51 protein-coding genes (1 of these 51 running past the window's edge) are annotated in these 57,671 nt (G+C 60.5%); 25 read left to right on the top strand and 26 right to left on the bottom strand.

Going from position 1 to position 57,671, the window contains the following annotated elements:
• The 3 genes from GIV26_RS23315 to GIV26_RS23305 form a co-directional block, all read right to left on the bottom strand.
• Positions 1-480, bottom strand: partial view of an REP-associated tyrosine transposase gene (locus tag GIV26_RS23315; RefSeq protein WP_003194866.1) — the 5' portion only. The gene continues 54 nt to the left of window position 1, outside the view; only the first 480 of its 534 coding nucleotides appear in the window; its start codon is at positions 478-480; the stop codon falls past the left edge of the window.
• A 131-nt stretch (positions 481-611) separates the two neighbouring features.
• Entirely contained in the window at positions 612-812 is a 201-nt protein-coding gene (locus GIV26_RS23310; protein WP_034129068.1) for a hypothetical protein, read from the bottom strand.
• 193 nt (positions 813-1,005) lie between these two features.
• Positions 1,006-2,046, bottom strand: a complete 1,041-nt coding sequence (locus GIV26_RS23305; protein ID WP_003194862.1) for a threonine aldolase family protein — start codon at positions 2,044-2,046, stop codon at positions 1,006-1,008.
• Between the two features lie 90 nt (positions 2,047-2,136).
• Here GIV26_RS23305 and GIV26_RS23300 point away from each other — a divergent pair, with 90 nt between their 5' ends.
• The 8 genes from GIV26_RS23300 (at position 2,137) to fdhA (ending at position 12,117) form a co-directional block, all read left to right on the top strand.
• Positions 2,137-2,865 (top strand): TraX family protein, encoded by a 729-nt coding sequence (locus GIV26_RS23300; protein ID WP_057976537.1) that lies wholly within the window; start codon positions 2,137-2,139, stop codon positions 2,863-2,865.
• A 258-nt stretch (positions 2,866-3,123) separates the two neighbouring features.
• Positions 3,124-4,377 (top strand): serine hydroxymethyltransferase, encoded by a 1,254-nt coding sequence (gene glyA / locus GIV26_RS23290; protein WP_236282385.1) that lies wholly within the window; start codon positions 3,124-3,126, stop codon positions 4,375-4,377.
• Between the two features lie 22 nt (positions 4,378-4,399).
• Entirely contained in the window at positions 4,400-5,650 is a 1,251-nt protein-coding gene (locus GIV26_RS23285) for a sarcosine oxidase subunit beta (RefSeq protein ID WP_003176546.1), read from the top strand.
• A 15-nt stretch (positions 5,651-5,665) separates the two neighbouring features.
• Positions 5,666-5,968, top strand: a complete 303-nt coding sequence (locus GIV26_RS23280; RefSeq protein ID WP_003194855.1) for a sarcosine oxidase subunit delta — start codon at positions 5,666-5,668, stop codon at positions 5,966-5,968.
• A complete protein-coding gene (locus tag GIV26_RS23275; RefSeq protein WP_236282383.1) occupies positions 5,965-8,982 on the top strand; it encodes a sarcosine oxidase subunit alpha in 3,018 nt (1,005 codons plus the stop codon). Before GIV26_RS23280 ends, GIV26_RS23275 begins: the two co-directional genes overlap by 4 nt.
• A gap of 136 nt (positions 8,983-9,118) precedes the next feature.
• Positions 9,119-9,751: a sarcosine oxidase subunit gamma gene (locus GIV26_RS23270; RefSeq protein WP_236282381.1), complete on the top strand. Its 633-nt coding sequence runs from the start codon at positions 9,119-9,121 to the stop codon at positions 9,749-9,751.
• A 125-nt stretch (positions 9,752-9,876) separates the two neighbouring features.
• Positions 9,877-10,734 carry a formyltetrahydrofolate deformylase gene (gene purU / locus GIV26_RS23265; protein ID WP_005792124.1) on the top strand — a complete coding sequence of 286 codons (858 nt, stop codon included), beginning with the start codon at positions 9,877-9,879 and terminating at the stop codon, positions 10,732-10,734.
• Positions 10,735-10,917: 183 nt separating this feature from the next.
• The gene (gene fdhA, locus GIV26_RS23260; RefSeq protein WP_014720230.1) at positions 10,918-12,117 is read left to right on the top strand and encodes a formaldehyde dehydrogenase, glutathione-independent; all 1,200 of its coding nucleotides are present in this window, start codon (positions 10,918-10,920) and stop codon (positions 12,115-12,117) included.
• 57 nt (positions 12,118-12,174) lie between these two features.
• Here fdhA and GIV26_RS23255 read toward each other — a convergent pair whose 3' ends face one another.
• The 7 genes from GIV26_RS23255 to GIV26_RS23225 form a co-directional block, all read right to left on the bottom strand.
• Positions 12,175-13,449, bottom strand: a complete 1,275-nt coding sequence (locus GIV26_RS23255) for an efflux RND transporter periplasmic adaptor subunit (protein ID WP_442962919.1) — start codon at positions 13,447-13,449, stop codon at positions 12,175-12,177.
• On the bottom strand, positions 13,433-14,842 hold the full coding sequence (locus GIV26_RS23250) for a TolC family protein (protein ID WP_232458739.1): 1,410 nt from the start codon (positions 14,840-14,842) through the stop codon (positions 13,433-13,435). Before GIV26_RS23250 ends, GIV26_RS23255 begins: the two co-directional genes overlap by 17 nt.
• A gap of 4 nt (positions 14,843-14,846) precedes the next feature.
• Entirely contained in the window at positions 14,847-16,046 is a 1,200-nt protein-coding gene (locus tag GIV26_RS23245; protein WP_236282386.1) for an ABC transporter permease, read from the bottom strand.
• Entirely contained in the window at positions 16,046-16,756 is a 711-nt protein-coding gene (locus GIV26_RS23240; protein ID WP_034128873.1) for an ABC transporter ATP-binding protein, read from the bottom strand. Before GIV26_RS23240 ends, GIV26_RS23245 begins: the two co-directional genes overlap by 1 nt.
• A 163-nt stretch (positions 16,757-16,919) precedes the next feature.
• Positions 16,920-17,399, bottom strand: coding sequence for a hypothetical protein (locus GIV26_RS23235; protein WP_034128872.1), 480 nt, complete (start codon positions 17,397-17,399; stop codon positions 16,920-16,922).
• A 229-nt stretch (positions 17,400-17,628) separates the two neighbouring features.
• Positions 17,629-17,991, bottom strand: coding sequence for a hypothetical protein (locus tag GIV26_RS23230; protein WP_034128871.1), 363 nt, complete (start codon positions 17,989-17,991; stop codon positions 17,629-17,631).
• Between the two features lie 325 nt (positions 17,992-18,316).
• Entirely contained in the window at positions 18,317-18,775 is a 459-nt protein-coding gene (locus tag GIV26_RS23225; RefSeq protein WP_034128870.1) for an anti-sigma factor domain-containing protein, read from the bottom strand.
• 136 nt (positions 18,776-18,911) lie between these two features.
• Here GIV26_RS23225 and GIV26_RS23220 point away from each other — a divergent pair, with 136 nt between their 5' ends.
• The gene (locus GIV26_RS23220; protein WP_034128869.1) at positions 18,912-19,484 is read left to right on the top strand and encodes a DUF2780 domain-containing protein; all 573 of its coding nucleotides are present in this window, start codon (positions 18,912-18,914) and stop codon (positions 19,482-19,484) included.
• Here GIV26_RS23220 and GIV26_RS23215 read toward each other — a convergent pair.
• The gene (locus GIV26_RS23215; RefSeq protein ID WP_105228780.1) at positions 19,481-20,365 is read right to left on the bottom strand and encodes an acyltransferase; all 885 of its coding nucleotides are present in this window, start codon (positions 20,363-20,365) and stop codon (positions 19,481-19,483) included. The genes GIV26_RS23220 and GIV26_RS23215 overlap by 4 nt on opposite strands.
• 171 nt (positions 20,366-20,536) lie before the next feature.
• Between GIV26_RS23215 and rloA2 the strand changes: the two genes are divergently transcribed.
• The 4 genes from rloA2 to creD are packed head-to-tail and all read left to right on the top strand — an operon-like array spanning position 20,537 to position 24,554.
• Entirely contained in the window at positions 20,537-21,037 is a 501-nt protein-coding gene (rloA2, locus tag GIV26_RS23210) for a retropepsin-like aspartic peptidase RloA2 (protein ID WP_014720226.1), read from the top strand.
• 8 nt (positions 21,038-21,045) lie between these two features.
• Positions 21,046-21,714, top strand: a complete 669-nt coding sequence (gene creB / locus GIV26_RS23205; protein WP_060763981.1) for a two-component system response regulator CreB — start codon at positions 21,046-21,048, stop codon at positions 21,712-21,714.
• Positions 21,714-23,153, top strand: coding sequence for a two-component system sensor histidine kinase CreC (creC, locus tag GIV26_RS23200; protein WP_236282377.1), 1,440 nt, complete (start codon positions 21,714-21,716; stop codon positions 23,151-23,153). The genes creB and creC overlap by 1 nt, the downstream gene beginning before the upstream one ends.
• Positions 23,154-23,204: 51 nt before the next feature.
• Entirely contained in the window at positions 23,205-24,554 is a 1,350-nt protein-coding gene (creD, locus tag GIV26_RS23195) for a cell envelope integrity protein CreD (protein WP_236282374.1), read from the top strand.
• A gap of 207 nt (positions 24,555-24,761) precedes the next feature.
• Here the strand turns inward: creD and GIV26_RS23190 are convergent, their stop codons facing one another.
• From GIV26_RS23190 to GIV26_RS23155, 8 genes are all read right to left on the bottom strand, one after another.
• The gene (locus tag GIV26_RS23190; protein WP_236282373.1) at positions 24,762-25,391 is read right to left on the bottom strand and encodes a glutathione S-transferase; all 630 of its coding nucleotides are present in this window, start codon (positions 25,389-25,391) and stop codon (positions 24,762-24,764) included.
• 106 nt (positions 25,392-25,497) lie between these two features.
• Positions 25,498-25,668, bottom strand: coding sequence for a hypothetical protein (locus GIV26_RS23185; RefSeq protein WP_236282371.1), 171 nt, complete (start codon positions 25,666-25,668; stop codon positions 25,498-25,500).
• The gene (locus GIV26_RS23180) at positions 25,665-26,768 is read right to left on the bottom strand and encodes a PepSY-associated TM helix domain-containing protein (protein ID WP_236282369.1); all 1,104 of its coding nucleotides are present in this window, start codon (positions 26,766-26,768) and stop codon (positions 25,665-25,667) included. Before GIV26_RS23180 ends, GIV26_RS23185 begins: the two co-directional genes overlap by 4 nt.
• 63 nt (positions 26,769-26,831) lie before the next feature.
• Positions 26,832-29,270, bottom strand: coding sequence for a TonB-dependent siderophore receptor (locus tag GIV26_RS23175; protein WP_236282367.1), 2,439 nt, complete (start codon positions 29,268-29,270; stop codon positions 26,832-26,834).
• A gap of 211 nt (positions 29,271-29,481) precedes the next feature.
• Positions 29,482-30,450, bottom strand: coding sequence for a FecR domain-containing protein (locus tag GIV26_RS23170; RefSeq protein WP_236282365.1), 969 nt, complete (start codon positions 30,448-30,450; stop codon positions 29,482-29,484).
• Positions 30,447-30,965: an RNA polymerase sigma factor gene (locus tag GIV26_RS23165; protein ID WP_236282363.1), complete on the bottom strand. Its 519-nt coding sequence runs from the start codon at positions 30,963-30,965 to the stop codon at positions 30,447-30,449. Before GIV26_RS23165 ends, GIV26_RS23170 begins: the two co-directional genes overlap by 4 nt.
• A 148-nt stretch (positions 30,966-31,113) precedes the next feature.
• A complete protein-coding gene (locus GIV26_RS23160) occupies positions 31,114-31,821 on the bottom strand; it encodes a 3'-5' exonuclease (RefSeq protein ID WP_034128859.1) in 708 nt (235 codons plus the stop codon).
• On the bottom strand, positions 31,818-33,740 hold the full coding sequence (locus tag GIV26_RS23155; protein ID WP_236264089.1) for a putative nucleotidyltransferase substrate binding domain-containing protein: 1,923 nt from the start codon (positions 33,738-33,740) through the stop codon (positions 31,818-31,820). The genes GIV26_RS23160 and GIV26_RS23155 overlap by 4 nt, the downstream gene beginning before the upstream one ends.
• A 246-nt stretch (positions 33,741-33,986) precedes the next feature.
• Here GIV26_RS23155 and GIV26_RS23150 point away from each other — a divergent pair, with 246 nt between their 5' ends.
• A complete protein-coding gene (locus GIV26_RS23150; RefSeq protein ID WP_019817416.1) occupies positions 33,987-34,433 on the top strand; it encodes a response regulator in 447 nt (148 codons plus the stop codon).
• 154 nt (positions 34,434-34,587) lie between these two features.
• On the opposite strand, the gene GIV26_RS23145 is transcribed toward GIV26_RS23150, so the two are convergent.
• Complete coding sequence (locus tag GIV26_RS23145; RefSeq protein ID WP_236282361.1) at positions 34,588-36,765, bottom strand: malate synthase G; 2,178 nt, start codon at positions 36,763-36,765, stop codon at positions 34,588-34,590.
• 320 nt (positions 36,766-37,085) lie between these two features.
• Between GIV26_RS23145 and GIV26_RS23140 the strand changes: the two genes are divergently transcribed.
• On the top strand, positions 37,086-37,598 hold the full coding sequence (locus GIV26_RS23140; protein WP_003194815.1) for a glycine cleavage system protein R: 513 nt from the start codon (positions 37,086-37,088) through the stop codon (positions 37,596-37,598).
• A gap of 222 nt (positions 37,599-37,820) precedes the next feature.
• Here GIV26_RS23140 and rarD read toward each other — a convergent pair whose 3' ends face one another.
• The 5 genes from rarD to GIV26_RS23115 all read right to left on the bottom strand — a co-directional run bounded on the left by rarD (position 37,821) and on the right by GIV26_RS23115 (position 43,563).
• Positions 37,821-38,705 (bottom strand): EamA family transporter RarD, encoded by an 885-nt coding sequence (gene rarD / locus GIV26_RS23135; RefSeq protein WP_057976553.1) that lies wholly within the window; start codon positions 38,703-38,705, stop codon positions 37,821-37,823.
• Between the two features lie 183 nt (positions 38,706-38,888).
• Positions 38,889-39,863, bottom strand: a complete 975-nt coding sequence (locus GIV26_RS23130) for a serine/threonine protein kinase (RefSeq protein WP_034128855.1) — start codon at positions 39,861-39,863, stop codon at positions 38,889-38,891.
• A 161-nt stretch (positions 39,864-40,024) separates the two neighbouring features.
• Positions 40,025-41,923, bottom strand: a complete 1,899-nt coding sequence (locus tag GIV26_RS23125) for a PhoX family protein (RefSeq protein ID WP_236282359.1) — start codon at positions 41,921-41,923, stop codon at positions 40,025-40,027.
• Between the two features lie 79 nt (positions 41,924-42,002).
• A complete protein-coding gene (locus GIV26_RS23120) occupies positions 42,003-42,767 on the bottom strand; it encodes a TOBE domain-containing protein (RefSeq protein ID WP_236282358.1) in 765 nt (254 codons plus the stop codon).
• 58 nt (positions 42,768-42,825) lie between these two features.
• Entirely contained in the window at positions 42,826-43,563 is a 738-nt protein-coding gene (locus GIV26_RS23115) for a ComF family protein (RefSeq protein ID WP_054920722.1), read from the bottom strand.
• A 92-nt stretch (positions 43,564-43,655) separates the two neighbouring features.
• Between GIV26_RS23115 and bioB the strand changes: the two genes are divergently transcribed.
• The 10 genes from bioB (at position 43,656) to GIV26_RS23065 (ending at position 56,242) form a co-directional block, all read left to right on the top strand.
• The gene (bioB, locus tag GIV26_RS23110; protein WP_014720209.1) at positions 43,656-44,711 is read left to right on the top strand and encodes a biotin synthase BioB; all 1,056 of its coding nucleotides are present in this window, start codon (positions 43,656-43,658) and stop codon (positions 44,709-44,711) included.
• A 146-nt stretch (positions 44,712-44,857) separates the two neighbouring features.
• Positions 44,858-46,039 carry an 8-amino-7-oxononanoate synthase gene (bioF, locus tag GIV26_RS23105; protein ID WP_236282356.1) on the top strand — a complete coding sequence of 394 codons (1,182 nt, stop codon included), beginning with the start codon at positions 44,858-44,860 and terminating at the stop codon, positions 46,037-46,039.
• The gene (locus GIV26_RS23100) at positions 46,032-46,763 is read left to right on the top strand and encodes an alpha/beta fold hydrolase (protein WP_054896778.1); all 732 of its coding nucleotides are present in this window, start codon (positions 46,032-46,034) and stop codon (positions 46,761-46,763) included. Before bioF ends, GIV26_RS23100 begins: the two co-directional genes overlap by 8 nt.
• Positions 46,756-47,568: a malonyl-ACP O-methyltransferase BioC gene (bioC, locus tag GIV26_RS23095; RefSeq protein ID WP_181124752.1), complete on the top strand. Its 813-nt coding sequence runs from the start codon at positions 46,756-46,758 to the stop codon at positions 47,566-47,568. The genes GIV26_RS23100 and bioC overlap by 8 nt, the downstream gene beginning before the upstream one ends.
• Positions 47,565-48,245, top strand: coding sequence for a dethiobiotin synthase (bioD, locus tag GIV26_RS23090; protein ID WP_034128848.1), 681 nt, complete (start codon positions 47,565-47,567; stop codon positions 48,243-48,245). Before bioC ends, bioD begins: the two co-directional genes overlap by 4 nt.
• Before the next feature lie 106 nt (positions 48,246-48,351).
• Entirely contained in the window at positions 48,352-48,633 is a 282-nt protein-coding gene (locus GIV26_RS23085) for a hypothetical protein (protein ID WP_034128847.1), read from the top strand.
• Positions 48,634-48,957: 324 nt separating this feature from the next.
• Positions 48,958-50,763, top strand: coding sequence for a phenylacyl-CoA dehydrogenase (locus GIV26_RS23080; protein WP_236282355.1), 1,806 nt, complete (start codon positions 48,958-48,960; stop codon positions 50,761-50,763).
• A gap of 317 nt (positions 50,764-51,080) precedes the next feature.
• On the top strand, positions 51,081-52,370 hold the full coding sequence (locus tag GIV26_RS23075) for a GGDEF domain-containing protein (protein ID WP_236282354.1): 1,290 nt from the start codon (positions 51,081-51,083) through the stop codon (positions 52,368-52,370).
• Positions 52,371-52,460: 90 nt separating this feature from the next.
• The gene (locus GIV26_RS23070) at positions 52,461-54,230 is read left to right on the top strand and encodes an acyl-CoA dehydrogenase C-terminal domain-containing protein (RefSeq protein WP_057976568.1); all 1,770 of its coding nucleotides are present in this window, start codon (positions 52,461-52,463) and stop codon (positions 54,228-54,230) included.
• A 233-nt stretch (positions 54,231-54,463) separates the two neighbouring features.
• Positions 54,464-56,242, top strand: a complete 1,779-nt coding sequence (locus tag GIV26_RS23065) for an acyl-CoA dehydrogenase C-terminal domain-containing protein (protein ID WP_034128842.1) — start codon at positions 54,464-54,466, stop codon at positions 56,240-56,242.
• Between the two features lie 226 nt (positions 56,243-56,468).
• On the opposite strand, the gene GIV26_RS23060 is transcribed toward GIV26_RS23065, so the two are convergent.
• Entirely contained in the window at positions 56,469-57,368 is a 900-nt protein-coding gene (locus tag GIV26_RS23060) for a LysR family transcriptional regulator (RefSeq protein ID WP_034128841.1), read from the bottom strand.
• Positions 57,369-57,671 lie beyond the last annotated feature (303 nt).

Here is a 57,671-nt window from a genome sequence, read left to right as displayed (position 1 = left end):
GCTGGAGTAACGCCAGTGTTCAGCCAGGTCCACATAGCCCCGCTTTATGGGGTTGTGATGGATGTAATCAAGCTTCTGGCGCATGACAGCCTCGCTGTAAACCAACTCCGCATGTGAACCTTCCTGCCACAGTTGATAAACACGATCTGTCTTGTGTGCACGCTTGCAGAAACGCAGGCGCTGCAATACCCGCTCCGCGCCTTTGCTTTGCAGGTCGTCAATGATGGTGCGGGCGGTGAAGGATTTGAATTGGCTGACGCACTTTCCCAGATCGGGCGCTTGAGCAATAAAGTGCAGGTGATTTTCCAGGATGACGTAACCAAACAAGTTTAAAGCGTGGTTGCTTTGTTGATATCGCCAGCAATCCAGAAGATGGTCCACCAGGTAGTTGCGGGTGAAGAGAGGGAGCCATTCCATGACAGTGCAGGTGAGGAAGTGGGGTTTTTCGGGTTCGGTGATGACATAGCGGCTTCTGCCCACGTGTTCATCCTTGATTTCGGGTGGGCGCGGAGCGTCCGAGGAGGCATTCCCACGCGGAGCGTGGGAACGATCATGATTCAGCGTCGCGTCGCAGGTCGGGAATCTGCGACGCGAGCCTTAGGTGTTAACAGTTATTGGGCATAGATATGGACAACGAAGTGCTGGCCTGAGTTTGTCAATTCGTAGGCTTTGTCGTAGATGGTCAGCGTCCTTGATGACTCCTGAATGGTGTCCCCGACCTTGGCGTGTTTCCTGAACTCATCCCAGTCAATGACCGTGGTGCTAGTGCTGCCGCCGCTTTGCAGTGTGTTGCCATTGCTTTGATATTCCATGATAAAGCTCTCCATTGATGTGCCTTTGCCGCCGATTATTCGGCTGGCGGTGAAACCCGCAAGGTGGCAGTTACCGCTGCGTTTTCCTTGCGGGTAACGAGAGGCTAGACAATGAAAACGAGCTGCGTGGCTCTCAGAAATATCAAAAAACAGTCTCAGCAATCGGCCAGTACCAACTGGCCGAATTCGTACGTTAAGCGTTCATCACTTCCCGAATATCGGCAGCCAATTCCCTTACACGCTCTTCCTCCGTATCCCACGCACACATGAAGCGCGCACCGCCTTTGCCGATGAAGGTGTAGAAACGCCAGCCCTTGGCGGTCAGCGCTGCAATTGCGGGTTCGGAGAGTTGCAGGAACACGCCGTTGGCCTGTACCGGGAACATCAATTCCACGCCGGGAATATCCGCTACCAGGCTGCTCAGCAATTGCGCGCAATGGTTGGCGTGGCGTGCATGCTTGAGCCAGGCGTCATTTTCCAGCAGGCCCACCCATGGCGCAGAAAGAAAGCGCATTTTCGACGCCAACTGACCGGCCTGTTTGCAGCGGTAGTCGAAGTCTTCAGCCAGTTTGTGATTGAAGAACAGGATGGCTTCACCCACCGCCATGCCGTTTTTGGTACCACCAAAGCACAGCACGTCGACGCCGGCTTTCCAGGTCAGGTCGGCCGGTGAGCAACCCAGGAATGCACAGGCATTGGCGAAGCGGGCACCGTCCATGTGCAGGTTCAGGCCCAGCTCCTTGCAGGTGGCGCTGATGGCACGGATTTCTTCCGGGGTGTACACGCTGCCGACTTCGGTGGCCTGGGTCAGGGTCACGACGCGGGGTTTGGGGTAGTGGATGTCCTGGCGCTTGAGGGCGATCTCACGGATCGACTCCGGGGTCAGCTTGCCGTTTTCGGTGCGGGCAACCAACAATTTGGAGCCGTTGGAGAAAAACTCCGGCGCGCCGCATTCGTCGGTCTCGACGTGGGCAGTTTCCGAGCAAATCACGCTATGGTAGCTCTGGCACAACGAGGACAGCGCCAGGGAGTTGGCAGCCGTACCGTTGAAGGCGAAGAACACCTCGCAGTCGGTCTCGAACAGATTGCGGAAACCGTCGGCGGCGCGGTGGGTCCATTCATCATCGCCGTAGGCACGCTGATGGCCCTGGTTGGCTTGTTCCATGGCGGCCCAGGCTTCCGGGCAGATGCCGGAATAGTTGTCGCTGGCAAATTGTTGGCTCTTGTCGGTCATGGCCCGTTCCTGTGGTCGATGTTGGTGCGCACTTTACCCAAGATTGCCGGGGGCACGCACGCACTGTAAATGCAAAGTCGTTGGGGAATTATGCACGGTACTGAAACCTTGCCTGTCGGACCTGTCCGAGATGGCGCTTTGGATCTGCTCAAGTGGCTGGCGCTGTTGAGTATGGTGCTCGATCATTTGCGCTATGTGGGGCTGAGCCTGGATGGGCTATACGTGCCGGGGCGCCTGGCGTTTCCATGGTTTTGCCTGGCGATTGCGGCCAATTTGCACCGTGTCCGTTACGCCCCAGTGACGGGCCATTGGCGCTACCTGGGTTGGTTGCTGCTGTTCAGCGTGATCAGCGAAGTGCCTTATCGGATGTTCATCGAAGATGCCGATACCTTGAACGTGTTGCCGACCCTGGCGCTGGGCATGCTGGTTGCCCGAGGTTGGCAGCAAAAGGCGTTGGTTGATCGAGGATTGGCGCTGATCGCCGTCACAATGGCGGCCGTGTTTTCACACCAGTTGATGTTCGGTTTCTTTGGTGTATTGCTGCCACTGGCGTTATTGCTGGTGTTTCGCCGGCCCTGGTATTTCAGCGTGCTGCCGGGTTTAGTCTGCGTCGCCGCCAATCAGTGGCAGATTCTGCTCAATAGCGGCACGCTTGTGGCGCTGTCGGGGTTGGCTGCATGTCTGATTGCGCCGCTGGCAGGATTGGTCTTATTGCGACATGGCAAAAACGCCGACCCCCCCGCCATGCGACGCTGGGCCTATGCCCTGTATCCCATGCATTTTCTTCTGTTGCTACTCGTTCGCAAGCTCATTGCCTAGCCCTTGTAGGAGCGAGCTTGCTCGCGAAAAACGTCAACAATAACGCGGGCTGCCTGATTGAACGCGGCGCCCTCAGGTTTTTCGCGAGCAAGCTCGCTCCTACAGTTTGTAGGCACCCAGTTAGCATTTGCTCAGGCCATGTCGTAAACGCACCTTTGCGTGGCGTGCGCAGGCATTTGGCCCGCACGCGCCAGCCCTACCATCGCATCAAAGGGCCCTGCGAGGGCCTCAACAATACGAAAGGCTGGGAGAGACGCGATGTTCAGCAAACAAGACCAGATCCAGGGATATGACGACGCACTGCTGGCGGCGATGAATGCCGAGGAACAGCGCCAGGAAGATCATATCGAGCTGATCGCGTCGGAGAACTACACCAGCAAGCGCGTGATGGAAGCTCAAGGCAGTGGCCTTACCAACAAATACGCCGAAGGCTACCCGGGCAAGCGCTACTACGGTGGCTGCGAGCACGTGGACAAGGTCGAGGCCCTGGCCATCGAGCGCGCCAAGCAACTGTTCGGCGCCGATTACGCCAACGTACAGCCACACTCCGGTTCGTCCGCCAACAGCGCCGTGTACCTGGCGCTGATCAATGCGGGCGACACCATCCTGGGCATGAGCCTGGCCCACGGCGGTCACTTGACCCACGGTGCCAAGGTGTCGTCCTCGGGCAAGCTGTACAACGCGGTGCAGTACGGCATCAACACCGACACCGGCCTGATCGACTACGACGAAGTCGAGCGTCTGGCCGTCGAGTGCCAGCCGAAAATGATCGTGGCCGGTTTCTCCGCCTACTCCAAGACCCTGGATTTCCCACGCTTCCGCGCTATCGCTGACAAAGTAGGCGCGCTGCTGTTCGTCGACATGGCCCACGTCGCCGGCCTGGTCGCCGCCGGCCTGTACCCGAACCCGCTGCCGTACGCCGATGTGGTCACCACCACCACCCACAAGACCCTGCGCGGTCCCCGTGGCGGTCTGATCCTGGCCAAGGCCAACGAAGAGATTGAAAAGAAACTCAACGCCGCCGTCTTCCCTGGCGCCCAGGGCGGCCCGCTGATGCACGTCATCGCCGGCAAAGCGGTGTGCTTCAAGGAAGCGCTGGAGCCCGGTTTCAAGGCCTACCAGCAGCAAGTGATCGATAACGCCCAGGCCATGGCCAGCGTGTTTATCAAACGCGGCTACGATGTAGTGTCCGGCGGCACCGATAACCACCTGTTCCTGGTCAGCCTGATCCGTCAGGGCCTCACCGGCAAAGAGGCGGATGCCGCCCTCGGTCGCGCCCACATCACCGTCAACAAGAACGCCGTGCCGAATGACCCGCAGTCGCCGTTCGTGACCTCGGGCCTGCGCATCGGCACCCCGGCGGTGACCACGCGCGGTTTCAAGGTGCCGCAGTGCATCGAGCTGGCTGGCTGGATCTGCGACATCCTCGACAACCTCGGCGACGCCGACGTCGAGGCCAACGTGGCCAAGCACGTGTCTGCCCTGTGCGCTGATTTCCCGGTTTATCGCTGAGCGCGGTTTTGGAGTAATGACTATGCAACGCTACTCGGGCTTCGGCCTCTTCAAGCACTCCCTCAGCCACCACGAAAACTGGCAGAAGATGTGGCGCACGCCGACCCCGAAAAAGGTCTACGACGTGGTCATCGTCGGCGGCGGCGGGCATGGTCTGGCGACCGCCTACTACCTGGCCAAGGAACACGGCATCACCAACGTGGCGGTGGTCGAGAAAGGCTGGCTGGGCGGCGGTAACACCGCGCGCAACACCACCATCGTGCGTTCCAACTACCTGTGGGACGAGTCGGCGCACCTGTACGAACACGCTATGAAACTCTGGGAAGGTTTGTCCCAGGACCTGAACTACAACGTGATGTTCTCCCAGCGTGGCGTGTACAACCTGTGCCACACCCTGCAGGACATCCGTGACTCCGAACGCCGCGTGAGCGCCAACCGCCTCAACGGTGTGGACGGCGAGCTGCTGAATGCCCAGCAAGTGGCCGACGAAATCCCGTATCTGGATTGCTCCAAGAACACCCGTTACCCCGTGCTCGGCGCCACCGTGCAACGTCGCGGCGGCGTGGCCCGTCACGATGCCGTGGCCTGGGGCTTTGCTCGCGCTGCCGACGCCTTGGGCGTGGACCTGATCCAGCAGACCGAAGTGATCGGGTTCCGCAAGGAAAACGGCGTGTGCATCGGTGTGGAAACCAACAAGGGCTTTATCGGCGCCAAGCGCGTGGGTGTGGTCACTGCCGGTAACTCCGGGCACATGGCCTCGCTGGCGGGCTTTCGCCTGCCGATCGAATCCCACCCGCTGCAAGCGTTGGTGTCGGAGCCGATCAAGCCGATTATCGACAGCGTGATCATGTCCAACGCGGTGCACGGTTACATCAGCCAATCCGACAAGGGCGACCTGGTGATCGGCGCCGGTATCGACGGCTACAACGGTTACGGCCAGCGCGGTTCGTACCCAGTGATCGAGCACACCATCCAGGCCATCGTCGAGATGTTCCCGGTGCTGTCGCGGGTGCGCATGAACCGCCAGTGGGGCGGCATCGTCGACACCACGCCGGACGCCTGCCCGATCATCTCCAAGACGCCGGTACCGAACATGTTCTTCAACTGCGGTTGGGGCACCGGTGGCTTCAAGGCCACCCCAGGCTCAGGCAACGTGTTTGCCGCCAGCCTGGCCAAGGGTGAAATGCACCCGCTGGCCGCACCTTTTTCCATCGACCGTTTCCACAACGGTGCGCTGATCGACGAACACGGCGCTGCGGCCGTCGCCCACTAACAGGAGAAATCCCCTATGTTGCATATCTTCTGTCCTCACTGTGGCGAACTGCGCTCCGAAGAGGAATTCCACGCGTCCGGCCAAGCGCACATCCCGCGCCCGCTAGACCCGAATGCCTGCACCGACGAGCAGTGGGGCGACTACATGTTCTTTCGCGATAACCCGCGCGGCCTGCACCACGAACTGTGGATCCATGCCGCCGGTTGCCGCCAGTATTTCAACGCCACCCGCGACACTGTGACCTACGAAATTCTTGAAACCTACAAGATCGGTGAGAAGCCTCAGTTCACCGCCAAGGCCTCTGGAGAGAAGGTATGAGCCAGATCAATCGCCTGTCCAACGGTGGCCGCATCGACCGTAATAAAGTCCTGACGTTTACGTTCAACGGTCAGAGCTACAAGGGTTTTGAAGGCGACACCCTGGCCGCAGCCCTGCTGGCCAACGGTGTCGACATCATTGGCCGCAGCTTCAAATATTCGCGCCCACGGGGCATCTTTGCCGCGGGCGCCGAAGAGCCGAACGCGGTGCTGCAGATCGGCGCCACCGAAGCCACGCAGATCCCCAACGTGCGCGCCACCCAACAGGCGCTGTACCAAGGCTTGGTTGCTACCAGCACCAACGGCTGGCCGAGCGTGAACAACGACATGATGGGGATTCTCGGCAAGGTCGGCGGCAAGCTGATGCCGCCGGGTTTCTACTACAAAACCTTCATGTACCCGCAATCGTTCTGGATGACCTACGAGAAGTACATCCGCAAGGCGGCAGGCCTTGGCCGTTCGCCCACCGAGAACGACCCGGACACCTACGACAACTTCAACCGTCATTGCGACGTGCTGGTCGTGGGCGCAGGCCCTGCGGGCCTTGCGGCTGCGCTGGCCGCTGCGCGCAGCGGGGCTCGGGTGATCATTGCCGACGAGCAGGAAGAGTTCGGTGGTTCGCTGCTCGATTCCCGCGAAAGCCTCGACGGCAAGCCCGCCACTGAATGGGTTGCCGGCGTCATTGCCGAATTGAAAGCCCTGCCGGACGTGGTGCTGCTGCCCCGCGCCACCGTCAACGGTTACCACGACCATAACTTCCTGACCATTCACGAGCGTCTCACCGACCATCTCGGTGACCGTGCGCCGATTGGCGTGGTGCGTCAGCGTATCCACCGTGTGCGTGCCAAGCGTGTGGTGCTGGCCACCGGTGCGTGCGAGCGTCCGCTGGTGTATGGCAACAACGATGTGCCGGGCAATATGCTCGCGGGTGCGGTGTCTACCTACGTGCGTCGCTACGGCGTGGCACCGGGTAAAAAGCTGCTGCTGTCGACCAACAACGATCATGCCTATCGCGTTGCGCTGGATTGGTTCGATGCGGGCCTCACCGTTGTTGCGGTGGCCGATGCGCGCCACAACCCACGCGGGGCTCTGGTTGAAGAAGCTCGCGCCAAAGGCATTCGCATCCTCACCGGCAGCGCCGTGATCGAGGCCCGTGGCAGTAAGCACGTGACCGGTGCCCGCGTGGCAGCCATCGACGTCAAGGCGCACAAAGTCACCAGCCCCGGCGAGTGGCTGGACTGCGACCTGGTCGCCAGCTCCGGCGGTTACAGCCCGGTGGTGCACCTGGCCTCTCACCTGGGCGGCAAGCCGACCTGGCGTGAAGATATCCTCGGGTTTGTACCGGGCGAAGCACCGCAAAAGCGCGTGTGCGTGGGTGGCATCAACGGTGTCTACGGCCTTGGCGATTCCCTCGCCGATGGCTTTGAAGGCGGCGTGCGTGCGGCCAGCGAAGCCGGTTTTGCCCCGGTTGAAGGCACGCTGCCAAAAGCCTTGAGCCGTCTTGAAGAACCCACCCTGGCGCTGTTCCAGGTGCCCCACGAAAAAGCTACCGCACGGGCGCCAAAGCAATTTGTCGACCTGCAAAACGACGTGACCGCCGCCGCCATCGAACTGGCCACCCGCGAAGGTTTCGAGTCGGTGGAGCACGTCAAACGCTACACCGCGCTGGGCTTCGGCACTGACCAGGGCAAGCTGGGTAACGTCAACGGCCTGGCCATCGCCGCCCGTTCGTTGAACGTGACCATCCCGCAGATGGGCACCACCATGTTCCGTCCCAACTACACGCCGGTGACGTTCGGCGCCGTAGCGGGCCGTCACTGTGGGCATATCTTCGAGCCGGTACGCTACACCGCGCTGCAGGCCTGGCACGTGAAGAACGGCGCCGAGTTTGAAGACGTCGGCCAGTGGAAACGCCCGTGGTATTTCCCGCGTAACGGTGAAGACCTGCACGCCGCAGTGAAGCGCGAATGCCTGGCCGTGCGTGACAGTGTCGGCCTGCTGGACGCGTCCACCCTCGGCAAGATCGACATTCAGGGCCCGGATGCCCGCGAGTTCCTCAACCGCATCTACACCAACGCCTGGACCAAGCTCGACGTGGGCAAGGCGCGCTACGGCCTGATGTGCAAGGAAGACGGCATGGTCTTCGACGACGGCGTGACGGCCTGTCTGGCCGATAACCACTTCCTGATGACCACCACCACCGGCGGCGCCGCCCGCGTGCTGCAGTGGCTGGAAATCTACCAGCAGACCGAATGGCCGGACCTCAAGGTGTACTTCACCTCGGTCACCGACCATTGGGCAACCATGACCCTGTCGGGCCCCAACAGCCGCAAGCTGCTCAGTGAAGTCACCGACATCGACCTGGACAAGGACGGCTTCCCGTTCATGACCTGGAAGGAAGGCCTGGTGGGCGGCGTGCCGGCGCGGGTGTTCCGTATCTCGTTTACCGGTGAGCTGTCGTACGAAGTCAACGTGCAGGCCGACTACGCCATGGGTGTGCTGGAAAAGATCGTCGAGGCCGGCAAAAAGTACAACCTGACCCCATACGGCACCGAGACCATGCACGTACTGCGCGCTGAGAAGGGCTTCATCATCGTCGGGCAAGACACCGACGGCTCGATGACCCCGGACGACCTGAACATGGGCTGGTGCGTTGGCCGTACCAAGCCGTTCTCGTGGATCGGCTGGCGCGGGATGAACCGTGAAGACTGCGTGCGTGAAGAGCGTAAGCAGTTGGTGGGGCTCAAGCCGATCGACCCGAACGTGTGGCTGCCGGAAGGCGCGCAGTTGGTGTTCGATCCGAAGCAGACGATTCCGATGAAGATGGTGGGTCACGTTACCTCAAGTTATGCGCATAACTCCCTGGGCTATTCGTTTGCCATGGGTGTGGTGAAGGGCGGCTTGAAGCGCATCGGTGAGCGGGTGTTCTCGCCGCAAGCGGATGGCAGCGTGATCGAAGCCGAGATTGTGTCTTCGGTGTTCTTTGACCCCAAAGGTGATCGGCAGAACGTCTGACACCTGATCGTTCCCACGCTCTGCGTGGGAATGCATTCCGGGGCGCTCTGCGCCCCAAGGGCGGACGCAGAGCGTCCATGGCGGCATTCCCACGCAGAGCGTGGGAACGATCAACAGAATTCAGAACAGGTGCTTTATGACAGCAGCCAATGTTTACCAACAACGCCCCACCACCGGCGCCAAGGCCGAGTCGTCGCTGCACCATGCCGACCTTGCCAGCCTGGTCGGCAAGGGCCGCAAGAATGCCGGCGTGACCGTGCGTGAAAAGAAACTCCTCGGCCACCTGACTATCCGTGGCGATGGCCACGACGCCGCCTTCGCCGCCGGCGTACACAAGTCCGTCGGTATCGAACTGCCCGGCCCGCTGAGCGTGGTCTTCAAAGGTGAAACCAGCCTTCAGTGGCTCGGCCCGGATGAGTGGCTGTTGATTGTGCCGAGCGGTGAAGAGTTTGCCGCCGAGCAAAACCTGCGCGCCGCCCTGGGCGACCTGCATATCCAGATCGTCAACGTCAGCGGCGGCCAGCAGATTCTTGAACTGAGCGGCCCGAATGTGCGCGATGTGCTGATGAAGTCCACCAGCTACGACGTACACCCCAACAACTTCCCGGTCGGCAAAGCCGTGGGTACGGTGTTCGCCAAGTCGCAACTGGTGATCCGTCATACGGCTGAAGACACCTGGGAACTGCTGATCCGTCGCAGCTTCTCGGATTACTGGTGGTTGTGGCTGCAGGATGCCTCGGCTGAGTTCGGCCTGAGCGTTGTCGCATGATGATCATTCCCACGCTCCGCGTGAGAATGCATACCGGGACGCTCTGCGTCCCAAAAGCGGACGCAGAGCGTCCATGGCGGCATTCCCACGCAAAGCGTGGGAACGATCAGCCTGAGGAGTGACCCATGAGCCGCGCACCCGATACATGGATTTTGACCGCCGACTGCCCCAGCGTGCTCGGCACGGTGGACGCGGTCACCCGCTACCTGTTTGAGCAAGGCTGCTACGTCACCGAGCACCACTCGTTTGATGACCGCCTCTCGGGTCGGTTTTTCATTCGTGTTGAGTTCCGTCAGCCTGACGGCTTTGACGAACAGGCGTTCCGCGATGGCTTGGCCACCCGTGGTGAAGCCTTTGGCATGATCTTCGAACTGACGGCGCCGAACTACCGGCCCAAAGTGGTGATCATGGTCTCCAAGGCCGATCACTGCCTCAACGACCTGCTGTATCGCCAGCGCATCGGCCAGTTGTCGATGGACGTAGTCGCGGTGGTGTCCAACCATCCCGATCTGAAGCCCTTGGCTGATTGGCACCAGATTCCCTACTACCATTTCCCCCTCGACCCCAACGACAAACCGTCCCAGGAGCGCCAGGTGTGGCAAGTGGTGGAAGACACCGGCGCCGAACTGGTGATCCTTGCGCGCTACATGCAAGTGCTGTCACCAGAGCTGTGTCGCAAGCTGGACGGCAAGGCCATCAACATTCACCACTCGTTGCTGCCGGGCTTCAAGGGCGCCAAGCCTTATCACCAGGCGTACAACAAGGGTGTGAAACTGGTGGGCGCCACGGCGCATTACATCAACAACGATCTGGATGAAGGGCCGATCATCGCCCAAGGCGTGGAAGTGGTGGATCACAGCCACTATCCCGAAGACTTGATTGCCAAGGGGCGCGATATCGAAGGGCTCACATTGGCGCGGGCGGTGGGGTATCACATCGAGCGGCGGGTGTTCTTGAACGCCAATCGCACCGTCGTTCTTTAGATCACTATCGCAGGCAAGCCAGCTCCCACATTCCTGGAGGTGTGAACCCGATCCACTGTGGGAGCTGGCTTGCCTGCGATGAGGCCCTTACAAGCAACACAAGAAACAGCATCTGTACCCGAGCACTTAACGCGCTGCCCCAAGGGCAACGCAGTTCCATAAAAACAACAGCGAGGTGAAAGCATGTCTGGTAATCGTGGTGTCGTGTATCTCGGCAACGGCAAGGTCGAAGTACAGAAAATCGACTATCCCAAAATGCAGGACCCCCGTGGCAGGAAGATTGAACACGGCGTCATCCTGCGCGTGGTCTCCACCAACATCTGCGGCTCCGACCAACACATGGTGCGCGGCCGTACCACCGCCCAGACCGGCCTGGTGCTCGGTCATGAAATCACCGGTGAAGTCATCGAGAAGGGCAGCGACGTCGAGAACCTGAAAATCGGCGACCTGGTTTCCGTGCCGTTCAACGTCGCGTGCGGCCGCTGCCGCTCGTGCAAAGAGCAACACACCGGCGTATGCCTGACCGTCAACCCGGCCCGTGCCGGTGGCGCCTACGGCTACGTGGACATGGGCGACTGGACCGGCGGCCAGGCCGAGTACGTGCTGGTGCCGTATGCCGACTTCAACCTGCTGAAACTGCCGGACCGTGACAAGGCCATGGAGAAAATCCGTGACCTGACCTGCCTCTCCGACATCCTGCCCACTGGCTACCACGGCGCTGTTACTGCCGGCGTCGGCCCAGGCAGCACTGTCTACATCGCGGGTGCCGGCCCGGTGGGTCTGGCGGCTGCCGCCTCCGCTCGCTTGCTGGGTGCAGCGGTGGTGATCATCGGCGACGTCAACTCGATCCGCCTGGCCCACGCCAAGGCCCAGGGTTTTGAAGTGGTCGACCTGTCCACCGACACCCCGCTGCACGAACAAATCGCCGCGTTATTGGGCGAGCCCGAAGTGGACTGCGCCGTTGACTGCGTGGGCTTCGAAGCACGCGGCCACGGCCACGACGGCGTCAAGGCCGAAGCCCCGGCCACCGTGCTCAACTCGCTGATGGGCGTGGTACGTGTGGCAGGCAAGATCGGTATCCCAGGCCTGTATGTGACCGAAGATCCAGGTGCTGTCGATGCCGCCGCAAAAATGGGCAGCCTGAGCATTCGCTTTGGTCTGGGCTGGGCCAAATCCCACAGCTTCCACACCGGGCAGACGCCAGTGATGAAGTACAACCGCCAACTGATGCAAGCGATCATGTGGGACCGTATCAACATCGCTGAGATCGTCGGCGTGCAGGTGATCAGCCTTGATGATGCGCCACGTGGCTATGGCGAGTTCGATGCGGGTGTACCGAAGAAGTTTGTGATTGATCCGCACAAGCTGTTCAGTGCGGCGTAAAGGCAAAGCAAACAAAGGGCGACCCGCGGGTCGCCCTTTGTTTAACAAAGACGCGCATCATTCTCGCGATGAGCTGCCAAGGCTCACCTGCCCGGGTGCAAGACCAAAAACTTCTACGCCCTCGGCGTTGGCATGGCCCACCTCTACGATCCGGCGTTCAATCGGCTGGCCCTCGCCTTTACGGTAAATCACGACCATTTCACTGCCTTCCTGGCTTATCGCTTCGGGCGCCACGATGATGGCCTGTTCATTGTGGTAGGCCGTGATGTTCAGGCGTGCGCTCATACCGGGACGGATACGCTTGGCCTGTCCTGGCGTCAATGCCGCCACGCTCAGTGTGACGGGAAACAGTGCACTGTCACCGGGGTCATCGCTGGGCAAGGCCAGGTTGCCGACCGCTTGCACATGGCCAAGCAGCGGCTCGCCGAGAAATCCATCACCCAGGATTTCAACGCGCTGTCCCGGTTGCAGCTGGTTGATATCCAGCTCGGATGCCGTAGTGACGATCTTCAGTGTTTCGGTATTGGCCAAACCCAGCAGAGCCTGATTCTGACTGACCCTTGAGCCGGTCTGTACGAGAGGCGTTACTCCGGCCCCTTGTGCGGCATTTACAGGAACAATAACGCCGGTGAACGGTGCTACCACGACTTGTTTGGCAATCAACCGTTGCAGCTGTTCGTACCTCACCGTGGCATTGGTCAGCTCCATTTCGGCAATCTGCCGAGCCTGCCCTTTCCCTTCGTCTAATAACGCGTTCAGCTCGTTTTGAGCGCTGCTGCGTTCAAGTCGTTGCAACTTCGTTTGCTGCTCCAGTTCGTCAAGTTCGTTGCGCGCAATAATGCCGCGTTCGAACAGATGGCGGTTTTCTCGTAGCCTGCCTTCCAGGTTGCTCAGTGAGATGTCGGCGGTGCGTAACGCACGACGCGCTCGTGTGACTTGAGTGCCGTTTTCCCAATTGTTCAACTCGTGCACGGTTCGTTGGGCTTTGAGTTGCCCGGACAGGGCTTCGCGTAACTGCAGCTCGATCAGCGTAGGGTCCATGCTCAGAAGCGCTTGGCCTTTCTGTACCCACTGGCCCTGTTCGGCTTCGAGGGACTGGATAACGCCTTCGAATGGAGCGTTGAGCACGATGGTTTGGATAGGCTCGAATTTTCCGACCAGGCCGATATGTAGCGTCATTGGCTTGGTGTGCACGCTCACCCATTGCGGTGCGGGGGGCGGCGCAATCGCAACTTTTTTCACGATCAATGCAGCGCCAATCAACGCTATCAGCATCATCGAACCTATGCGCCAATAGTGCGAGTGACAGGCCTTTTCAGTGTGGGCCTTCAAGTGCAATCTCCCATTTTTCCAAGGTCATGCCGAGGGTTTCGTCCAATTGCGTCTGGGCGTTCAGATAAGCGATGAGTGCGTTGATACGTGCATTTTCCGCATCGCGCAGATCGTTTTCGAAACTGATGATTTGAAAATTGCTGGAGCGCCCGACGCTGAGTTTTTCGCGCTCGATGTCCAGCTTGCGCGTGGACAGTTCGTTGGCACGCAGGGCGATTTCATATTGACGCCAGCGGGTGCCAAGTTCGCGCACTACGTTGCTGACGTTGCGTTCCAATTCTTGACGGGCGTCGGCGATTAGCAACTGCTGTTGTTCTACATTGATACGCGCACGTGTCTGCGCTTGGCGGGTGCTGATGTCGCCAATGGGGATTTCCAACTGAAGGCCGGTATAGCTTTCCCAGCGCCGAGCAGAGCCGGTGCCTGGGTGCTCACGCACCTGACTGGCACCCGCCACCAGAGAGAGGTCCCAGCGAGCGGCATCCTTGGCGAGGATCATGTCCAACGCGGCCTGCTGGCCATTGAGCAATGTGGAGAGGTACTGAGGTTGCTGAGCTTGCGCCAGGTGTATGGCTTGTGGCAGATCGACCTCCAGTGGAGTTGCCTGTACGGCCTCGGTGGCCTGAATGTTCGTGGACAAATCCAGTGCCAGCAGGCGCAGCAGGGCGAGGCGTTGAATATCCAGCTGGTTTTGCGCTTCTTCGACACTCAGTTCCTGGACGGCGATATCAGCTTCGGTCTGCACGATTTCAAATTGAGCCATGCGCCCGGCGTTGATCAGTGCTTTGTTCACCGTCAACAAGGCCCGCGCCCTTTGAAGCGACGCCTGGACGATGCCCAGTTGCTCCTGAGCCCTGATCAGCTCCCGATAGGTTGTGATGATGGTGGAGACTGTTTGAGAAATATTCGCCTTGAGGTTCAGGCGGTTGGCTTGCTCTGACAATCTTGCGAGCCGCAGGGGGGCGGTGGTGACATCCGGGCCGGATCCGCGCAATAACGGTTGGATTATTTCCAGGTTTATCCCGTCGCTGCGCAGGTGGCCCACCTGCTCGGAATGGTTGAGCTGCTGGGTCCATCCCACGTTCAAGCGCGTGCCGTACTGTCCGAGCAACGTAGCCGTGGGGGTAAGTGCGAGTTGACGAGCTTGGTCTTCGCTGCTTCTGATGTTTGTGTATTCACTCTTGAGCAAGAGTTTTGGCTTGAACGCGTCCTCAGCCACGCGCAGGTCGAATTTTTGGCCCTCCCTTTGCAAGTAAGCGCTGCGTATTTCACGGTTGTTGCGCAGGCCAAGGTAAAGGGCATCCGCCAGACTCATGCCGATAGTCTGCTCGCTTAACAGCGAGGAGGCTTTGGCATTCTGGACACACAAGAAAAACGCTGCGGTCAGCACCAGGTATCTACTCGTCTTCACGCAGCGCTTCCACAGGTTGTAGCCGCGAGGCGGAAAGGGCGGGGTAAAGCCCAAAAAACATACCGACTACTATCGCGCTGCCAATGCCCAACGGCACCGACATTGGCGACAGCGCGAAGCTCCATCCCGATACACGGGCATAAATGAGGGCCAAGCCGACGCCCAGGATGGCTCCGGTAAGTGCTCCCAAGGTGGTCAAGGTCAGTGCTTCGATCATGAACAGGTTGCGGATATCGCGGGGACGAGCGCCCATGGCCATGCGCAAACCGATTTCTCGGCGCCGTTGCGCGATGCTCATCAGCATGACGTTCATCACCCCGACACCACTGGTGATAAGCGAAATGCCAGCGAGGGCGGCTAGCAGATAGGTGAAGGTTCGATTCTGTTGGGACAGGCCGTCGATGATCTGCTGGGGGACCAGAACGTCGATGTCCTGGCCGTGAAATAGCTGTCTTAATCCGTGTTTGAAGTCGGACGCCACGCTACCAATAGGACGCGCGCCCGGAGCACGTGCGAAAACGTGGGTGACTGGCGCCCAAGCTTGTAGTCGGCTGACACCTTGCAGTGGAATAAACATGGAGGTGTTGGGGTCGAACGGAGCAATCGCCGACGCAAACCGTGGATGCAGAACGCCTATGACTTGGAACAGTGCATGTTGCACTCGTAGTGTGTCGCCTATGCGCACCGGCGTGCCAGCGCTGGAGAGTTCATCGGCGAGCTGGCGGCCTATCACTGCATGAGTGGCTTGGTCATCGAATTCGCTCAGAAAACGCCCTTCATGCACTTCCAAGCCCAACGCCTGTTTCAGTGGGGGCGTTGAGCCGATCAGTTGGATAGAAATGTCGCGCCCCTTGAACGTCACTGAGTTGCCCATCAGGGCAACGGGTGCAATGTTCACTAAATCAGGGACTTTATTGCGCAGTTGAGTAATGCCTGCGGGCAGCGGCGAGGTTTGCCTCGTATCTGCGGCATTTGAAACCTGTGCAACTAGTGTATCGACACCCATTCCCTGGAAGATTGCAGCGGCTTCTTCGGCGGCGTTGTGACCGATATTGATGAGGGCGACCACCGAGCAGCTCCCCATGACGACGCCGAGAAGGGTGAGCACTGCGCGTTTGCCCAAGGTCCGCAGGTTTGTTCTGACGTCATGTATCAGGTCGCGAAAAGTTTGGCTCCCGCCGCTCATCAGTTCTGACACGGTTCGTGCTCACGCAGGGTTCGGTCCTGAACGAAGATTTGTCTGTCCAGGCGCGCGGCGATGTCTAAATCATGGGTGACGACAATCAGCGTGACGCGGTGCTCACGATTGATTGCCAGCAACAATTCCAGAATGTCGTTTGCCGTGCGGCTGTCCAGATTGCCAGTGGGCTCGTCCGCGAGAATCAGGGAAGGCTCCCCCACGAGAGCTCGCGCAATTGCGACTCGCTGTCGTTGGCCGCCAGACAGATCGGCGGGGAGGTGATGTGCCCGGTGGCTGAGGCCGACCTGGTCGAGTCTGTGCATGGCACGCTGCAGGGCTACTCGCCGGCCAAGGCCACGGTAGGAGAGAGGCAAGGCGACGTTGTCCAGTGCGCTGAGGCGTGGCATCAGGTTGAAGTTCTGGTAGATGAAACCTAGGTGTCGGTTGCGTAACACGGCCAGTTGATCCGGTGTCGCCTTGGATGTGTCGTGTCCGTAAAACTCATACCGCCCTTCATCAGCCCGGTCCAAGAGGCCGAGTATGTTAAGTAATGTGCTCTTACCTGAGCCCGAAGTGCCAAGTACGGCACAGTGGTCACCTGCGTTTATCTGCAAGTTTATGTTCTCAAGAATTGAGATGGGCTGTTTGGCAAGTTGATAATGCTTGCATACGCCCTGCAGCGAGAGGGCGAGCGGGGGGGCAGGGATCACGAGCATTTGAAGTTCAGGATGTTCGATAAAGGAGGCGGGATGGCGACAATGTATTTGACTGTTCGCATGCAAACAAAAAACCGTGTGCGAGTTGTCTTTTCATTGGGCTAGGTGCCTGACGCCGGTGCTTTTGTAAATGCAAGAGCACCAGCGGCGAACAATCAGCGGCTTAGATCGAGATAAAGCATCTAGGGTCGGACCCGGACTTATCAAATATCATCTCAATTTCTGCACTTCGCAAACCGGGGTTATAGTTGGCCATTTTCAAATCATGCCATTGCCTGTCCTGCTTCATGGCATCTGCTGACTTTGTCACGCGGGTTTCATTTCGGCTGACGGTCTTGATATTGACATTGGCTTTGCTTCTGTCGGTGTGCCCGTCGGTTTTCACAATTCGGTACTTGTCTACGCGCACGTAATGTATGGTACTTCCGCTACCGGCAATAACGCCTTGAACGTAGCCGACAAAATTCCCGGTGCTGCATGAACGAGAAAATGCTGATTCAGTGACAGCTTGATTTGAGAAAGAATTTCCAATCGGAACAGTGATGGTGCCGATAGCGCTCGCTAACCCGCTCGCACTTGCAACGGCCGGAAGGCCGAACAGCGCAATTGCAAGTAGTCCGGGTTTTAAGAAGGATTTAAACATGTCGTTCTCCGAAAAATTCATTGCTGTTTTCGGCACTTCGTGAGGGGCCTGGCCCGTGGCTTGGTTGTTATTAGAACGGGTTGGCTGCAGTCTGATAGTTTTCTATTGTTAGTTAAGTAGGACTTGTCTGAGGTTTGCTATTTCCAGCAAACCCGCTTCTACAGGTTCTTTGGAAACTGCCAGTTGATGCGCAAGCAAACAAAGGGCGACCTTCGAGTCGCCCTTTGCATCACTTAAGCGCCGTCAACCGCAAATAGGGATCGGCCACCTCACCGTTTTTTATCAAACGTTTTCCACCGTAATCACAGTGCACCTTACCGTCGCGCACGTTGATGGCTTCTGCCTGCAGTGCGTATTCCGGGTCCAGAAAATCATCGTTGGTCCCGGCGGTTTGCCCCGTCCATGTTTTGCCTTGGGTTTGGGCTGAATACTGATAGCCCTCGCCATAGGGCGGCGGCAGGTCGGGGTCTGTGTAGGGTTTTGAATGGATGTCGCTGACGGCAGGGCATTGGCCCGTGTCGACGGCCGCGTTGCGGGCTGGCAGGTTGTAGGCGGTGACTAGAGAAAAGAGATTAGGTACCCATCCGATCATCGTTATAACTCCTTGTCCACGAGGTAGTCCTCCCTGCTCTGCGTTGGGAGGCCGATCTGGGTGGGGCGTTACACGGGTTAGGTTCCTTGGAAGCTGCTACAGCAGGTTACGGGACATGCAACGGGTCGGCCGGTGAGTCTGCAAATGAGACCATCTCTGGGAGCAGGCTCGCCCGCGAAGGCGATGTGTCAGTCACTGCATTATCGCTTTCGCAGGCAAGCCAGTTCCCACATTTGATCTTTGTTGCTTTGAACATTGCGTTCGCTTAACGGATCGGCATCAGGGCAAGCCCACTCCTACATTTAAACCGAGTGTCAGCCGGTGATTAGCGCGTGGCCAGGGCGCCTTGGTAGACCGTCGGCCCTGTCGGTTGCTTGCTCACCGAGCCACCCTTGGTTTCCGAACTCACCATCAGCTCCACCGGCTTGCTGATGCTTTCTTGCTGGCGCGGATTCAGGCCGATGATGCCTTTGCCATCCTCCGGCAGCAGGCCAAGGGATACCGGTGTGCCGTCTTTGGGAATCGCCCAGAGTTCAAGGCTTTGGTCCGGTGCTGGCGCCGTGGAGGCAATCGGCTGCACTTCCAGGTAATCCTTGTGGGCCATGATTTGTGCGGCTGGCTGCTGGGTCGTGGTCACCAATGTCGCCGCGGATTTGACGCTGTCCTGGGTGTAGAGCGCGCCGCCGATACCGGCAACCACCACCACGCAGGCGCCGATGAACAGGCGAGGGCGGCTCCAGAACGCAGGCTTGTGCTCAATCACTGGGGGTTGGATCGCAGTCATAAGTCTCTTCTCGACAAATTTTGTAGTCAGTTCATGGACCCGCTTATCCCCGATGGGTTCCTCAGGGGCTCCGGAACAACCGACGGGATACCCAGTCCAACGCCTGCGTTTACCCCTATACCCAGAGGTTGTGTCGATGAAGATTTCACGCGGTTTTGCCCTGTCCTGCCTGTTGACCGTGGCCGCCGGCCCGGTGTTCGCCGCAGGTTTCAGCCTTGGCGATGCAGCCAATGCCATTTCCGGCATGCAGGGTGGCAACAACAAGGCTGCCGCCGCCGCGCCCACCTCGGAGACGGCCGACCTGCTGACGGCCTTGACCTCGCAACTGAACATCACCCCCGAGCAAGCAGTGGGCGGCACGGGCGCCATGCTGGGTCTGGCCAAGAACAAACTCAGCGGCAACGACTTCTCGCAGTTGAGCAGCACTGTACCGGGCCTCGACAAGTTGTCAGGTAATAACGCATTGGGCAGCCTCGGAGCCCTGAGCGGGATGCTCGGCCAAACCGGTGGCAGCAAGACCAGCGGCCTGGACGGCCTGTTGGGCAACGTGAAAAGCACCAATGACTTGAACACCGCCTTCAGCGCATTGGGCATGGACAGCGGCATGGTCGGCCAGTTTGCCCCGGTGATCCTGAAATACCTGGGCGGCGAGGGGGCCAGCAGTTCCGTGCTGGGCAAATTGGCTCAGGCCTGGGGCACCGGCAGCTAAGGTTCTTGGCGCAGTTGTTCGATGCGCGCATCCTTTTCCATCCAGAGCTGGTTGACCCAGTTCTGGACGGTCTGGCGAAACGCCGGATCGTTCTCGTAATCCCCTTGCCACAACGCCGGGTCCAGTTCGCGGGTACGGATATCCACGATCACCTTCGGCACTGCGCCGCTGATCAAGTCCCAGAACCCCGGAATCTTTTGCTGCGGATACACCACGGTCACGTCGAGGATCGCGTCCAGTTGTTCGCCCATCGCCGCCAGCACAAATGCCACGCCGCCCGCCTTGGGCTTGAGCAATCGGGTAAACGGTGACGCCTGCTGCTTGCGCTTGGCCTCGTTGAACCGCGTGCCCTCCAGGTAATTGACCACCGTGACCGGCTGGCGCTTGAACAGCTCGCAGGCCTCTTTGGTGATCTTCAAATCCTGCCCCGCCAGCTCCGGGTGCTTGGCCAGGAACGCCTTGGTGTAGCGTTTCATGAAGGGGTAATCCAGCGCCCACCAGGCCAGGCCGAGGAAGGGCACCCAGATCAGTTCTTTTTTCAGGAAGAACTTGAAGAACGGCGTGCGCCGGTTCAATGCCTGGATCAGCGCGGGAATATCGACCCAGGATTGGTGGTTGCTGATCACCAGGTAAGAGGTATCGCCGCGCAGGTCTTCGCCACCGCGAATATCCCATTGGGTGGGGATGCACGCGGCGAAGATCAGCTTGTCGATCTCGGCCCAGGTTTCGGCGATCCACATCACCGCCCATGAGGCATAGTCACGCGAGCGCCCTGGCGCCACCAGCTTGAGCAGGGCGAAGACCATCAAGGGGCCGATCAGGATCAGCGTGTTGACTAACAGCAGCAGTGTAACCAGACAGCCGGTGAGCAGGCGGCGCATAAGCAACTCTTGGAATTCTGTGGGCGGGCCATGATAAGCAAGGTGAGTCTAGAGGCCAAATCGCAAATTGCCCGACGAATGTTTCACACTGTGCGCGATATGCTCGGTCATCCAACTAAGTGCTGTGTTTGCGGTCTAGACTCCGCCCACTTCTTTCGAGGAAATCCTGCCGTGAAATTGCTCCTTGCCGCGTTCGCCCTGGTTGCTGTGCCTGTCATGGCCGCCGAACCCACCCTTTACGGTCGCTACGAATACATCCAGTTGCCGGAGATCGGCCAGACGTTCAAGGCCAAGATGGACACCGGCGCGCTGACCGCCTCGCTGTCGGCGCGCGACATCGAAACCTTTCAGCGCGACGGCGATGACTGGGTGCGCTTCCGCCTCGGCGGTGAAGACGCGGGTAACAAGGTCTATGAGCACAAGGTGTCGCGCATCAGCAAGATCAAGAGCCGCGCCGACGAAGATGATGACAAGGACGAAGCCAGTGTGGCCAAGCGCCCGGTGATCGATCTGGAGATGTGCCTGGGCGACGTCAAGCGCACCGTCGAGGTCAACCTCACCGACCGCAGCAGCTTCAACTACCCGCTGCTGATCGGCGCCAAGGCCCTGCGTGAATTTGGCGCTGCGGTAAACCCGGCACGTCGCTACACTGCCGACAAACCGGACTGCTGATTGAACCCATGCCGCACATCCTGATTGTCGAAGACGAAGCGGCGATAGCCGACACGCTGATCTTTGCCCTGCAAGGCGAAGGCTTCACCACCACCTGGCTGACGCTCGGCCAGGCGGCGCTGGAGCATCAGCGCCAGACCCCGGCCGACCTGGTCATCCTCGACATCGGCCTGCCGGACATCACCGGCTTTGAAACCTGCAAGCAATTGCGCCGCTTCAGCGAAGTGCCGGTGATGTTCCTCAGTGCCCGGGATGCGGAGATCGACCGGGTGGTAGGGCTGGAGATCGGTGCCGACGATTATGTGGTCAAGCCTTTCAGCCCGCGGGAAGTGGCGGCGAGGGTCAGGGCGATTCTCAAGCGGGTCGGCCCGTGTGTGGCGCCAACCCTGTTCCAAGTGGATCTGGAACGCATGCAGATTCTTTATCGCGGCCAACCCTTGAGCCTCACGCGGCATGAGTTCCGCCTGCTGCAAAGTCTGCTGGACCAACCCGAGCGCGTGTTCAGCCGCGAGCAACTGCTGGACGCGGTGGGCGTACCCGTTGATGCCGGTTACGAGCGCAATATCGACAGCCATATCAAGAGTGTGCGCAGCAAACTCAGGAGTGTGGCGGCGGATGCCGAGCCGATCCAGACCCATCGTGGCCTCGGCTATAGCTACAGCCCGAGCCACAGCTGATGCGTCTTGGGCTGCGGATTTTCCTGGTGTATGCGCTGTTTATCGGCCTGACCGGCTACTTCGTGCTCAACACCGTGATGAAGGAAATCCGCCCCGGCGTGCGCCAGTCCACCGAAGAAACATTGGTGGACACCGCCAACCTGCTGGCTGAAATCCTGCGTGCAGACGTTAAAAACGGCACCCTCGGCCAGAGCCATTGGCCCGAGCTGCTCAAGGCCTATGGCAACCGTCAGCCGGGTGCGGTGATCTGGGGGCTGCCGAAAAACCAGGTCAACCATCGCATCTACGTGACCGACGCCAAGGGCAGGGTATTGCTCGACTCCAGCGGTGAAGCGGTGGGCCAGGACTATTCGAAATGGAACGACGTGTACCTGACCCTGCGTGGCGAATACGGTGCGCGCTCCACCCGCAGCGATGCAGACGACCCCACCTCATCGGTGATGCACGTGGGGGCGCCGATTCGCGATAACGGCCAGATCATCGGCGTGGTCACGGTGGCCAAGCCCAACAGCTCGTTGCAACCCTACGTGGATCGCACAGAGCGGCGCCTGCTGTGGTACGGCGCCGGGCTGGTCACCCTGGGGCTGCTGCTGGGCGCGCTATTGTCATGGTGGCTGACGGCGGCCCTCAGACGCCTTACCGCCTATGCCGAAGCCGTCAGCGAGGGCCGCCGCGCCGAGTTGCCGCATTATCGCGGCGGCGAGCTCAAGCAGTTATCCACCGCCGTGGAACACATGCGCACGCAGCTGGAAGGCAAGGCTTACGTAGAGCGCTACGTGCATACGCTGACCCATGAACTGAAGAGCCCGTTGGCGGCGATTCGCGGTGCAGCAGAGCTGTTGCAGGGTGACATGAGCCGCGAGCAGCAGCAGCGGTTTGTCGGCAATATCGACAGCGAAAGTGCGCGCCTGCAACAGTTGATCGAACGCCTGTTGAACCTGGCCCAGGTGGAGCAGCGACAGGGTCTGGAAGAGCAATCGAGCATTCCTTTGGCCGCCCTGGTTGAGGATGTGCTCAAGGCTCAATGTGCGCGGGTCGAAGGCGCCGGCTTGCACGTCGAGCAGGCGATTGCCGCTGATGTGAAGGTATTTGGCGAACCTTTCCTGCTACGCCAGGCCCTGGGTAACCTGCTGGACAATGCCTTGGACTTTACTCCGCCCGGCGGCACGCTGCGGTTCAGCGCGCAGGTGCGGCATAACGAGGTGCAGGTCAGCCTGTTCAACCAGGCGGAGGCGATTCCCGATTACGCCTTGCCGCGCCTGAGCGAGCGCTTCTACTCGCTGCCGCGCCCGGCCAGCGGGCGCAAAAGTACGGGCCTGGGGCTCAACTTTGTCGAGGAGGTGATGAAGCTGCACGGCGGCTCGTTGCAGATCGGCAACGTACCGGGCGGCGTGCAAGCGGTGCTGCATCTCCACACAGTCTCCACATTGCCCACATAAATCTCCCATACCCACTGGGCAGACTCTCCCCATCAAAACAGGGAGAGACCCATGAACCGCAACCTGCTTTTCAAATTGGGCGCGATTGCGCTGCTGATCCTGCTGTTGCTGATTCCATTGTTGATGATCAACGGCATCATCAGCGACCGTCAGCAACTGCGCGACGGCGTACTGATGGACATTGCCCGCAGCTCAAGCTTTGCCCAGCGCCTCACCGGGCCGGTGATGGTGGTGCCGTATCGCAAGACCGTGCGCGAGTGGAAGCTCAATGAAAAGCTCAACAAGCGCTACGAAGAAACCCGTGAAGAACGCGGCCGTCTGTATTTCCTGCCGGACCGTTTTGAGCTCGACGGCAAGGTGCAAACCGAACTGCGCTCACGGGGCATCTATCAGGCGCGGTTGTTCCACGCCGACAACCGTATCAGCGGGCGTTTCGACTTGCCTGCGCAGTTGGGGATCACCGAAGACTTCGCCGACTACCGCTTTGAGCCGGCGTTTTTGGCGGTGGGCATCAGTGATATTCGGGGTATTGAAAACGCGCTGAAACTGGAGCTGGGTGACCAGCGGCTGGAGTTCTCGCCAGGCTCCCAAGTCGACTGGCTGGGTGAGGGCGTGCATGTGACGCTGCCGGCGCAGGACGGCAAGAAACCTTCCGTGCTGGAGTTCGCCTTCGACCTGCGCCTGCAAAGCACCGAGCAACTGCAAGTGGTGCCCGTGGGCAAGACCAGCCAGGTATCACTGGCGTCCAACTGGCCGCACCCGAGCTTTATCGGTAACTTCCTGCCGGCTCAACGTGAGGTGACCGACCAGGGCTTCAGCGCCAATTGGCAGACGACATTCTTCTCCACCAACCTCGAACAAGCCCTGCAGAACTGCCTGGACGGGCAAGGCTGTGAAGACTTCAGCAACCGCAGCTTTGGGGTGAACTTCATCGACCCGGTAGACCAGTACCTCAAGAGCGATCGGGCGATCAAATATGCGCTGTTGTTTATCGCCCTGACCTTTGCCGGCTTCTTCCTCTTCGAGGTGCTCAAGAGTTTGGCGGTGCACCCTATCCAGTACGCCCTGGTGGGCGTGGCGCTGGCGTTCTTCTACCTGCTGCTGTTGTCGCTGTCCGAGCATCTGGGCTTTGCCCTGGCCTATCTGATATCTGCCAGCGCCTGTGTGGTGTTGATCGGCTTCTACGTATGCCATGTGCTGCGTAGCGTCGCCCACGGCCTGGGGTTTTCGGCCGGGCTGGCGACGTTGTATGGCTTGCTGTACGGCTTGCTCAGTGCCGAGGATTACGCGCTGTTGATGGGCTCGCTGCTGCTGTTTGGCCTGCTGGGCACGGTGATGGTGCTGACGCGCAAGCTGGATTGGTACGGGGTGGGTAAACGCAAGGTGGAGCAAGGGCAATGATCGGATTGCGCGAAGATCAGCAGATGAAAGCGAGGATGGTCGACTTCCTCACCAACGCCACCTTTCACTGTAGGAGCGAGCTTGTTGTGGCGAGCAAGCTTGCTTGCGCTGGGGTGCGAAGCGCCCCTGATAAAGCCGGCTCCAGCTGCGCTGTCGAGCGGGAGCAAGCTCCCTCGCCACAACAAGCTCGCTCCTACAGGGGGCTGGTCAAACCGGGGGTTGGGTCTGGTGCATCGAAGGCCGCTGACTGACCTCGGCGTACCAGGCGGCAAGCTTGGGGTTATCTATGCGCCATTGCAGATCCGGGTGGCGAAAGTCTATGTAGCCCAGGGCACAGGCCACGCTGATGGCGGCGATGTCGAAGTGGCTGGCCAGTTCGGCAATGGCGTCCCGCTCCAGTTCGGCGAGGGCGCGGCGGATCTTGTTGCGCTGTTCGTCCAACCATTGGTGCCAGTGTTTCTCCACCGGACGCATGGCGGTCTCGTAACGTACCAGCACGGCGGCATCCATGATGCCGTCAGCCATCGAGGCCAGGGTCAGGCGCCGCCAGCGGGCCGAGCCGGCGCGGGGGATCAGCGGGTTGCCGACATGCTGGTGGTCGAGGTAATCGAGAATCACCCGGCTGTCATGCAATACCGAACCGTCGGCCAGGCGCAGGGCCGGGATCTTGCCCACGGGGTTGCCTTGCAGCACTTCGGCATCCGGGTTGACCGGAGTGGGCAGGCACGCGTGCAGGGCCACACGATCCTGCTGGCCGGTTTCGATCAGCAGCACGCGAACTTTGCGCACGAAGGGCGAAGCGGGGTTGTGGAACAAGGTCATGCTGGGGGCGGACATGGGCATTCCTCTGTAGGAGCGAGCTTGCTCGCGAATAACGCCAACGATAACGCAGCTCGCCTGGTTTAACGCGGTGCTCTCAGGTTTTTCGCGAGCAAGCTCGCTCCTACAGTAGTTTGTAGACGGCAATGGCCGCGGGTATGCCCAGCCCGATCCAACTCAACGAATCCCACCACCCATCGCCCAGCAACGCGGCAAACAACCCGGCGGTACTGAGCAGGCCAATCCCCAGCGGTATGGCAAAGACCTTCCAGACATTCGACTGCCGCGGCTTCATACCTTGGCCGCCTTGCGCCGTACGATCCATAAGTAAATGCCGCTCACCAGCACGATGATGGTCAGCACATCCAGCACCGCCCACAAAATCTTCATCGGCATGCCGCCGTAATCACCGAAATGCAGGGGTTGGGACATGCCCATGGCATCCATGTACCACGGCCGTTCGGCGATGGCGGTGACGGCCAGGGTGCTGGCGTCGATCAGCACCGGTGTCAGCAAATGGGAGGTCAGGTGGGTGCTGCCCTTCATGAACACGGCGTAGTGATGTTCGCTGGAAAAACGCGTGCCGGGGAAGGCGATAAAGTCCGGTTCCATACCGGGCGCGGCCTTGGCCGCAATGCTCAACAGCTCCGTGGCGGGCGCGCGTTGGGTCAGCGGCGGGGCGTTCTTGTAAGGTTCGATCATGGCGCTGAGGCTGTCCTGGCGCCAGGCGGCGATGATCAGGTCGGCGCAGGCGCTGATCACGCCGGTTACCCCCACTACCAGCGCCCAGGTCAAAGTGACCACGCCGATCAGGTTGTGCAGGTCGAGCCAGCGCAAACGGGTGGACTTGTCCTGGCGCACCGTGGCGAACTTCAAGCGGCGCATGAACGGCAGGTACAACACCGTGCCCGAGATAATCGCCAGCACAAACAGAAGGCCCATGAACGCCAGCAATAACTTGCCCGGCAGTCCGGCAAACATATCCACATGCAGGCGCAGCAGGAACAGAGTGAAGCCCCCATTGGCAGACGGCATTTCGACGGTTTCGCCAGTGCGGGCATCGAGCATGAAGGTGTGCGACGAATTCGGCTCAGTGCCGGCTGTGGCCGCCATGATCGCAATTACGCCGTTGTTGTCGTCTTCGTCCCAGGCAAGGTACTGCATGGCCTCACCGGGGCGATGGGCCTGGGCTTTGGCCACAAGCTGCTCAAGGTTGAGCCGGGGCGTATCGGCAGGCATCTGCGCCAGTTCGGGCTCATTGCCCAGCAGGTGGTCGATCTCGTGGTGAAACACCAACGGCAGGCCGGTGAGGGCGAGCAGCAGCAGGAATACGGTGCAGATCAGGCTGGTCCAGGTGTGGATGAAGGACCAGCGGCGGATGGTTTTGCTTTTCATCACGGCTCCAAAGGCAAAAGGGCCGCGGTTCAGGCAGCCCTTTATCAGCGGTTTTTCACCGTCTTAGAATTTGTAGTTCACGCTGGCTACGACGTTACGTTGGTCGCCGTAGTAGCAGTAGAAACCATCGCAGGTGGACAGATAGTCCTTGTTGAAGATGTTCTTGGCGTCGACGGCCACCGTTACGCCCTTCATGACATTGCTTACACGGCCAAGGTCGTAATGCACCGAGGCGTCGTAAACGGTATAGGACCCTACGTGGCCGAGCTCGGTGTTGGCAGCGTTGCCGTAAGTATCACCGACATACCGTACGCCCGCACCTACACCGAAACCGTCCAGCGGGCCGCTGCGCCAAGTGTAGTCGGCCCATCCTGTGGCTTGGTTGCGAGGCAACTGGTTCAGACGATTTCCTTTTTCAGCGACTGCGCCTTGGGTGATTTCGCTATCGTTATAGGTATAGGAACCCACCAGCTTTAGGCTTTCAGTAACGTCTGCACTGGCTTCGAGTTCCAGGCCGCGAACCCGAACCTCGCCAACTTGGCGCGTGATGCTGCCTTCTGTAACCGAGGTGTTTTGTTGAGTCAGGTCGAATACCGCTGCGGTATACAAGGCTTTGGTGCCCGGTGGTTGGTATTTGACGCCTGCTTCGTATTGCTTGCCCTCAGTTGGCTTGAAAGCCCCTGTGCTGGCTACTTGAGTGCCTGAACCCGCCTGGAATGACTCGGCGTAAGACAGGTACGGAGTAATGCCATTGTCGAAGACGTAGCTCAACGCCGCGTTACCGCTGAAATGCTTGTCACGTTGAGTATTGGTGGCGTCGTTGATGTTGTGGAAGGTAGTGCCAGTGTGTACCCAGTCTTCACGTCCGCCGAGGGTCAAGCGCCAGTTATCGAGGGCCATTTGGTCTTGAACGTACAGACCGGTCTGTTGGGTTTTTTGGTTGTAGTCATACATGGTGAAGTACTGGACCTTGGAAAAGTCCTGTCCGTACACCGGTCGATTGAAGTTAATGGTGGGTACACCGGCTGAACCCCATAGCCAGCGGGCATTGCTGTCGGAGCGCTGGTGGTCGAGACCAAGCAATAGGGTATGACTTACAGGACCGGTCTGGAAGTTAGCTTGAAAATTGTTATCGACTGCGAACTGGCCGATGTCCTCATCGACCTTGCCGGCGGAGCGGCTCACGTTGCCGTCGGCATCGACCGCAGCTTCCGGGCCATTCGGGAAAAACGCTCCCCCTGCGGTAAGGCCCTGGAACGACAAGTCGTTCTTGGTATAGCGCAGGTTCTGGCGGAACTGCCAAGTGTCGTTCAGGCGCGTTTCAAACGCGTAGCCCAGTGCATAGTAAGTACGGTCGTAGAACTCCCAGTCGGGATCGCCCAGGTTCTTATGATGGGAAATCTTGCCGGCTGGCGAGCTCAATTTGGTGCCTTGCAGCGGCAGGAACTGACCGGTGATACCGGTATCGTCGCGAGTAAATTGTGTGAGCAAGGTCAGCCTGGTGTCGTCGTTGATATTCCACGTGAGACTGGGCGCAACGTTGTACCGCTTGTCCGGGATGTGGTCCACCGCCGTATTGCTGTCGCGGACGACGCCACTGATTCGGTAGAGGAACTGGCCTTCGTCGTCGATTTTGCCGGTGCTATCGAAGTTGATCTGCTTGTGGTTGTTGCTGCCTGCCTGCACTTCAATTTCGTTTGAGCTTTCGGCCTCGGGGCGACGGCTAACCATATCCAGCAAGCCGCCGGGTGGGGTTTGCCCGTAGACCGACGAAGCGGGGCCTCGCAGCACGGCGATGCGTTCCAGATTCCAAGTATCGATTTTCGGCGTCGCGTAGTTACCCTTGGGCAAAGGCAGACCATCGAGGAATTGGGTCGGGACAAAACCGCGAACCAGTAACCAATCACTGCGCGAATCGGAGCCATAGCCACTGCTCTGCACGCCGGCCGTGTAGCGCAGGGCGTCATTAAGGTTGAGAACGGAGCGGTCTTCCATTTGCTGGCGAGTAATGACCGTGACGGAACGGGGCAGCTCGGCGATAGGAGTATCAGTCTTTGTGCCCGCCGCTGTTCGAGTAGCGACATAGCCATCCACCGGCCCCCAGGCGCTTTCATAGCTGCCTTGGCCGGTGATGTTGGTGGTCGGCAAGGCAACGACGCCCTCCGGAACCGGCATCAGGGTGTAAGTGCCCACACTGCTTTGTTCCAACTGCAAGCCAGTACCGCGCAAGGCCTCACGCAACGCGCCCTGCGCATCGAACTGGCCTTTGACCGGCGCCGAGGTCTTGCCGGCGGCGAGTGCGGGGTTGAGGGTCAGCGCCAGGCCGGCCTGGCTGGCGATCTGGTTCAGGGTGGTGGCCAGGGGCGCAGCCGGCAGGTTATAGGCGCGCACGCTGGAGGCTTGTTCGGCGGCGATCAGCGGGGAGCTGGCGAGCGGGGCGCTGAGGGCGATCGCCATGGCTAACAGGCTGGGGCGCAACAAGGTGTCTAGCGTGCGGGACATAAGGGCGGCTCCTGAATGGAAATATTTCTCAATTGCCTAGGTGCCGAGCGAGAATCGAAAAGTGATAGGGCCGGGTGAAAATATTTTTTGCGGTGTGCTGTGATCGTTCCCAAGCTCCGCGTGGGAACGCCTCTTGTGACGCTCTGCGTCACGGCCTGGGACGCAGAGCGTCCGGGCTGCATTACCACGCGGAGCGTGGGAACGATCAAGCCTAAGGCTTACCCTTGACGGTCACCCACCACGTCGTGTGCTGCTCGATCTGCACCGGCAAAGTCGGCAACAGCGCATTCAATGCCAACGTGGTGTCATGCAGCGGGAAACTGCCGGTGATGCGCAGGTCGGCCACGTTGTTATCCACCCCCAGGTAGCCGGTGCGATAGCGCGCCAATTCCTCGATCACATCCCCCAGCCGAGCGTTGTCCACTACCAGCATGCCGCGGGTCCAGGCATCGGTGGCGGGGGTGACGGCCAACAGTGGCCCGAGCCCGTCGCCGCGCATCAGCACTTGCTGGCCCGCCTTGAACACTTGTTCCTGGTGCAGCGCCTCGGGCTGGGCGGCCACGGCTGACTGCAACACACTCAGTCGCGTAGCGTCGTCTTCGCGCTTGACGATAAACCGGGTACCCAGCGCCCGCAGGCTGCCGTCGCGGGTTTGCACGTAGAATGGGCGCGAATCGTCGTGGCCGGTTTCGACGAGAATTTCGCCTGCCTGCAACACGATCAAGCGGCGTGTTTCGTCGAAGCGCACATCAATGGCGCTGTGGGTGTTGAGGTTTATCCGCGTGCCGTCCGCCAGCTTCAGCGTGCGCTGTTCACCGGTGGCGGTGCGCTGGTCGGCCAGCCAATAGTGAATAGGCACGTAACGCTCACCGGCAAACAGCGCCAGGCCACACACCAGCACGATACTGGCCAGGCCCCGGCCCAGCTTGCGCACGCGCTGGCGAATGCCGTGGCGCGACTGCAGCAGCGCCGCCCGAGCCGGGCCCGAGGCCACACTGAAACGCTGGTCGAGCATGCCCAACTGGCGCCAGGCGCGAGCGTGTTCCTCATCACTGGCCAGCCACTTGCTGAACTCTTCCTGTTCCACCGCGCTGCCGTCGCCCGAGTCGAGGGACAGTTGCCAGGCAATCGCGGCATCCAGCACGCGCGACGACACCGGTTTGGAGCCGATCGCGGTCACGACGGCTCGCCATACAGTGCGATGTAGCACTGGCGAATGCCCTGGGCCAGGTATTGGCGCACGCGGGGCACCGACACGCCCAGGCGCTGGGCGATTTCGGCATGGCTCAGGCCGTCGAGGCGGTTATAGAGGAACGCGGCGCGGGCCTTGCTCGACAACTTGCCGAGCAGGCGGTCGATGGCCTTGAGGTCTTCGAGGATCAGTTGCTGGGCTTCCGGCGAAGGCTGTTCGTTTTCCGGGATCAGCATCAATTCGGTGAGGTAGGCCTGTTCCAGGGCCGCACGACGGAAATAGTCAAACAGCAAACCCTTGGCGATGGCCACCAGGAACGCCCGCGGTTCGCGGGGCTCGCGCAACTCATCACGGCCCAGCAGGCGCATGAAGGTGTCCTGGCTCAGGTCTTCGGCACGGCTTGGGCACCCCACGTTACGTCGCAGCCACGCCAACAGCCAGCCACGGTGGTCGCGATACAACGCACCAACAAGCTCACTGCGTGGGGTATGGACCGACGACAAGGCATCACCGAATAAGGTTTAAACTAACGAGAATTATTCGCGATTGTGTCAGAGGCGTAGGGTGGGCGCAATTGGCGTCTGTCGGGTGATCGTTCCCGCGCTCTGCGTAGGAATGCATCCCGCGATGCTCCGCGTCGGGCGCGAAGCGTTAAAGGGAAGGGGACTGCTTGCGTCGTTTCCATTGGGCCAAACGCTCATACAGCGCCTGGGGCGTATCGATCTGTTGCTGCCGCGCCCGGCTGAACAGGATCAACATCAGCTCCGCCGTCGCCAGTGCATCGGCGCTGGCATGGTGGCGTTCGCCGGCCTGTAGCCTGAAGTGGTTGAGCCAGTCGTCCAGCCCGGCTTCGCGGATATGCGCCTCTGGGCATAACAGCGGGGCCAGGTCTGCTACATCCATGAACGGATGGGCCAGGCGATAACCCAGGCTGTCCTTGAGCGCCCGGCACAGCATGTGTTGATCAAACGGCGCATGGAAGGCCAGCAGCGGACTATCGCCCACGAACGCCATGAAATCCAGCAACGCCTCGGTCGGGTCGCTGCCAGCGGCGATTGCACTGGGCCCCAGCCCGTGGATCAGCACACTGGGGCTGAGCTTGGTGTCGGTGCGCTGCAGGGTGCGTTCGAACAGTTGAGAGAAATCCACCGCACCGTCTTCGATGACCACGGCGCCGATGGACAGCACCTGGTCGCGGTGAAGGTTCAGGCCGCTGGTTTCCAGGTCCACCACTACCCAGCGCTGGCTGCGCAATGGGCCGTTGCCCAGTTCGGCGGGCTTGGGTAACTGTTCCAGGCGCTGCTGTTGCGCAGCGTTGAGCCCAGGTTTTTTGGCGCGCAGCCAGCCAAACAAACTCATAGCTGATACCGCAAGCTCAGGCTGCTTTGCAGGCGTTGGGCCTGGCGCAGGGACTCACGCAGGATGCGCCGATCCAGGTGGTTGAGGCTGTCGGGGTCGACGCGGTTGGAATAGGGCAGGTTCTCGCGGGTCTGCAATTGGTGCTGCTGCATGCGGGTCTGCTGGATAAAGTGGTAGGCCTCTTCATAGGCGGCGCCATCCAGGGGTTCGATCACGGCCTTGTCCACCAACTGGCGCAGGCGTTCCAGGGTGTTGTTGGCGTGGATGCCATTGGCCAGGGCCAACAGGCGCGCGCCATCTACAAAAGGTGTAAGGCCCTGCACCTTGAGGTCGAGGGTGGCCTTTTCGCCATGTTTGCGGGTCAGCACGAACTCGCGGAAACGCCCCACCGGCGGGCGCCGCAGTAGTGCATTTTCGGCCAGCATCCGTTGGAACAAGCGGTTATCCGCCACCTGATCGAGAATGCCCTGACGCAGTTGCTCGCACCCGCGCTCGTCGCCCCATACCACGCGCAAGTCAAAATAGATGCTTGAGCCCAGCAGGTTTTCCGGCGTCGCTTCACGAATGAACGCGCCGAAGCGCCGCGCCCACTCCACGCGGGACAAGCACAGCTCGGGGTTGCCGGCCATGATATTGCCCTTGCACAGGCTGAAGCCGCACAGCGCCAGGCTTTGGTTGATGTGCTGCGCCAGCGGTAGCAAGCGCTCACGCCTTTCGGCGGCTTCGACGGCGTCCTTGGCCTCGAACAGGATGCCGTTGTCCTGGTCGGTGTACAGCGTTTGTTCGCGGCGGCCTTCGCTGCCAAAACACAGCCAACTGAAGGGCACACCGGGGTCGCCTTTTTCCGCGAGGGTCAGCTCGATCACCCGGCACACGGTGTGGTCGTTGAGCAGCGTAATGATGTGGGTGATCTGGGTGGATGAGGCGCCATGGGCGAGCATGCGCTCCACCAACTGGCCGATTTCACCGCGAATCGCCACTAGGTTTTCCACCCGGGGCGCGTTGCGGATGGTGCGGGCCAGGTGCACCAGGTCCACACGCTGCAAGGAAAACAAGTCACGCTCGGAGACCACGCCACACAGGCGCTGGTCTTGCACCAGGCACACATGGGCGATATGCCGCTCGGTCATGGCGATGGCTGCGTCGAAAGCGCTGTGCTCCGGGCTCAAGTAAAACGGCGCCTGGGTCATGTGCCCGGCAATGCTCTGGCTGAAGTCGCTGGCGCCATCGGCGACCACCTGGCGCAGATCGCGCAGAGTGAAGATGCCCAGGGGCGCCTTGTGTTCGTTGACGATCACAATGCTGCCGACCTGTTGTTCGTGCATCAAGGTCACCGCTTCGCGCAACGGTGTGTGCGGGCTGCAGGTGACCGGGTGGCGCATGGCCAATTCACCCAGGCGGGTATTCAAGGAGTATTGGGTGCCGAGGGTTTCCACGGCTTTTTGCTGTACCTGCTGGTTGACCTGGTCGAGCAGGCTGCTGACCCCGCGCAAGGCGAAATCACGAAACGGGCTGGACAGCGCGAACAGCTTGATAAAGGCCGGTTTGTTCAATTGCAGGCAGAAGGTGTCTTCAGCGGCTTTGTGTTCTGTACGGGTCGCGCGCTCACCCAGCAAGGCGGCGAGGGGGAAGCATTCGCCGGTGGCGATTTCAAAGGTGGTGTCCGCCGAGTCTGGACGCTCACCCACGACCCGGCCCTGCTTGACGATATAAAAGTGCTCGACCGGGCCGCCCGACGGTTTGAGGATGCTGTCGCCGGGGCCGTAGAAACGCAGTTGGCACTGCTCCACCAGGAAAGCCAGGTGCGCCTGTTCCATCTGGTTGAACGGCGGGAAGCGTTGCAGGAATTGCAGGGTGCCGTGGATGTTCTGCAACACAGCGGTTTTACCCGCCTGTGCGAATGCATCAGCTTTACTCATAACAGTGACCGCAGTGTTTTTGTCGTTATCGTGCTGCATGGTCGACTCCTGCGCAGTGGGTGCCCATTGGACGTAAGTCTAGGTCGAGGAGTACCGCGCAAAACTAGGGAAAAACCTTACATGACAATCGTCCAAAACCCGTAGAAAGCCCACTAGGCAAACTTTCCGACGAAGTGCACATTGTTCGCCCTTCCGCAGATGTCTGACGAGTGTGCTGGGAGATTGATGAGAACTGCTGAGAAACGTATGTCCGACCACGATATTTTGAGTGATGCCGAGCGCGAGGCGCTGAGCGCCGTGATGCTGGAGCCCGATTTACCCCCCCAACGCGTTTTGATCGTGGACGACGACAAGGACGCGCGTGAATTGCTGGCGGAAATCCTTGGGCTCGATGGTATTCGCTGCATGACTGCCGAAAGTGGCGAGGCTGCGTGGGATTTGTTGAAGACGAGCAGTTCCATCGGTTTGCTGATCACCGACCTGCGTATGGCGCCCAGCAATGGCTTGGAATTGATCCGCCAGGTGCGTGAGTCCACCCGTGCGGCGTTGCCGATCATCATCATGTCTGGAGACGCGGAAGCGCCGGATGTGATTGATGCGATGCATTTGAGCGTGGTGGATTTCTTGCTCAAGCCGATTGATAGCGTGAAGTTGGCGAAGTTGGTGAAGCGGGAGTTGGGGATGGTGCCCTGAGTGTGGGGTGACTGGCCTGGCCTCTTCGCGGGCAAGCCCGGCTCCCACATTTGAAATGCACTCCCTGTGGGAGCTGGCTTGCCTGCGATTCAGGCAACGCGGTCTAACTGACACTGATAAAAAAGCCCCGATCTTTCGATCAGGGCTTTTTCCATTACAGGCCGTTCTTGGCCTTGAACTCCCGACGCCTGCGGTGCAACACCGGCTCGGTATAGCCATTAGGCTGCTTGGTCCCTTCAATCACCAACTCCACCGCTGCCTGGAATGCGATGTTGCTGTCGAAGTCCGGAGCCAGTGGGCGGTACAACGCATCCCCGGCATTCTGGCGGTCTACCACGGGCGCCATGCGCTTGAGGCTTTCCATCACCTGGTCTTCGTTGACAATGCCGTGGCGCAGCCAGTTGGCGATGTGCTGGCTGGAAATACGCAGGGTGGCGCGGTCTTCCATCAGGCCGACATCGTTGATGTCCGGCACCTTTGAGCAGCCCACACCCTGGTCGATCCAACGCACCACATAGCCGAGGATGCCCTGGGCGTTGTTGTCCAGTTCGTTGCGGATTTCTTCCTCGGACCAATCGGTGTTGCTGGCCAGAGGAATGGTGAGGATATCGTCCACCGAGGCGCGCTCGCGCTTGGCCAGCTCGGCCTGGCGGGCGAACACATCAACCTTGTGGTAGTGCAACGCATGCAGGGCCGCGGCGGTCGGCGACGGTACCCAGGCGGTGTTGGCACCGGCCAACGGGTGGGCGATTTTCTGCTCAAGCATCGCCGCCATCAGGTCGGGCATGGCCCACATGCCTTTACCGATCTGTGCACGACCTTGCAAGCCGGTGCTCAGGCCGATATCGACGTTCCAGTTCTCATAGGCGCCGATCCATTTTTCTGCCTTCATGGCCGCCTTGCGCACCATCGCACCGGCTTCCATGGAGGTGTGGATTTCATCGCCAGTGCGGTCGAGGAAGCCGGTGTTGATAAACACCACGCGCTCACTGGCCGCCTTGATGCAGGCCTTGAGGTTGACCGTGGTGCGGCGCTCCTCGTCCATGATCCCGACCTTGAGGGTGTTGCGCGCCAGGTTCAGTACCTCTTCGATGCGACCGAACAGTTCGTTGGTGAACGCGGCTTCTTCCGGGCCGTGCATCTTCGGTTTCACGATGTATACGGAACCGGTGCGGCTGTTCTTGCGGGTGTTGTTGCCGTTGAGGCTGTGGATCGCCGCCAGGCTGGTGATCAGGCCGTCGAGGATGCCTTCGGGTACTTCGTTGCCGTCTTTATCGAGGATCGCGTCGATGGTCATCAAGTGGCCAACGTTGCGCACGAACAACAGCGAACGGCCGTGCAGGGTCACGTCGCTGCCATCCACGCCGGTGTAGACGCGGTCAGGGTTCATGGTGCGGGTGAAGGTCTGGCCGCCCTTGGCCACTTCTTCGGCCAGGTCGCCCTTCATCAGGCCGAGCCAGTTGCGGTAGATCACCACTTTGTCATCGGCATCCACGGCGGCGACGGAGTCTTCGCAGTCCATGATGGTGGTCAGCGCAGCTTCCATCAGCACGTCTTTGACGCCGGCAGCGTCGGTCTGGCCCACTGGGGTGCTGGCGTCGATCTGGATTTCGAAGTGCAGGCCATTGTGCTTGAGCAAGATCGCAATCGGCTCGGCCGCAGGGCCCTGGAAACCGATCAACTGGGCATCGTCACGCAGGCCGCTGTTGCTGCCGCCTTTGAGGCTGACGATCAGCGTGCCATCGACGATTTTGTAGGCGGTGGAATCGACATGGCTGCCGGCGCTCAGCGGTGCGGCTTCATCGAGGAAGGCGCGGGCGAAGGCAATGACCTTGTCACCACGCACTTTGTTATAGCCCTTGCCCTTCTCGGCGCCGTTGGCTTCGCTGATGGCGTCGGTGCCATAGAGCGCGTCGTACAGCGAGCCCCAGCGCGCATTCGAGGCATTGAGGGCGAAGCGGGCGTTCATCACCGGCACGACCAGCTGTGGGCCGGCCATGCGTGCGATCTCATCATCGACGTTTTGGGTCGAGGCCTCAAAGTCTGCGGCTTCTGGCAACAGGTAGCCGATGTCTTGCAGGAAGGCTTTGTAGGCCACCGGGTCATGGGCCTGGCCGGCGTGGGTCTGGTGCCAGGTATCGATCCGCGCCTGGAAGTCGTCGCGTTTGGCGAGTAGGGCTTTGTTCTTCGGGGCCAGGTCATGGATGACCTTGTCGGCACCGGCCCAGAACTGGTCGGCAGTGATGCCGGTACCGGGAATGGCTTCGTTGTTCACGAAGTCGAACAGGACTTTGGCGACCTGCAGGCCACCGACTTGAACGTGTTCAGTCATTGCTTGCCTCACTCTGCGGAGCTTATGCGCTTTTTCAGATTTTCATTATGTAGTGCACGGTTGGGCATACTACATGATGACTTGCGGTTGTGAAAATTAGACTAAATACGTCGTTTAGCGACCCACTATGGTCGTACGGTCACAGCGGAGAACAGGATGTTCTCAAAAAACTATTGGATTGTTCCAGATAAATATCAAAATGGTACACGATTTGTCTGTGAGAGCTGGCTTGCCTGGGATGGACGTTAACGATCACGCGTACCTTCTGGATATACGCGGCATGTCTATAATCGAGGATCAACCAACCGAGGGACTGCGCCATGGACCATCTTGTACTCACTATTATCGCCGCCGACAAACCCGGCCTGGTTGAACGCATCGCGCAGAACATTGCCAGTCATGGTGGTAACTGGCTGGAAAGCCGCATGGCGCACATGGCCGGGCAGTTTGCCGGGATCCTGCGGGTGAGCGTGCCGAGCGAGCAGCGCCAGGCATTGGTGGGGGCATTGGAGGATTTATCCACCCATGGCATTCGCGTGTTGGTGGGTGAGGGCAGCAGCGGCCAGGCATCGGCGTCCAAGCCGATCCTGATGACCCTGGTGGGCAATGACCGCTCGGGCATCGTGCGTGAGATCACCGCGCTGCTGAGCCAGCAGGGCGTCAACCTGGAACGCCTGAGCACCGATGTGCGCCCGGCGCCCATGAGCGGTGATCCGCTGTTCAACGCCGAGGCGTTGTTGCAAGTGCCGGCCACGCTATCGCTGGAAACCCTGCAAGAGGCTTTGGAAACCTTGGCCGATGACTTGATGGTGGAGTTGCGTCAGGAGGAATAACGATCCACAAGGTTATGCAGGGAAATCTTGCATGGGCCTGTGGATAACCTGTAGAGACCCGACGCCAGGCCACGCCCGCCGGCCTTCTGCGCAAGTTGAGCAAAAAACGAGCAGTTTCAAGGGCTTGTGCACAAATGGCGGGGATCAAGTTGTGGATAACCTTGGGGTGGAACGCTGCAAGCCACGAAAGCCGTGGCTTGCAGAGGTTTGTACGTTATTTGATCAGCGTTTGCGCACGGTCAGCCAGGCATCCAGGCTGTACACCACCAACCCGGCCCAGATAAAGGCGAAGGCGACCAAGGTGCTCGGCGCCAGGTGTTCACCGAACAACAGCACGGCTTCGAGCAACACCAGCGTCGGCGCCACATACTGCAAAAAGCCCAGGGCGGTGTAGGGCAAGTGCCGTGCAGCGGCGTTGAAGCACACCAGGGGAATCAGCGTCACAGGGCCTGCGGCCACCAGCCACCAGGCCTCGGAGGTGCTCCAGAACGCCAGTTGCGCGCTGTGGGCGGTCGGGTTGAACAGCAACCAGGCGACGGCAATGGGTACCAGCATCCAGGTTTCCACCACCAGGCCTGGCAGCGCTTTGACCGGCGCCTGCTTGCGGATCAAACCGTAGAAGCCGAACGTCAGCGCCAGCGCCAGCGACACCCACGGCAGGCTACCGACTTGCCACACCTGCTGCGCCACACCTACCGCTGCCAACCCCACCGCCACCCATTGCAAACGGCGCAGTCGCTCGCCGAGGATCAGCATGCCCAGCAGCACATTCACCAGCGGATTGATGTAGTAACCCAGGCTCGCTTCGAGCATGCGCCCGGTGTTCACCGACCACACATAGGTCAGCCAGTTAGCGGCGATCAACGAACCGCTGAGGGCCAGGATCGCCAGGCGCTTGGGGTTGTCGCGCAGTTCGCGAAACCAGCCGGGATGTTTCCACACCATCAGCAACAGCCCACCGAACAGTGCCGACCACAATACGCGATGCACAATGATCTCGGCGGCGGGCACGCTGGCGATGGCTTTGAAGTAGAGCGGGAATAGACCCCAGATGACATAGGCGCTCAGGCCCAGGATGTACCCCTTGCGGGGGTTGGCGGCTTGCATTGCAGAATCCTTGCTCAGGCAGCTAACAAAGCGCAATTGTAAGGATATTTGTCAGACAACGCTCGTTCCCACGCTCTGCGTGGTAACGCCGCCTTGGACGCTCTGCGTTTGTTCTTAAATCGTGACGCGGAGCGTCACAGGATGCGCGCCCACGCAGAGCGTGGGCGCGATGATGGAACGCGTTCAGAAGAGTTTTAGCGGTTCTTCATTGAGCGCCGACAGTTGCTCACGCAACGCCAGCACCTGGTCGCCCCAATACCGCTCGCTGCCAAACCACGGAAAGCTATGGGGAAACGCCGGGTCGTCCCAGCGTCGTGCGAGCCAGGCACTGTAGTGCATCAGGCGCAGGGCGCGCAGCGGCTCGATCAGCGCCAGTTCGCGCGGGTCGAAGTCGTGGAACTCCTGATAACCGTCCATCAGTTCCGAGAGCTGGCCGAGGCATTCCTGGCGGTCGCCAGCCAGCATCATCCACAGGTCTTGCACCGCCGGGCCCATGCGGCAGTCATCCAGGTCGACGATATGGAACATCTCGTCGCGGCACATCATGTTGCCGGGGTGGCAGTCACCGTGCATGCGGATGTTCTTGTGCGGCGTGGCCTTGTAAACCTCTTCCACACGCTTGAGCAGGTCGCGGGCCACGGACTCGTAGGCCGGCAACAGGCTTTTGGGAATGAAGTTGCCTTCAAGCAAGGTGGTGAGGGAGTCGTGGCCGAAATTCTTCACCCCCAGGGCTTCGCGGTGTTCGAACGGGCGGGTGGAGCCCACCGCGTGCAAACGCCCCAGCAGTTGCCCGAGCCGGTAAAGCTGATCGAGGTTGCCCGGCTCCGGCGCGCGGCCGCCACGGCGCGGAAACAGGGTGAAGCGGAAACCTGCGTGTTCGAACAGGCTCTCGCCGTTGTGGATCAACGGGGCGACCACCGGTACATCGCACTCGGCCAGTTCGAAGGTGAAGCGGTGCTCTTCCAGGATCGCCTCGTTGGTCCAGCGCTGGGGGCGATAGAACTTGGCGATCAGTGGTTCGGCGTCTTCGATGCCCACTTGGTACACGCGGTTTTCGTAGCTGTTGAGCGCCAGAACCCGCGCGTCGCTGAGGAAACCGATGCTTTCGACGGCGTCGAGCACCAGGTCTGGGGTGAGTGTTTCAAACGGGTGGGCCATGCGAACTCCTGCGCGCAGCAGGGCGCCGCGTCCGGCCGGGTATGGTAACAGCATAGATAGGCGGTGGCTGTGCGGACGCCTTCGCAGGCAAGCCAGCTCCCACACTGGCATGTATTTACACATCGAGATGTGGGAGCTGGCTTGCCTGCGATAGCGGTCTATCAGGCGCCTACGATCCCGCCATCATCCCGCCGAATCGCCATCACCGACGACCGCGGTTTGCCATTGGGCAGGTGTTCCGGCCAGGTCGAGCCACCGGTTTCCCCTGGGTGCTGAATGCCCACGAACAATGTTTTCTGGTCCGGCGAAAAGCTGATCCCCGTCACTTCACACGCCACCGGCCCCACCATGAAACGACGGATTTCTCCAGTGCTCGGGTCGGCGCACAGCATCTGGTTATTGCCCATGCCCGCAAAGTCGCCGGCGTTGCTGTAGTCGCCATCGGTCAGGATCCACAGGCGCCCGGCTTTGTCGAAGCCCAGGCCGTCGGGGCTGTTGAACATGTTTTGCGGGTTGATGTTGGACGAGCCGCCCTTGGGGTTGCCGGCATGCACGCCGGGGTTGCCGGCCACCACGAACAGGTCCCAGGTGAAGTCCGTGGCACCGTGGTTATCGGCGTCGGCTTTCCAGCGCAGGATCTGGCCGTAGACGTTCTTCTCCCGTGGGTTGGGGCCGCCTACCGGCTGGCCCTCTTCGCCGCGCTTGGCGTTGTTGGTCAGGGTGCAATAGACCTGGCCGTCGGTGGGGCTGACCACGATCCATTCCGGGCGGTCCATGCGTGTGGCTTTCACCACACTGGCGGCCAGGCGCGCATGAATCAGCACCTCGGCCTGGTTGGCGAAACCGCTGCTGGCGTCGATGCCGTTTTTGCCATGGGTGAGTTCAACCCACTGGCCTTTGCCCTTGGGGTGGTCGGCATCACCGTCGCCTGCGTCGAAGATCGCCACGTACAAGGTGCCGTGGTCGAGCAGGTCTTTGTTGGCCTTAGGGTTGTTGTGGTTGATCTGATCGCGGCTGATGAACTTGTAGATGAATTCACCGCGTTCATCGTCGCCCATGTACACCACGGCGCGACCGTCACGGGTTTCGGCGAGGGCCGCGTTTTCGTGTTTGAAGCGCCCCAGGGCCGTGCGTTTGACTGGGGTGGATTGCGGATCGAACGGGTCGATTTCCACCACCCAACCATGGCGATTGAGTTCGTTGGGGTTCTTGGCCATGTCAAAGCGCGGGTCGTGCTGATGCCAGTTGATGTCTTTGCTGGCGGCCACCACGCCGTAGCGCTTCTGCCCTGCGTCGAAGGTTTGCTGCGGGTTGCTGCTGCCGAAGCAGTCGGTGAAGTTTTCTTCGCAGGTCAGGTAGGTGCCCCACGGCGTCTTGCCGTTGGCGCAGTTCTGGAACGTGCCGAGGACTTTTTTGCCGCTCTTGTCGGCGCCGGTTTTCAGCCAGTCATGGCCGGCGGCAGGGCCACTCAAACGAATCGGTGAATTGCCGTGGATGCGCCGGTTGTAGCGCGAATCCTGGACGAACTGCCAGGTGTCGCCCTTGCGGCGTACTTCGATCACCGACACGCCTTCGCTGGCCAGGGCCTTGCGCACGTCTTCGGCCGATTGAGGCGCGCCGCCGTGGGCGTAGAGGTAGCGATAGTTGGTGTATTCGTTGTTGATCGCAATCAGCGCGCGGTTGTCGTCACCGGGGAATGGAAACAGGCTCATGCCGTCGTTGTTGTCGCCGAACTGTTGTTCCTGAGCCTTGGCGGTGCCATGGCCGGACGGGTCGAAAGCCGGGGCGTTGTTGTGCAGGGGCTGGCCCCAACTGATCAACACCGAAGCACTGTAGCCCGGTGGCAGGGTGATGGTGTCGCTGGTGGCGGCGGCAATGCTGGTGAACCCCAGCAACGGGCTGGCGGTAGCGGCATTCACGGCCAGGGCGCTGCGACTCAGCAGGTTGCCGCCGAGAAACATCGCGGCGCCGCACAGGGCGCCTGCGCCGATAAAGCGACGGCGGGTCAGGCCCACCATCTGTTCAAGGTCGGTGGCATGGTTTTCTTCTAATAGGCTCATCACAGGCTCCTTAAGGTTTTTGCAGACACCTTAAGCAGCGCTTGTGACCGAATTGTTGCAGCTTGAAGACGCGCGCCCGTTACACCGGGGTGCCAAGCAATACATGGCTGGGTGCAAACTGCACGCGGATTGGCTGGCCCTGCGCTGCATTAATGGCCTTGAGTGCGACGGGCGGCGCCAGCGCGCACAACACTTGGCCGTTGGCTAGCGCAATACGCACCTCGCTGGGGCCGTCTTCGGCGGCGAGAATGGTCTCGATCCTGCCTTCCAGGCAATTGTGTCCAAGTGTTTCAGTTTGTTCGTCCGCCAGTAATTCAAGCCACCCGGCCTTGATCAGGGCCACTACTTCCACACCGGTCTGCAGTTCCAGGCGCAGGGTGCTGTCGTGGGTGATCTGTGCGTCGAGGTGCAGGCCGCCGGCCAATTGCAGGCGGATCATGTCGTTGTGGCCATGGCTCTCTATGGCGCTGACCTGGCCGTGCAATTGGTTGCGCGCGCTGGTGCGCAGCATCAAGCGGCCCAGCAGGTTGAAGTCGCTGGCCGCTTCGTCCGAGCCAAGGATCTCGGCCTGAAGCAGTTGCAGGCGCTGATAGAGGCGCAGCACCCGTTCCCCTTCCTGAGTCAGTTTGGCGCCGCCACCGCCCTTGCCACCGACGCTGCGTTGCACCAGCGGTTTTTGCGCCAGGTTGTTCAGTTCATCAATGGCGTCCCAGGCGGCCTTGTAACTCAACCCGGCACTCTTGGCCGCACGGGTGATGGAGCCCTGCTCGGCGATATGTCCCAGCAAGGCAATACGCTGGGGGCGGCGGATGATGTGTTGGCTGAGAGGGCTGGGCACAGACATGGCAGATACGCTTGGGTGAGATGCGCCGACGTTGCCGCGCTGGCGCAGGGGAGTCAAGTCAGCTGCCGGGTTTGGGCGTACGGGCCAGGCAATACACATCCACCTGGCGCGCGCCGGCGTTTATCAACAAGCGCGCCAGGCTGTGGGCCGTGGCGCCGGTGGTGAGGACGTCGTCTACCAGCGCCAGATGTTGCCCGGCAACCTGGATGCCGGGGGCCAGTGCGAAGGCGTTGAGCAGGTTGCGTTTGCGGGTCTTGGCATCGAGGTCTTGCTGCGCCACGGTTTCATGGGGGCGTAAGAGCGCGTGGTCATCAAAGGGAATGTCGAGGGCGTGATTGAGCCAGCGGGCCAGCATCAACGCTTGATTAAAGCCGCGTTCGCGCAGGCGTTTGCGCGCCATGGGCACCGGTAGCAGGCAGTCGGGGCGCTCCAGTTCGGCGTTATCGAAGCGATGCTGCAAGTGCTGCCCCAGCAGACGCGCCATCAAGTGCCCCAGCGGCCAACGCGCCTGATGCTTGAAGCGGCTGATCAGGGTGTCCACGGGAAAACTGTAGGTCCATGGCGCGACCACCTGGTGAAAGGCCGGTGGCTGTTTTTGGCACTGGCCGCAGAGCAGTCCGTCCATGGGTAAGGGCAGTGCGCAGCGTTCGCACTGTTCCATCAGCCATGGCAATTCTGTTTCGCAGGCGCTGCACAGGGGCTCGTCTGATTCGATGCACTCATCGCAGATCAAACAGGTCTGTATGCTTTTTAACCAGATGTAAACTTGGTGTTTGTGCTCAGGTTGACAGTGCATGAATCTTCCTTAAATATGCCGAGCATCCGTGTCGTGCCTGTGGGTATTGCCTTTCCCGCAGCGCTTGCCAAAGCATAATCAAGGAATCGCCCATGAGCGCCAGCACCTCTGCCACCCTGCGTCACGATTGGTCTTTAGCTGAAGTCAAAGCCCTGTTCGTGCAGCCTTTCAACGACCTGTTGTTCCAGGCGCAGACCGTGCACCGCGCGCATTTCGACGCCAACCGCGTGCAAGTGTCGACGCTGCTGTCGATCAAGACCGGCGCCTGCCCGGAAGATTGCAAATATTGTCCGCAGTCGGGCCACTACAACACTGGCCTGGAAAAAGAGAAGCTGATGGAGGTGCAGAAGGTCCTCGAAGAGGCCGCACGTGCCAAGGCCATCGGCTCGACGCGTTTCTGCATGGGCGCGGCATGGAAACATCCGTCGGCCAAAGACATGCCCTATGTGCTGGAAATGGTCAAAGGCGTGAAGGCCATGGGCCTGGAAACCTGCATGACTCTCGGTCGCCTTGACCAGGACCAGACCGAAGCCCTGGCCCAGGCCGGCCTGGACTACTACAACCACAACCTCGACACCTCGCCGGAGTTCTACGGCTCGATCATCACCACCCGCACCTACAGCGAGCGCCTGCAAACCCTGGCGTACGTGCGTGACTCGGGGATGAAGATCTGTTCGGGCGGCATCCTTGGCATGGGCGAGTCTCTCGACGACCGCGCCAACTTGCTGATCCAGTTGGCCAACCTGCCGGAGCATCCGGAGTCGGTGCCGATCAACATGCTGGTGAAAGTGGCGGGCACGCCGTTGGAAAACGCCGATGACATCGACCCCTTCGATTTCATCCGCATGCTGGCGGTGGCGCGCATCCTGATGCCGCAGTCCCACGTGCGCCTGTCGGCTGGCCGCGAAGCCATGAATGAGCAGATGCAGGCCCTGGCCTTTTTTGCCGGCGCCAACTCGATCTTCTACGGCGACAAACTGCTGACCACCGCCAACCCCCAGGCGGACAAGGACATGCAACTGTTCGCACGCCTGGGCATCCTGCCCGAAGCCCGTGAAGAGCATGCCGATGAAGTGCATCAGGCGGCGATCGAGCAGGCGTTGGTGGAGCAAAAGAGCAGCGAGCAGTTCTACAACGCTGTGGTGTAACCACCTTTGGAATGCATTCCAGTGTGGGAGCTGGCTTGCCTGCGATGGCGGCGGCACTTTCAGTATTGAAGTGTCAGAAGGACCGCTATAGCAGGCAAGCCAGCTCCCCCATTGGATTGAGTTGAACCTGTTAAATCGAGGCCAGCATGTCTTTCGATCTCGCCGCGCGCCTCGCTGCCCGCCGTGCCGACCATCTTTACCGCCAGCGCCCCTTGCTGCAGAGCCCCCAAGGCCCGCACGTGGTGGTGGACGGGCAACCGTTGTTGGCCTTCTGCAATAACGATTACCTCGGCCTGGCCAATCACCCGCAAGTGATCGAAGCCTGGCGCGCCGGTGCGTCCCGCTGGGGCGTGGGCGGTGGCGCTTCGCACTTGGTGGTGGGCCACGCCACACCGCACCATGAGTTGGAAGAAGCCCTGGCTGACTTGACCGGTCGCCCGCGTGCCTTGCTGTTCACCACTGGCTACATGGCTAACCTCGGCGCGGTCACGGCGCTGGTGGGGCAGGGCGATACGGTACTGGAAGACCGGCTTAACCACGCGTCCTTGCTGGATGCCGGTTTGCTGTCCGGTGCGCGTTTCAACCGCTATCTGCATAACGACGCGGGCAGCCTGGCCAAGCGCCTGGAGAAAGCCACCGGCAATACCTTGGTGGTCACCGACGGTGTGTTCAGCATGGACGGCGACCTTGCCGACCTACCCGCGCTGGCCCGTGAAACCCGGGCCAAAGGGGCCTGGCTGATGGTGGATGACGCCCATGGCTTCGGCCCGCTGGGCGCCAACGGCGGCGGCATCGTCGAGCATTTCGGCTTGAGCCAGGAGGACGTGCCCGTGCTGGTTGGCACCTTGGGCAAAGCGTTCGGCACCGCCGGGGCCTTCGTGGCCGGCAGTGAGGACTTGATCGAGAGCCTGATCCAATTCGCACGCCCGTATATCTACACCACCAGCCAACCACCGGCACTGGCCTGCGCCACCCTCAAAAGCCTGGAACTGCTGCGCAGCGAACATTGGCGACGCGAGCACCTCAACGCGTTGATCCGCCAGTTCCGTCGCGGCGCCGAGCAGATAGGCCTGGCGTTGATGGACAGCTTTACGCCGATCCAACCGATCCTGATTGGCGACAGCGCCCGGGCACTGCGCCTCTCGCAGATGCTGCGCGAGCGCGGCCTGATGGTGACTGCCATTCGCCCACCGACCGTGCCCGCCGGCAGTGCCCGTCTACGGGTGACATTGACGGCGGCCCACAGCGAAGCGCAGGTGCAGCTATTGTTAGACGGGTTGCAAGTGTGTTTTCGCTTGTTAGACGCCTCGGAGCCCGGCTATGCGTAATCGACTGATCCTGCTACCGGGCTGGGGCCTGGGTGTGTCACCGCTGGAACCGTTGGCCGCTGCGCTGCACGGCCTGAACGAGCATTTACAGGTACAGATCGAACCCTTGCCGGCGCTGCAGGCCAGCGAACTCGGTGAATGGCTCGATGAGCTCGATGCGACGCTGCCGGACAATGCCTGGCTCGGGGGCTGGTCGCTGGGCGGCATGCTCGCGTCCGAGTTGGCGGCACGCCGTGGCGAGCGGTGCTGTGGCTTGCTGACTCTGGCGAGCAACCCGTGTTTCGTCGCCCATGACGGCTGGCCCCATGGGATGCCTACGGAAACCTTCGACGCATTTCTGGCCGGCTGCCATGCCGATTCCCAGGTCACGCTCAAGCGCTTTGGGCTGTTGTGCGCCAAGGGTGCCGAAGACCCGCGCGGCTTGTCGCGGTTGTTGGTCAGCGGTGCGCCGAATACCTCCCCCAGCGTCTTGATGCCCGGCCTGGAGCTGTTGGCCCAACTGGATACGCGGGCGGCCTTGCAGGCGTTTCGTGGGCCGCAGTTGCACCTGTTTGCCGGCCTGGATGGGCTGGTGCCTGCCGAAGCCGCCAGTGACCTGCTGGCCTTGCTCCCCGATGTAGAAATCGGCCTGATTGAACAGGCCGGTCACGCGTTTCTTCTGGAAGACCCTCACGGAGTTGCCGGGGCCATCCAGGCTTTTTTGCATGAGTGTGTTGATGACTGACCTATCCCACCCGCCCTTGCCAGGGGGCTTGCCGGACAAGCGCCAGGTTGCGGCCTCGTTCTCCCGTGCGGCGGCCAGTTACGACAGTGTGGCCGAGTTGCAGCGTGCGGTCGGGCATGAACTGCTCAGCCGTTTGCCGCACGGCCTGGCGCCACAGCGTTGGCTGGACATGGGCTGCGGCACGGGCTACTTCAGCCGCGTACTGGGCGAGCGTTTGCCCGGTAGCCAAGGTGTGGCGCTGGACATTGCCGAGGGCATGCTCAACCACGCGCGTCCGCTGGGCGGCGCCGCGCACTTTATAGCCGGTGATGCAGAACGCTTGCCGCTTATAGCTGACAGCGTTGAGCTGCTCTTCTCCAGCCTCGCGGTACAGTGGTGTGCCCATTTTGATGCGGTGCTCAGCGAAGCCCGGCGTGTGCTGCGACCAGGTGGCGTGCTGGCCTTTGCCAGCCTGTGCGTAGGCACCCTGGATGAGCTTCGAGAGAGTTGGCGGGCGGCGGACGGCCTGGTCCACGTCAATCGCTTCCGCACCTTCGAGGTTTATCAGCAACGGTGTGCGGCCAGTGGCTTGCGCGTGATCAGCCTGGAGCGACAGCCCCACGTATTGCATTACCCCGATGTGCGCAGCCTGACCCATGAACTCAAGGCATTGGGCGCCCACAACCTCAACCCAGGCCGCCCGGGAGGGTTGACGGGCCGTGCGCGGATTGTCGCGCTGGTAGAGGCCTACGAGCAGTTCCGCCAGGCCCAGGGCCTGCCCGCCACGTACCAAGTGGTGTATGCCGTACTGGAGAAACCGTTATGAGCGCCGCTTACTTCATCACCGGTACAGACACCGATGTTGGCAAGACTACCATCGCCGCCGGCCTGTTGCATGCGGCCAGGCTTTCCGGCAAAAGCACGGCCGCCGGAAAGCCGGTGGCGTCGGGCTGCCAACTGACGGCCCAGGGGCTGCGCAATGCCGATGCGTTGGCGTTGCTGGCCGAGTGTTCAGTACCGCTCAGTTATGCCGAGGTCAACCCGGTGGCCTTCGAGCCAGCTATCGCGCCGCATCTGGCAGCGCGCGAGGCGGGCGTCGGGCTCACGGTGCAATCGCTGCTCAAGCCGATGCAGCAGATCCTGGCACGGGGCGCGGACTTCACCTTGATCGAAGGGGCAGGCGGTTGGCGCGTGCCCTTGGCCGACCAGGCCAACCTGTCGGACCTGGCCATGGCGCTCAAACTGCCGGTGATCCTGGTGGTAGGCGTGCGCCTTGGGTGCATCAGCCACGCGTTGCTCACCGCCGAAGCCATCGCACGGGATGGCTTGCCGTTGGCGGGCTGGGTGGCAAATATCATCGACCCCAAGACCTCTCGTCTGGAAGAAAACCTCGCCACCCTGGCTGAGCGCCTGCCCGCGCCTTGCCTGGGGCGAGTGCCGAAACTCAAGCACGCCGGGGCTGGCGCGGTGGCCGAGTACTTGGAACTGGACCTGCTTGACTGATTTTGGCTATCGCTAAGGCAATATGCCATTAGTGTTTTTGACGGGCCTTTTGCCAGGATGTCTGGTTCAATCGGGCTTCACGATTCTCTAAAGGCAGGCTTACGCCATGGAAATCTCTGGAAGCAGCGCGTTTTATTCGGGCCTGAGCAGCATTCAGACCGGGCAGAACCGTGTCGACCAGGCGGCCGGCAAGATTGCCAGCGCCGCGACCACCCAGCCATCGGCCGCGCAAAGCGACCGTCTGCAAGCCAATGACCGCGCCCAAGCGTCCAATTCGGCGAGCAACATGGTGGAAATGGCCCAGGGCAAGTTTCAAGTCGAGCTGGGGGCGAAAGTCGCCAAGGCTTCGGATGAAATGCTCGGTACGCTGATCGATACTTACGCTTAACTTCTCTATCGCACGCCCGCTTCTCTCTGTGGGAGCTGGCTTGCCTGCGATAGCATCAACGCGTACTGCCTGATACACCATGGCGCCTGCATCGCAGGCAAGCCAGCTCCCACAGTCGTTCTGCGACATTCTTCTCGTCCTTAAATCCATGAGGCATCCCGCCAGGCCTCGCCGTGCCTGGCGCTGACCCGCATCAAGACAAACGGCATCTGGCCGACGCTTGACAACCCTGGGTCGTAAACGTATGTTTCAAACACCTGTTTGACCGCCATAAAAAATCCATGCGGTTGTTCATCCCAGTTACATCAGCAGAGGTTTATCGCTATGCCTGACTACAAGGCCCCCTTGCGTGATATTCGCTTCGTTCGTGACGAACTGCTCGGTTATGAAGCGCACTATCAGAGCCTGCCGGCTTGCCAGGACGCTACCCCGGACATGGTCGACGCCATCCTCGAAGAAGGCGCCAAGTTCTGTGAGCAAGTACTGGCACCGTTGAACCGCGTGGGCGACATCGAAGGGTGTACCTGGAGTGAGTCAGGCGTTAAGACCCCAGCGGGCTTCAAAGAAGCCTACAAACAATTCGTCGAAGGCGGCTGGCCAAGCCTGGCCCACGACGTGGAGCACGGTGGCCAAGGCCTGCCGGAATCCCTGGGCCTGGCCGTGAGCGAAATGGTCGGCGAAGCCAACTGGTCATGGGGCATGTACCCGGGCCTGTCCCATGGCGCGATGAACACTATTTCCGAACACGGCACCCCCGAGCAGCAAGAGGCTTACCTGACCAAACTGGTGTCGGGCGAATGGACCGGCACCATGTGCCTGACCGAGCCACACTGCGGCACCGACCTGGGCATGCTGCGCACCAAGGCCGAGCCTCAGGCTGACGGCTCCTACAAAGTCTCCGGTACCAAGATCTTCATCTCGGCCGGCGAACACGACATGGCCGACAACATCGTCCACATCGTACTGGCCCGCCTGCCGGATGCACCGGCCGGCACCAAGGGCATCTCGCTGTTTATCGTGCCCAAGTTCCTGCCTAACGCCGATGGCTCGGTGGGCGAGCGCAACGCGGTCACCTGTGGTTCCCTGGAACACAAGATGGGCATCCACGGCAACGCCACCTGCGTGATGAACTTCGACGCGGCCACCGGTTTCCTGATCGGCCCGGCGAACAAAGGCCTGAACTGCATGTTCACCTTCATGAACACCGCTCGCCTGGGCACTGCGCTGCAAGGCCTGGCTCACGCCGAGATCGGTTTCCAGGGCGGCTTGAAATATGCGCGTGATCGCCTGCAAATGCGCTCCCTGACCGGCCCGAAAGCGCCGGACAAAGCCGCTGACCCGATCATCGTGCACCCTGATGTACGACGCATGTTGCTGACCATGAAAGCCTTCGCCGAAGGTAACCGTGCGATGGTGTACTTCACCGCCAAGCAAGTGGACATCGTCAAGTACGGCACCGACGACGAAGCCAAGAAACAGGCAGATGCCCTGCTGGCCTTCATGACCCCGATCGCCAAGGCATTCATGACCGAAGTCGGTTTTGAATCGGCCAACCACGGCGTGCAGATCTACGGTGGCCACGGCTTTATCGCTGAGTGGGGCATGGAGCAGAACGTTCGCGACAGCCGCATTTCTATGCTGTACGAAGGCACCACCGGCATCCAGGCGCTGGACCTGCTCGGCCGTAAAGTGCTGATGACCCAAGGCGAAGCGCTCAAGGGCTTCACCAAGATCGTGCACAAGTTCTGCCAGGCCAACGAAGGTAGCGACGCGGTTAAAGAGTTCGTTGCACCGCTGGCGGCACTGAACAAAGAGTGGGGCGAGTTGACCATGAAGGTCGGCATGGCCGCGATGAAAGACCGTGAAGAAGTCGGTGCTGCCTCGGTGGACTACCTGATGTACTCCGGCTACGCCTGCCTGGCTTACTTCTGGGCCGACATGGCACGCCTGGCCGCCGAGAAACTGGCCGCCGGCACCAGCGAAGAGGCGTTCTACACCGCCAAGTTGCAGACCGCACGCTTCTACTTCCAGCGCATCCTGCCGCGTACCCGCACCCACGTGGCAACCATGCTGTCGGGCGCCAACAACCTGATGGACATGAAAGAAGAAGATTTCGGCCTGGCTTACTAAGCCTTACCGGGTCCTTCTGAAAACCGCCGCCTCCTTCGGGACGCGGCGGTTTTTTTGCACTTGTGTAGGCGCGAGCTTGCTCGCGAAGGTCGTTAACGATAACGCGGGCATTCTGGATAAGCGCGGTGCCTAGGGGATCTTCGCGAGCAAGCTCGCTCCTACAGAAGGCGTGCATAAAAAACCGCAGCTATGCACTCAGGGATTGTAACCCGCTGCCGTTACAGTGATGGCAATGTGATACATGGTCGGTCGGTTGTGCTTAACTGATCGCTTGGAGGCACAGTGCCATTATTCGTTAGCGGGTCGGAGCTTTACCCTTGTCACGCGTGTCCGCTGTACGTTTCAGCCATTTTCTCCCTTCGCTGCTGCTGTTGCTGGCCGGGCTCTCGGCTGCGTACGTCAAGGACCTCAGCGTCTTCTTCACCTCGCTGTTCAACGTGCTGCCCACCCTGGTGCTGTTGCTCGGCGGCGCCTACTGCGCGGTGTATCGACGCCAGCGTGAACTGTTCTTGATGGTCACGGTTTACGTCACCTATTTCCTGCTGGATACCCAGACCGACTTCTACCGGGACAATGGCCGCGTGCGTGAAGACGCTGCCGTGGTGTTCCACCTGTGCTGCCTGCTGTTGCCCTTGCTGTTCAGCATTTATGCGCTGTGGCAGGAAAAGACCCATCTGTTCCGCGACTTCGTCGCCCGCTGTGCGGTGCTGCTGGCGGTGGGCAGTGTGGCGCTGGCCCTGGAGCAAAGTTTTCCCCAGGCCTTGCTGGGCTGGTTGGCGGAGATCCGTTGGCCGATGCTGCATGGCGCCTGGATGAGCCTGATCCAACTTTCCTATCCGATGTTCCTGATCGGCTTTCTCACCCTGGCCGCCCAATACTGGTACCAGCCGCGCCCGCTGCACGCCGCGCAACTGGTGGGGCTGCTGGGGATGTTCTGGATGTTGCCGCAAACGTTCATCTTGCCGTTCACCCTCAACATCATGTGCAGCCAGGTGATGCTGATGATCGCTGCGGGGGTGGCACACGAGGCGTATCAAATGGCGTTCCGTGATGAACTCACCGGCTTGCCGGGGCGACGTGCGCTCAACGAGCGCATGCAGCGGCTGGGGCGTAACTATGTGCTGGCGATGAGCGACGTCGATCACTTCAAGCGTTTCAATGACACCCACGGCCACGACGTGGGCGACCAGGTGCTGCGCCTGGTGGCGAGCAAGCTGTCCAAGGTCAACGGTGGCGGGCGGGCCTACCGTTACGGCGGTGAAGAGTTTGCCGTGGTGTTTGCCGGCAAGACCCTGGATGAGTGCATGCCGCACCTGGAGGAGATCCGCGAGATCATCGCCAGCTACGACATCAAGTTGCGCAACCCGGACCGCCCCCAGGACGATCATCAAGGCCGCCAGCGCCGTGCCGGCAGCGGCGCGTCCAGCGTGTCGGTGACGGTAAGCATCGGTGTGGCCGAGCGCCAGGCCGAACAACGCAGCCCCGACGAGGTGCTCAAATCCGCCGACCAGGCGCTTTACACCGCCAAGGGGGCGGGGCGTAATTGTGTGGTCGCCGCCGGGCAAACCCGCCGTGGCGCGGTGCGCATGCAGAGCGCTGCCGGTTGAGTAATGGCGGTGTATTCAGCAGCGCTACAGTGATTGTCCACGGCCACGGCCGGCAGTAGGTTAACCCTATCTGCTGCCGGAGAAATTGCCATGCCTGAGTACAAAGCTCCCTTGCGCGACATGCGCTTTCTGATCGACACCGTATTCGATTTCCACGGCCACTACGCGGCCCTGGGCGCCACGGATGCCAGCCCGGACATGGTCAGTGCGATCCTCGAAGAAGGCGCCAGGTTCTGCGAAAACGTACTCGCGCCGCTCAATCGCAGCGGCGATGAAGAGGGCTGCCATTTCGATAATGGCGTGGTGACCACTCCCAAAGGCTTCAAGCAAGCCTTTGCCCAGTATGTGGAAGGCGGCTGGCACGGCGTGGCGGCAGACCCGGCCTACGGTGGCCAGGGCCTGCCTCATTCCCTCGGCCTGGTGTTGAGCGAGATGATCGGCTCCAGCAACACCTCCTGGGGCATGTACCCGGGCCTGACCCACGGTGCGATGTCGGCCATCCACGCCCACGGCACCGACGAACAGAAAGCCACCTACCTGAGCAAGCTCACCGCTGGCGAATGGACCGGCACCATGTGCCTGACCGAGGCCCACTGCGGCACCGACCTGGGCTTGATCAAGACCCGCGCCGTGCCGCAGGCGGACGGCAGTTACGCGGTCACCGGCAGCAAGATCTTCATCTCGGCCGGCGAGCACGACATGAGCGCCAATATCATCCACCTGGTGCTGGCCAAGCTGCCGGACGCACCGGCGGGCACCAAGGGCATCTCATTGTTTATCGTGCCCAAGTTCCATGCCGACTCCGGCGAGCGCAATGCGGTGCACTGCGGCTCCATCGAACACAAGATGGGCATCAAGGCCTCTGCCACCTGCGTGTTGAACTTCGATGGCGCCAAAGGCTATTTGATTGGCGAGGCGAACAAGGGCCTCAACTGCATGTTCACCATGATGAACCACGCCCGCCTGGGCACGGGAATGCAGGGCCTGTGCAACGGTGAAGCGAGCTTCCAGGGCGCGATCAAGTACGCCAACGACCGCTTGCAGATGCGCTCGCTCACCGGCGCCAAGGCCCCGGAGAAAGCCGCCGACCCGATCATCGTGCACGCCGATGTACGCCGCATGCTGCTGACCATGAAGGCTTTCAACGAGGGCAACCGCGCGTTGACCTATTTCACCGCGCAACTGCTCGATACCGCGCACCTTGGCAGCGACGCTGGCCAACGCCAGGAAGCCGAGGACCTGTTGGCCTTCCTCACGCCGATCTGTAAAGCCTTCATGACCGAAACCGGCCTGGAGGTGACCAACCACGGCATGCAGGTATTCGGTGGCCATGGTTATATTCGTGAGTGGGGCATGGAGCAACTGGCCCGTGATGCACGGATTGCGCCGATCTATGAAGGCACCAACGGCATCCAGGCCCTGGACCTGCTAGGGCGCAAGGTGCTGGGCAGCCAGGGCAAGTTGCTGCGTGGGTTTACCAAAATTGTGCATAAGTTCTGCGCGGCCAATGCCGAGCATGCGCAACTCAAGGCCCATGTGGCGCAACTCAATGAACTGAACCAGCAATGGGGCGAACTGACCTTGAAGGTCGGCACGGCGGCGATGAAAAACCCTGATGAAGTGGGCGCGGCGGCCATGGATTACCTGATGTACAGCGGTTACATCATCCTCGCCTACCTGTGGTTGCGCATGGCGATCGCGGCGCACGGCCAGGACGACCAAGAGTTTGCCCAGGCGAAGCTTGCGACCTGCGACTTTTATTTCAAGCGCTTGTTGCCGCGTACGGCCATGCACCGTGCTGCGGTAGAGGCAGGGAGCGAATGCCTGATGAGTCTCCCAGCTGACGCTTTCTCCCTGTAGGAGCGAGCTTGCTCGCGAAGAACGTCAACGATAACGCGCGCTTGCTGAATGAACGCGGCGCCTGTGAGTTTTTCGCGAGCAAGCTCGCTCCTACAGGAAAGCTTCCTTGTGTGACTGGTAAATACTTAATGGTCACGAACGGACCCTATGTGTCTGAAAAGTTGTTCGGGTACACTCGGCGTTTGTAAAACCGATCCTATCGAATCACTTTTCAAGTTCTCACGAGGTTTGCCATGGCTGATTACAAAGCGCCGTTGCGTGATATGCGCTTCGTCCTCAACGAAGTGTTTGAGGTCGCTGATACTTGGGCCCAGTTACCGGCATTGGCAGACAGCGTTGACGCCGAAACCGTCGAAGCGATCCTGGAAGAGGCCGGCAAGGTCACCGCCAAATCCATTGCCCCGCTCAGCCGCGGCGGCGATGAGCAAGGCTGCCACTGGGCGGACGGCGCCGTGACGACTCCCGACGGTTTTCCCCAGGCTTACAGCACCTACGCCGAAGGCGGCTGGGTAGGCGTGGGCGGCGACCCGACCTACGGCGGCATGGGCATGCCCAAGGCGGTGTCGGCGCAGGTTGAAGAGATGATCAACTCGTCGAGCCTGGCTTTCGGCCTGTACCCGATGTTGACCTCCGGTGCCTGTGTATCGATCAACACCCACGCCAGTGAAGAACTCAAGGCCACCTACCTGCCGAAGATGTATTCCGGTGAGTGGGCCGGTTCCATGTGCCTGACGGAAGCCCATGCCGGTACCGACCTGGGGATGATCCGCACCAAGGCCGAGCCTCAGGCGGACGGCTCCTACAAGGTCAGCGGCACCAAGATCTTCATTACCGGTGGCGAGCACGACCTCACCGAAAACATCATCCACCTGGTGCTGGCCAAACTGCCGGACGCACCGGCCGGGCCCAAGGGCATCTCGCTGTTCCTGGTGCCGAAGTTCCTGGTAAATGCCGATGGCAGCCTGGGCGCGCGTAACCCGGTGAACTGCGGCTCCATTGAACACAAGATGGGCATCCAGGCCTCCGCCACCTGTGTGATGAACTTCGACGAAGCCGTGGGTTACCTGGTCGGTGAGCCCAACCGTGGCTTGGCTGCGATGTTCACCATGATGAACTATGAGCGCCTGGGCGTCGGTATCCAGGGCTTGGCTTCTGGCGAGCGGTCCTATCAGAACGCGATTGAATATGCCCGTGACCGTCTGCAGAGCCGTTCCCCGCTAGGCGCACAGGCCAAGGACAAGCCGGCAGACCCGATCATCGTGCATCCGGATGTCCGTCGCATGTTGCTGACCATGAAGGCGGCGAACGAAGGCGGCCGGGCGTTTTCCACCTACGTGGCGACGCAATTGGACATCGCCAAGTTCAGCGACGATGCGCAGGCGCGCGAGCGTGCCGATAACCTGGTGGCGTTGTTGACGCCAGTTGCCAAGGCGTTCCTCACTGACCTGGGCCTGGAAACCACCGTACTCGGCCAGCAGGTGTTTGGTGGTCACGGTTACATCCGCGAGTGGGGCCAGGAGCAATTGGTGCGTGACGTGCGCATCACCCAGATCTACGAAGGTACCAACGGCATTCAGGCCCTGGATCTGATGGGGCGCAAGATCGTCGGCAGCGGCGGTGCGTTCTATACCTTGTTCGCCGATGAGATCCGCCAGTTCATCGCCGCATCGGGCCCTGAGTTGGCCGAGTTCACCAAGCCGCTGGGTGTGGCAGTAGGTAACCTGGATGAGCTGACGGCCTGGGTGCTGGACCGCGCCAAGAGCAATCCTAATGAAATCGGCGCAGCCTCGGTGGAATACCTGCATGCGTTCGGCTACATGGCCTATGCCTATATGTGGGCGCGCATGGCCAAGGCGGCGTTAGGCAAGGAGGGCGAAGAGGATTTCTACGCCAGCAAACTGGGGACTGCGCGTTTCTACTTTGCCCGCCTGTTGCCGCGTATCCACTCGTTGAGTGCATCGGTAAAAGCCGGTAGCGAATCACTGTTCCTGATGGATGAAGCCCTGTTTTAAGGGGGAAGAGGGCGTGTAAGCATTCTCTTACATGACGTGCTGCTAATCGTCCTCTATCGCCACATTGGATCCACGGCTAATCTACTTCACATGGACGTCGCGCAGGAAGCGCAAAGCAACAACACGGACACGTAGGATTCTGCCAGGACGGCGGAGTGAAATGGATGTCAGGGAAACAGTCTGCAAAGCCCCGCTTCGGCGGGGTTTTCTTTTGCCCGCGAAAAAGTCAGGCGGTTGCCGGCGGGGCATTCATCACGTCTTCCAGCAGGGTACGCAGCAACGCCACCGTCGCCTGCTGGCGTTGCACATCGCGGCATACCAATCCTACTTTCAGCGGTACCCTGGGCTCGCTCAAGGGTTTCCACAGCAGCGCCTTGCTGTTGTGTTCATCCTGGGACCGCCCAGGCAGCACGGTCGCCAAGCGGGTGTGAGGCAGGCTGTCGAGAATGCCCACCATGGTATTGAGTTCCGCCTGCACTTGCGGACGCCGCCCGAGGTTGGACAGTTGGCCTTGCCAGATCTGCCTAACCTGAAACTCTTCCCCCAGCAGCAACATCGGTAATTCGGCGGCTTGTTTGAGCGAGACTTTCTTGAACTCGCGCAACGGATGATCTTCGGGTATCACCACCTTCAACTCGTCTTCATACAGCAGCACGCCATGCAGGCCCGGCTGACGGGGTGGCAGGTAGCTGATGCCAATATCGAGTGAGCCATTGAGCAACCGCCGCTCAATCTCAAGCCCGGTCAGCTCGTAAATCTGCACCACCAGATGGGGCTGGGCCTTGCGCACGCGCTCAAGCATCTGCGGTACCAGGCTGGTGTGCACGGTTTGCAGCACGCCGATGGCCAGGCTGCGCATGGCCTGGCCCTTGAAATTGCGCAGTGCCTCGACGGCTTGCTGCATACCATCAATGAGCGGTAATGCGTGGTTGTATAAGGTGTGGGCCGCCAAGGTCGGCAACAGACGCTTGCTGCTGCGTTCGAACAGGCTGACGTCGAGGTTCTGTTCCAGTTGGCGAACCTGTTGCGACAGCGCTGGCTGGGAGATCGACAGACGCTCCGCGGCGCGACCTACGTGGCCTTCCTCATACACCGCGACGAAATAACGCAGTTGCTTGAAATCCATAAGGTTTGCTTATCGAAAAAGCTGGAAAATCGAAATGGCCGCTGGCCCCCGAGGCGCCTAGTCTAGCGCCTATTCGCAGGGCTTACAGGGCCGGATCGGACAATGAACAGCGTTTTTGTTGATAGCGTTTACATAGGCAAGGCAAAAAATCTGAAGTCCTCATTGGCAGGTGGCATCGACCAAGGTCAGGTTGCCAGCGGGGGTGAAGTGTGAACTTGTTCCGTCGCTGCGCGCCGAGTCTGGATGACCTGGTTGTGCATGCCCCGCGTGCAGATGTTTCCAGCCAGTGCCTGATGCCCACTG

The sequence above is a fragment of the Pseudomonas sp. PA-1-3F genome (assembly GCF_021609665.1).
GTDB classification, from domain to species: domain Bacteria; phylum Pseudomonadota; class Gammaproteobacteria; order Pseudomonadales; family Pseudomonadaceae; genus Aquipseudomonas; species Aquipseudomonas paracarnis.
The sequence above is the reverse complement of the archived record's forward strand: the minus strand, read 5'-3'. Positions and strand labels throughout refer to the sequence as shown.

What these genes read in the sequence shown, in the direction of transcription:
- glyA (WP_236282385.1), top strand. Translation starts at nt 3,124, where the DNA reads ATGTTCAGCAAACAAGACCAGATCCAGGGATATGACGACGCACTGCTG.
- GIV26_RS23125 (WP_236282359.1), bottom strand. Translation starts at nt 41,923, where the DNA reads ATGAGCCTATTAGAAGAAAACCATGCCACCGACCTTGAACAGATGGTG.
- GIV26_RS23185 (WP_236282371.1), bottom strand. Translation starts at nt 25,668, where the DNA reads ATGAAGCCGCGGCAGTCGAATGTCTGGAAGGTCTTTGCCATACCGCTG.
- GIV26_RS23215 (WP_105228780.1), bottom strand. Translation starts at nt 20,365, where the DNA reads ATGCGCCGCCTGCTCACCGGCTGTCTGGTTACACTGCTGCTGTTAGTC.
- creC (WP_236282377.1), top strand. Translation starts at nt 21,714, where the DNA reads ATGCGTCTTGGGCTGCGGATTTTCCTGGTGTATGCGCTGTTTATCGGC.
- GIV26_RS23130 (WP_034128855.1), bottom strand. Translation starts at nt 39,863, where the DNA reads ATGGCCCACCCGTTTGAAACACTCACCCCAGACCTGGTGCTCGACGCC.
- bioF (WP_236282356.1), top strand. Translation starts at nt 44,858, where the DNA reads ATGTCTTTCGATCTCGCCGCGCGCCTCGCTGCCCGCCGTGCCGACCAT.
- GIV26_RS23180 (WP_236282369.1), bottom strand. Translation starts at nt 26,768, where the DNA reads ATGAAAAGCAAAACCATCCGCCGCTGGTCCTTCATCCACACCTGGACC.
- GIV26_RS23060 (WP_034128841.1), bottom strand. Translation starts at nt 57,368, where the DNA reads ATGGATTTCAAGCAACTGCGTTATTTCGTCGCGGTGTATGAGGAAGGC.
- GIV26_RS23245 (WP_236282386.1), bottom strand. Translation starts at nt 16,046, where the DNA reads ATGAGCGGCGGGAGCCAAACTTTTCGCGACCTGATACATGACGTCAGA.
- GIV26_RS23230 (WP_034128871.1), bottom strand. Translation starts at nt 17,991, where the DNA reads ATGATCGGATGGGTACCTAATCTCTTTTCTCTAGTCACCGCCTACAAC.
- GIV26_RS23300 (WP_057976537.1), top strand. Translation starts at nt 2,137, where the DNA reads ATGCACGGTACTGAAACCTTGCCTGTCGGACCTGTCCGAGATGGCGCT.
- GIV26_RS23275 (WP_236282383.1), top strand. Translation starts at nt 5,965, where the DNA reads ATGAGCCAGATCAATCGCCTGTCCAACGGTGGCCGCATCGACCGTAAT.
- GIV26_RS23140 (WP_003194815.1), top strand. Translation starts at nt 37,086, where the DNA reads ATGGACCATCTTGTACTCACTATTATCGCCGCCGACAAACCCGGCCTG.
- GIV26_RS23160 (WP_034128859.1), bottom strand. Translation starts at nt 31,821, where the DNA reads ATGAGTTTGTTTGGCTGGCTGCGCGCCAAAAAACCTGGGCTCAACGCT.
- GIV26_RS23115 (WP_054920722.1), bottom strand. Translation starts at nt 43,563, where the DNA reads ATGCACTGTCAACCTGAGCACAAACACCAAGTTTACATCTGGTTAAAA.
- GIV26_RS23070 (WP_057976568.1), top strand. Translation starts at nt 52,461, where the DNA reads ATGCCTGAGTACAAAGCTCCCTTGCGCGACATGCGCTTTCTGATCGAC.
- creD (WP_236282374.1), top strand. Translation starts at nt 23,205, where the DNA reads ATGAACCGCAACCTGCTTTTCAAATTGGGCGCGATTGCGCTGCTGATC.
- GIV26_RS23065 (WP_034128842.1), top strand. Translation starts at nt 54,464, where the DNA reads ATGGCTGATTACAAAGCGCCGTTGCGTGATATGCGCTTCGTCCTCAAC.
- GIV26_RS23190 (WP_236282373.1), bottom strand. Translation starts at nt 25,391, where the DNA reads ATGTCCGCCCCCAGCATGACCTTGTTCCACAACCCCGCTTCGCCCTTC.
- rarD (WP_057976553.1), bottom strand. Translation starts at nt 38,705, where the DNA reads ATGCAAGCCGCCAACCCCCGCAAGGGGTACATCCTGGGCCTGAGCGCC.
- GIV26_RS23270 (WP_236282381.1), top strand. Translation starts at nt 9,119, where the DNA reads ATGACAGCAGCCAATGTTTACCAACAACGCCCCACCACCGGCGCCAAG.
- GIV26_RS23120 (WP_236282358.1), bottom strand. Translation starts at nt 42,767, where the DNA reads ATGTCTGTGCCCAGCCCTCTCAGCCAACACATCATCCGCCGCCCCCAG.
- GIV26_RS23220 (WP_034128869.1), top strand. Translation starts at nt 18,912, where the DNA reads ATGAAGATTTCACGCGGTTTTGCCCTGTCCTGCCTGTTGACCGTGGCC.
- GIV26_RS23280 (WP_003194855.1), top strand. Translation starts at nt 5,666, where the DNA reads ATGTTGCATATCTTCTGTCCTCACTGTGGCGAACTGCGCTCCGAAGAG.
- GIV26_RS23305 (WP_003194862.1), bottom strand. Translation starts at nt 2,046, where the DNA reads ATGACCGACAAGAGCCAACAATTTGCCAGCGACAACTATTCCGGCATC.
- creB (WP_060763981.1), top strand. Translation starts at nt 21,046, where the DNA reads ATGCCGCACATCCTGATTGTCGAAGACGAAGCGGCGATAGCCGACACG.
- GIV26_RS23225 (WP_034128870.1), bottom strand. Translation starts at nt 18,775, where the DNA reads ATGACTGCGATCCAACCCCCAGTGATTGAGCACAAGCCTGCGTTCTGG.
- GIV26_RS23100 (WP_054896778.1), top strand. Translation starts at nt 46,032, where the DNA reads ATGCGTAATCGACTGATCCTGCTACCGGGCTGGGGCCTGGGTGTGTCA.
- bioC (WP_181124752.1), top strand. Translation starts at nt 46,756, where the DNA reads ATGACTGACCTATCCCACCCGCCCTTGCCAGGGGGCTTGCCGGACAAG.
- GIV26_RS23310 (WP_034129068.1), bottom strand. Translation starts at nt 812, where the DNA reads ATGGAATATCAAAGCAATGGCAACACACTGCAAAGCGGCGGCAGCACT.
- GIV26_RS23240 (WP_034128873.1), bottom strand. Translation starts at nt 16,756, where the DNA reads ATGCTCGTGATCCCTGCCCCCCCGCTCGCCCTCTCGCTGCAGGGCGTA.
- GIV26_RS23175 (WP_236282367.1), bottom strand. Translation starts at nt 29,270, where the DNA reads ATGTCCCGCACGCTAGACACCTTGTTGCGCCCCAGCCTGTTAGCCATG.
- GIV26_RS23155 (WP_236264089.1), bottom strand. Translation starts at nt 33,740, where the DNA reads ATGAGTAAAGCTGATGCATTCGCACAGGCGGGTAAAACCGCTGTGTTG.
- GIV26_RS23150 (WP_019817416.1), top strand. Translation starts at nt 33,987, where the DNA reads ATGTCCGACCACGATATTTTGAGTGATGCCGAGCGCGAGGCGCTGAGC.
- GIV26_RS23285 (WP_003176546.1), top strand. Translation starts at nt 4,400, where the DNA reads ATGCAACGCTACTCGGGCTTCGGCCTCTTCAAGCACTCCCTCAGCCAC.
- GIV26_RS23085 (WP_034128847.1), top strand. Translation starts at nt 48,352, where the DNA reads ATGGAAATCTCTGGAAGCAGCGCGTTTTATTCGGGCCTGAGCAGCATT.
- GIV26_RS23145 (WP_236282361.1), bottom strand. Translation starts at nt 36,765, where the DNA reads ATGACTGAACACGTTCAAGTCGGTGGCCTGCAGGTCGCCAAAGTCCTG.
- purU (WP_005792124.1), top strand. Translation starts at nt 9,877, where the DNA reads ATGAGCCGCGCACCCGATACATGGATTTTGACCGCCGACTGCCCCAGC.
- GIV26_RS23235 (WP_034128872.1), bottom strand. Translation starts at nt 17,399, where the DNA reads ATGTTTAAATCCTTCTTAAAACCCGGACTACTTGCAATTGCGCTGTTC.
- fdhA (WP_014720230.1), top strand. Translation starts at nt 10,918, where the DNA reads ATGTCTGGTAATCGTGGTGTCGTGTATCTCGGCAACGGCAAGGTCGAA.
- bioB (WP_014720209.1), top strand. Translation starts at nt 43,656, where the DNA reads ATGAGCGCCAGCACCTCTGCCACCCTGCGTCACGATTGGTCTTTAGCT.
- GIV26_RS23080 (WP_236282355.1), top strand. Translation starts at nt 48,958, where the DNA reads ATGCCTGACTACAAGGCCCCCTTGCGTGATATTCGCTTCGTTCGTGAC.
- bioD (WP_034128848.1), top strand. Translation starts at nt 47,565, where the DNA reads ATGAGCGCCGCTTACTTCATCACCGGTACAGACACCGATGTTGGCAAG.